38 protein-coding genes are annotated in these 47,327 nt (G+C 34.9%); 16 read left to right on the top strand and 22 right to left on the bottom strand.

The window, feature by feature from the left end:
• On the bottom strand, window positions 1–140 hold a 140-nt coding region (locus tag VNJ50_RS07490), incomplete at its 3' end, for a type I restriction-modification system subunit M N-terminal domain-containing protein (RefSeq protein ID WP_325580528.1).
• Between the two features lie 335 nt (window positions 141–475).
• Here VNJ50_RS07490 and VNJ50_RS07485 point away from each other — a divergent pair.
• The 4 genes from VNJ50_RS07485 to VNJ50_RS07470 are packed head-to-tail and all read left to right on the top strand — an operon-like array spanning window position 476 to window position 4,644.
• Window positions 476–2,401 (top strand): BatA domain-containing protein, encoded by a 1,926-nt coding sequence (locus tag VNJ50_RS07485; RefSeq protein WP_325580524.1) that lies wholly within the window; start codon window positions 476–478, stop codon window positions 2,399–2,401.
• Window positions 2,398–3,651 (top strand): dihydroorotase, encoded by a 1,254-nt coding sequence (locus tag VNJ50_RS07480; RefSeq protein ID WP_325580522.1) that lies wholly within the window; start codon window positions 2,398–2,400, stop codon window positions 3,649–3,651. Before VNJ50_RS07485 ends, VNJ50_RS07480 begins: the two co-directional genes overlap by 4 nt.
• A 1-nt stretch (window position 3,652) precedes the next feature.
• A complete protein-coding gene (locus VNJ50_RS07475) occupies window positions 3,653–3,979 on the top strand; it encodes a hypothetical protein (protein WP_325580520.1) in 327 nt (108 codons plus the stop codon).
• Between the two features lie 8 nt (window positions 3,980–3,987).
• The gene (locus tag VNJ50_RS07470; protein WP_325580518.1) at window positions 3,988–4,644 is read left to right on the top strand and encodes an alpha/beta hydrolase; all 657 of its coding nucleotides are present in this window, start codon (window positions 3,988–3,990) and stop codon (window positions 4,642–4,644) included.
• Window positions 4,645–4,708: 64 nt separating this feature from the next.
• Here VNJ50_RS07470 and VNJ50_RS07465 read toward each other — a convergent pair whose 3' ends face one another.
• A complete protein-coding gene (locus VNJ50_RS07465; protein WP_325580516.1) occupies window positions 4,709–4,921 on the bottom strand; it encodes a hypothetical protein in 213 nt (70 codons plus the stop codon).
• A 5-nt stretch (window positions 4,922–4,926) separates the two neighbouring features.
• Window positions 4,927–5,688, bottom strand: a complete 762-nt coding sequence (locus VNJ50_RS07460) for an MBL fold metallo-hydrolase (protein ID WP_325580514.1) — start codon at window positions 5,686–5,688, stop codon at window positions 4,927–4,929.
• A gap of 93 nt (window positions 5,689–5,781) precedes the next feature.
• On the opposite strand from VNJ50_RS07460, the gene VNJ50_RS07455 reads away from it, so the two are divergent.
• Window positions 5,782–7,230 carry a TonB-dependent receptor gene (locus VNJ50_RS07455; protein ID WP_325580512.1) on the top strand — a complete coding sequence of 483 codons (1,449 nt, stop codon included), beginning with the start codon at window positions 5,782–5,784 and terminating at the stop codon, window positions 7,228–7,230.
• 104 nt (window positions 7,231–7,334) lie between these two features.
• Here VNJ50_RS07455 and VNJ50_RS07450 read toward each other — a convergent pair whose 3' ends face one another.
• The 4 genes from VNJ50_RS07450 to VNJ50_RS07435 all read right to left on the bottom strand — a co-directional run bounded on the left by VNJ50_RS07450 (window position 7,335) and on the right by VNJ50_RS07435 (window position 14,893).
• Window positions 7,335–8,195, bottom strand: coding sequence for an N-acetylglucosamine kinase (locus VNJ50_RS07450; protein ID WP_325580510.1), 861 nt, complete (start codon window positions 8,193–8,195; stop codon window positions 7,335–7,337).
• A 77-nt stretch (window positions 8,196–8,272) separates the two neighbouring features.
• The gene (gap, locus tag VNJ50_RS07445; protein WP_325580509.1) at window positions 8,273–9,274 is read right to left on the bottom strand and encodes a type I glyceraldehyde-3-phosphate dehydrogenase; all 1,002 of its coding nucleotides are present in this window, start codon (window positions 9,272–9,274) and stop codon (window positions 8,273–8,275) included.
• A 77-nt stretch (window positions 9,275–9,351) separates the two neighbouring features.
• A complete protein-coding gene (pfkA, locus tag VNJ50_RS07440) occupies window positions 9,352–10,338 on the bottom strand; it encodes a 6-phosphofructokinase (protein ID WP_325580507.1) in 987 nt (328 codons plus the stop codon).
• 133 nt (window positions 10,339–10,471) lie between these two features.
• Complete coding sequence (locus tag VNJ50_RS07435) at window positions 10,472–14,893, bottom strand: translocation/assembly module TamB domain-containing protein (RefSeq protein WP_325580505.1); 4,422 nt, start codon at window positions 14,891–14,893, stop codon at window positions 10,472–10,474.
• 94 nt (window positions 14,894–14,987) lie between these two features.
• Here VNJ50_RS07435 and tsaD point away from each other — a divergent pair, with 94 nt between their 5' ends.
• The 4 genes from tsaD (at window position 14,988) to VNJ50_RS07415 (ending at window position 18,795) form a co-directional block, all read left to right on the top strand.
• Complete coding sequence (tsaD, locus tag VNJ50_RS07430) at window positions 14,988–16,010, top strand: tRNA (adenosine(37)-N6)-threonylcarbamoyltransferase complex transferase subunit TsaD (RefSeq protein ID WP_325580503.1); 1,023 nt, start codon at window positions 14,988–14,990, stop codon at window positions 16,008–16,010.
• 24 nt (window positions 16,011–16,034) lie between these two features.
• Window positions 16,035–16,739: a 16S rRNA (uracil(1498)-N(3))-methyltransferase gene (locus VNJ50_RS07425; protein ID WP_325580501.1), complete on the top strand. Its 705-nt coding sequence runs from the start codon at window positions 16,035–16,037 to the stop codon at window positions 16,737–16,739.
• Window positions 16,740–16,942: 203 nt separating this feature from the next.
• Window positions 16,943–17,578, top strand: a complete 636-nt coding sequence (locus VNJ50_RS07420; RefSeq protein WP_325580527.1) for a DUF4159 domain-containing protein — start codon at window positions 16,943–16,945, stop codon at window positions 17,576–17,578.
• Window positions 17,579–17,613: 35 nt separating this feature from the next.
• Window positions 17,614–18,795: a THUMP-like domain-containing protein gene (locus VNJ50_RS07415; protein WP_325580499.1), complete on the top strand. Its 1,182-nt coding sequence runs from the start codon at window positions 17,614–17,616 to the stop codon at window positions 18,793–18,795.
• An 89-nt stretch (window positions 18,796–18,884) separates the two neighbouring features.
• Here the strand turns inward: VNJ50_RS07415 and VNJ50_RS07410 are convergent, their stop codons facing one another.
• Window positions 18,885–19,022 (bottom strand): hypothetical protein, encoded by a 138-nt coding sequence (locus tag VNJ50_RS07410; RefSeq protein WP_325580497.1) that lies wholly within the window; start codon window positions 19,020–19,022, stop codon window positions 18,885–18,887.
• 277 nt (window positions 19,023–19,299) lie between these two features.
• Here VNJ50_RS07410 and VNJ50_RS07405 point away from each other — a divergent pair, with 277 nt between their 5' ends.
• Window positions 19,300–20,442 carry an MFS transporter gene (locus VNJ50_RS07405; RefSeq protein ID WP_325580495.1) on the top strand — a complete coding sequence of 381 codons (1,143 nt, stop codon included), beginning with the start codon at window positions 19,300–19,302 and terminating at the stop codon, window positions 20,440–20,442.
• On the opposite strand, the gene VNJ50_RS07400 is transcribed toward VNJ50_RS07405, so the two are convergent.
• The 3 genes from VNJ50_RS07400 to VNJ50_RS07390 form a co-directional block, all read right to left on the bottom strand.
• Window positions 20,439–21,059 (bottom strand): L-threonylcarbamoyladenylate synthase, encoded by a 621-nt coding sequence (locus VNJ50_RS07400; RefSeq protein WP_325580493.1) that lies wholly within the window; start codon window positions 21,057–21,059, stop codon window positions 20,439–20,441. The genes VNJ50_RS07405 and VNJ50_RS07400 overlap by 4 nt on opposite strands.
• Window positions 21,060–21,176: 117 nt before the next feature.
• Window positions 21,177–23,492, bottom strand: coding sequence for an ATP-dependent helicase (locus VNJ50_RS07395; RefSeq protein WP_325580491.1), 2,316 nt, complete (start codon window positions 23,490–23,492; stop codon window positions 21,177–21,179).
• A 157-nt stretch (window positions 23,493–23,649) separates the two neighbouring features.
• The gene (locus VNJ50_RS07390; protein WP_325580489.1) at window positions 23,650–25,215 is read right to left on the bottom strand and encodes a hypothetical protein; all 1,566 of its coding nucleotides are present in this window, start codon (window positions 25,213–25,215) and stop codon (window positions 23,650–23,652) included.
• 163 nt (window positions 25,216–25,378) lie between these two features.
• Here VNJ50_RS07390 and VNJ50_RS07385 point away from each other — a divergent pair, with 163 nt between their 5' ends.
• Window positions 25,379–25,903: a hypothetical protein gene (locus tag VNJ50_RS07385; RefSeq protein ID WP_325580487.1), complete on the top strand. Its 525-nt coding sequence runs from the start codon at window positions 25,379–25,381 to the stop codon at window positions 25,901–25,903.
• A gap of 109 nt (window positions 25,904–26,012) precedes the next feature.
• Here VNJ50_RS07385 and bcp read toward each other — a convergent pair whose 3' ends face one another.
• The gene (gene bcp / locus VNJ50_RS07380) at window positions 26,013–26,465 is read right to left on the bottom strand and encodes a thioredoxin-dependent thiol peroxidase (RefSeq protein WP_325580485.1); all 453 of its coding nucleotides are present in this window, start codon (window positions 26,463–26,465) and stop codon (window positions 26,013–26,015) included.
• A gap of 37 nt (window positions 26,466–26,502) precedes the next feature.
• On the opposite strand from bcp, the gene VNJ50_RS07375 reads away from it, so the two are divergent.
• On the top strand, window positions 26,503–27,159 hold the full coding sequence (locus VNJ50_RS07375; protein WP_325580483.1) for an endonuclease III: 657 nt from the start codon (window positions 26,503–26,505) through the stop codon (window positions 27,157–27,159).
• 276 nt (window positions 27,160–27,435) lie between these two features.
• On the opposite strand, the gene VNJ50_RS07370 is transcribed toward VNJ50_RS07375, so the two are convergent.
• The gene (locus VNJ50_RS07370; RefSeq protein ID WP_325580481.1) at window positions 27,436–28,020 is read right to left on the bottom strand and encodes an RNA polymerase sigma factor; all 585 of its coding nucleotides are present in this window, start codon (window positions 28,018–28,020) and stop codon (window positions 27,436–27,438) included.
• Window positions 28,021–28,246: 226 nt separating this feature from the next.
• Here VNJ50_RS07370 and uvrA point away from each other — a divergent pair, with 226 nt between their 5' ends.
• Window positions 28,247–31,030 carry an excinuclease ABC subunit UvrA gene (gene uvrA / locus VNJ50_RS07365; protein ID WP_325580478.1) on the top strand — a complete coding sequence of 928 codons (2,784 nt, stop codon included), beginning with the start codon at window positions 28,247–28,249 and terminating at the stop codon, window positions 31,028–31,030.
• An 11-nt stretch (window positions 31,031–31,041) separates the two neighbouring features.
• Here uvrA and VNJ50_RS07360 read toward each other — a convergent pair whose 3' ends face one another.
• From VNJ50_RS07360 to VNJ50_RS07350, 3 genes are all read right to left on the bottom strand, one after another.
• Window positions 31,042–32,136 carry an inorganic phosphate transporter gene (locus tag VNJ50_RS07360; RefSeq protein ID WP_325580476.1) on the bottom strand — a complete coding sequence of 365 codons (1,095 nt, stop codon included), beginning with the start codon at window positions 32,134–32,136 and terminating at the stop codon, window positions 31,042–31,044.
• A 19-nt stretch (window positions 32,137–32,155) separates the two neighbouring features.
• Window positions 32,156–32,800 carry a DUF47 domain-containing protein gene (locus VNJ50_RS07355; RefSeq protein ID WP_325580526.1) on the bottom strand — a complete coding sequence of 215 codons (645 nt, stop codon included), beginning with the start codon at window positions 32,798–32,800 and terminating at the stop codon, window positions 32,156–32,158.
• Window positions 32,801–33,061: 261 nt separating this feature from the next.
• Window positions 33,062–34,132 (bottom strand): DUF3667 domain-containing protein, encoded by a 1,071-nt coding sequence (locus VNJ50_RS07350; protein WP_325580474.1) that lies wholly within the window; start codon window positions 34,130–34,132, stop codon window positions 33,062–33,064.
• 441 nt (window positions 34,133–34,573) lie between these two features.
• Here VNJ50_RS07350 and VNJ50_RS07345 point away from each other — a divergent pair, with 441 nt between their 5' ends.
• A complete protein-coding gene (locus VNJ50_RS07345) occupies window positions 34,574–35,815 on the top strand; it encodes a hypothetical protein (protein WP_325580473.1) in 1,242 nt (413 codons plus the stop codon).
• 171 nt (window positions 35,816–35,986) lie between these two features.
• On the opposite strand, the gene VNJ50_RS07340 is transcribed toward VNJ50_RS07345, so the two are convergent.
• From VNJ50_RS07340 to VNJ50_RS07325, 4 genes are all read right to left on the bottom strand, one after another.
• A complete protein-coding gene (locus tag VNJ50_RS07340; RefSeq protein ID WP_325580471.1) occupies window positions 35,987–37,441 on the bottom strand; it encodes a polysaccharide biosynthesis C-terminal domain-containing protein in 1,455 nt (484 codons plus the stop codon).
• 35 nt (window positions 37,442–37,476) lie between these two features.
• Window positions 37,477–38,766, bottom strand: a complete 1,290-nt coding sequence (locus VNJ50_RS07335) for a glycosyl transferase family 1 (protein WP_325580469.1) — start codon at window positions 38,764–38,766, stop codon at window positions 37,477–37,479.
• A gap of 79 nt (window positions 38,767–38,845) precedes the next feature.
• Window positions 38,846–41,272, bottom strand: coding sequence for a YfhO family protein (locus VNJ50_RS07330; RefSeq protein WP_325580467.1), 2,427 nt, complete (start codon window positions 41,270–41,272; stop codon window positions 38,846–38,848).
• Window positions 41,273–41,301: 29 nt separating this feature from the next.
• Window positions 41,302–41,586, bottom strand: a complete 285-nt coding sequence (locus VNJ50_RS07325) for a DUF4834 family protein (protein ID WP_325580466.1) — start codon at window positions 41,584–41,586, stop codon at window positions 41,302–41,304.
• 207 nt (window positions 41,587–41,793) lie between these two features.
• On the opposite strand from VNJ50_RS07325, the gene VNJ50_RS07320 reads away from it, so the two are divergent.
• Window positions 41,794–42,798, top strand: coding sequence for a transporter (locus tag VNJ50_RS07320; RefSeq protein ID WP_325580464.1), 1,005 nt, complete (start codon window positions 41,794–41,796; stop codon window positions 42,796–42,798).
• A 15-nt stretch (window positions 42,799–42,813) separates the two neighbouring features.
• Window positions 42,814–43,935: a GTP cyclohydrolase gene (locus VNJ50_RS07315; RefSeq protein WP_325580462.1), complete on the top strand. Its 1,122-nt coding sequence runs from the start codon at window positions 42,814–42,816 to the stop codon at window positions 43,933–43,935.
• A 95-nt stretch (window positions 43,936–44,030) separates the two neighbouring features.
• Here the strand turns inward: VNJ50_RS07315 and VNJ50_RS07310 are convergent, their stop codons facing one another.
• Window positions 44,031–44,945: a patatin-like phospholipase family protein gene (locus tag VNJ50_RS07310; protein ID WP_325580460.1), complete on the bottom strand. Its 915-nt coding sequence runs from the start codon at window positions 44,943–44,945 to the stop codon at window positions 44,031–44,033.
• A 79-nt stretch (window positions 44,946–45,024) separates the two neighbouring features.
• Window positions 45,025–47,001 (bottom strand): M1 family metallopeptidase, encoded by a 1,977-nt coding sequence (locus tag VNJ50_RS07305; RefSeq protein WP_325580458.1) that lies wholly within the window; start codon window positions 46,999–47,001, stop codon window positions 45,025–45,027.
• Between the last annotated feature and the right edge of the window lie 326 nt (window positions 47,002–47,327).

Below are 47,327 nucleotides of genomic sequence, written 5' to 3'. Positions count from 1 at the left end.
TCCATTTTTTCAGCCAAGTATTTATAAAAAATAAATCCCAAAATATAATCTCGGAATTCATCGGCATTCATTTTTCCTCGTAAGGTATTGGCTATGTTCCAGAGCTGTTGCTCCAGCATTTTCTTTTGTTCTTCTGACATTGAAATCGGTGTTTTTTAGATTAGGTATTTTAAATCCATAAGAATCTACTAAAATAAGAAACTTTAACATTTAAAGTATAATAAAAACTGTTTACTGTATTGAAGCAATTCATCTGTTTTACAAAAAACCTTGGATTAAGTAAAATAGAACCTTAACTGTCTGCCTAGTAGTTTGTAAATCAAAAATTTTTATTAATGAAATTAAACCTATGAGAGCTAGCGAATTTCCCCAATTACACAACAAATCTTTATATTTCTTCGAGTTTGAATATTGCAATCATCTTCCTATTATCTATATTTGAACACTTGTTCGAGTTCAAAAACCCAAAAACGGAATGCAGTTCAAAAATCCTGAAATTCTTTACGCTTTACTGCTCCTTGTTATTCCTATAATTGTTCATTTGTTTCAATTTCGGCGTTTTGAGAAAGTAGCCTTTACCAATGTCCAATTTCTTAAGGACATTGCTTTACAAACACGAAAGAGTTCGCAACTTAAAAAATGGCTGACCTTATTTACCCGCTTATTGCTGCTTGCCTGCGTGATTATTGCTTTTGCACAACCATTTCAATCGGCCAAAGAAACGTTTAGCACAAAAAGTGAAACCGTTATCTATTTGGATAATTCTTTTAGCATGCAAGCCAAAGGCTCCAATGGAACGCTACTAAATACCGCAATTCAAGATCTGATTGAACATATTGATGAAAATGAAAAACTGCACATTTTTACCAACAACCATAATTTTCCAAACACCAACATCAAAGCCATTAAGGACGATTTGATACAACTCTCCTACTCTCCAAATCAATTGGATTATAATGCTGCCATATTAAAAGGCGAAAAAGCATTTTCAAAAGATAAAGGAAGTATTAAGAATTTTATTCTAATTTCTGATTTTCAACAAAAAGAAAGTGATTTAAAACTAAAAAACAATGAAGTTTTTAATTATCGACTGGTACAATTACAACCACAAACTTCAAATAATATAAGTGTAGATTCATTATATATTTCAAAAGCAAATGTTGATAATTTAGAATTGACCGTTGCGCTAAGCAATCAAGGAAATCCTATCGAATCAGTATCGGTTTCCTTATTTGAAGACGAACAGCTCATTGCCAAAAGCGCTGTTGCAATTGTTGATAAAGCCGAATCTATTTTTACAATCCCAAATAATGAAGCTTTCAGAGGAAAAATTTCTATTGATGATACCAATTTGAATTATGATAATACCTTATATTTTAATTTGGATACAAAGGCACTCATTAAGGTTTTAGTCATCAATGAATCAAACGCTGATTTCTTAAAGAAACTTTATACCAATGACGAATTTGAATTGGTCATTGCCAATGTAAACGAATTGAATTATAACACTATTAGCGATCAAAATTTAATTGTTCTCAATGGACTAAAGAACATTTCCAATGCTTTAATTACTGCATTAAATTCATTTTCCATGAATGGTGGAAGCGTTTTAATTATCCCTTCAGATGAATCCAATTTCGACACTTATAATGAGTTGCTCAGAGTGTTTAATTTGCCGAATTTCACATCTAAAACAACGATAGAAAAACACATCACAACAATTAATTTTTCACATCCACTTTTGGCGGATGTTTTTGAAAAAACTGTAAGCAATTTTCAATATCCAAAGGTCAATTCATTTTATAATTTAGCAAATACATCGCATTCCAATATTTTGAGTTTTGAAGATCAAAGCGTTTTTTTGACACATACTGATAATGTTTATTTGTTTACAGCTGCTTTGGACGAACAAAATTCAAATTTCAAAAATTCGCCGCTTATTGTACCGGTACTTTATAATATAGGAAAACACAGTTTGAAACTACCGCGTTTATATTATACCATTGGCATCAAAAATACTATTGATATCAATACCATTTTAAAGCAAGATGATATTTTGAAATTGGATAATTCTGATGTTTCCTTTATTCCAATGCAAAAGACATTTAGCAATAAAGTAGAATTGACAACTGATGAAGTTCCTAGTGTTTCAGGAATTTTTGAAGTCAAAAACAAAGATCATACGCTGCAATATCTTAGTTATAATTATGATAGAAATGAAAGTCGTCTTCATTATATGAATCTTTCCCAGGTGCCTGAACAAATAAAAAATAGCTCTGTTGCTTCGGCACTCGATGTTATAAAAAGTTCCACAAATATTCATGAGCTATGGAAATGGTTTGTTATTTTTGCGCTAGCTTTTTTAATCATTGAAATGCTCATCTTAAAATATTTTAAATGAACGTACTCATAAAATCTGCCATAATCGTAGATCCAAAAAGTGATTTCCAAAATGAAACTTGTGATATCCTCATCGAAAATGGTATTATTTCGCAGATTTCAAAACAAATTCCAAATTCATCAAAAGTCAGAGAAATTAAGTTAGACAACCTTCACGTTTCACAAGGTTGGTTTGATAGTAGTGTGAGTTTTGGAGAACCAGGTTTTGAAGAACGTGAAACACTGTTAAACGGACTTGAAACTGCAGCGTATTCAGGGTTTACGGATGTTGCCGTCAATTCCAATACAAATCCTGTGATTGACAACTATACCAATATTGCATTTTTAAAAGCAAAATCACATGATCATTCGGTTCAACTTCATCCTATTGGTGCTTTGACAAAAAATGCGGATGGTGAAGATTTGGCCGAACTTTATGATATGAAAAATGCAGGTGCCGTGGCTTATTACGATTATCAAAAACCTGTTAAAAACCCTAATTTAATGAAGCTGGCCTTACAATATGCCAGTAATTTTGATGGTTTGGTTTATTCTTTTCCACAAGAATCAAAAATCTCTGGATTAGGTGTTGTGAATGAAAACGTCATAAGTACATCATTGGGTTTAAAAGGAAATCCGACGCTTGCGGAAGAATTACAGATCGCCCGCGATTTATTTTTACTGGAATATACAGGAGGAAAATTGCATATTCCAACGATTTCTTCAGCCAAATCGGTTGAATTGATCAGAGCTGCAAAAGCTAAAAAACTCGATGTCAGTTGTAGTGTTGCCATTCATAATTTGATATTGACCGATGAAGTTCTGACAACATTTGATACACGTTTTAAAGTGTTGCCGCCATTAAGGACGCAATCGGATTGTGATGCACTTATTAAAGGTTTGAAAGACGGCACGATTGACATGGTAACCAGTGATCATAACCCGATTGATATTGAACATAAAAAGATTGAATTTGATTACGCGATGTACGGCAGCATTGGTCTCGAAACTGCTTTTGGCGCACTGAATACTATTTTTACGACAAAGCAAACCATCGATCTGTTGACCAAGGGAAAAGATCGTTTAGGTGTCCAGTCCACTCCTATTGCTGTTGGAGAAAAAGCGAAGTTAACATTGTTCAATCCTGATGAAAAGTACACTTTTACGAAAGAAATGATTCGTTCTACTTCAAAAAACGCCATCTTTGAAAACTATCAACTGAAAGGGAAAGTTTATGGCATTTTTTCAAATAATCAATTGGTTTTAAATTAATATGCAAGATTCAACTGTTAAAGAAGGTAAAACTTTGGCCATTATTTGTTACTTAACATTTGTAGGCCTAATCATTGCCATCATCATGAATTTAGAAAAACGCAATCCGTTTACATTTTTCCACGTTCGACAAATGTTGGGGTTAATAATTATGCTTCTTTTTTCAAATTTAGTAGAAAAATATGTCAGTAGTTTTCTTGGAACTGCCTTTTGGGTCATCACTTTTACGGGATGGCTTTTAGCCCTTATTTATGCCGTAAAAGGCGAATATCGACCAATTCCTATCTTTGGCGAAAAATTCCAGGAATGGTTTAAAAACATCAATTAAAAATTATAATGTCTGAATTATCTTTACATCACGTTGTAAGACCTTCATCTTTACAAGAAAGCGCACCTGCTCTTATCATGTTTCATGGTTATGGCAGTGACGAAAATGACCTTTTTGGATTTGCTTCCGAATTGCCCGAAGAACTGTTTATCATTTCGGTGCGTGCACCTTATGAATTACAACCTTATGGAAACGCGTGGTATGCCATCAATTTTGATGCTGAAATGAACAAATGGAACGACAACGACCAAGCCATAAAATCAAGAGATTTAATTGCCAAATTTATTGATGAAGCCAAAGAAACTTATCCAATAAATAAGGATAACATCTCTATTTTAGGGTTTAGTCAAGGTTCTATTTTGAGTTATGCCGTAGCTTTAACTTATCCTGAAAAAGTTAAGAATATCATTGCTTTAAGCGGTTATATCAGTCCTGAAATGTTGCCTGATGATATTGAAACCAAAGATTATTCGCATATCGGTATTTACAGTTCGCATGGAAGCGTAGATCAGGTGATCCCTGTGGAATGGGCCAGAAAAGTACCTCAGTTTTTGAATGCTTTATCAATCAGAAACACATACAAAGAATTTCCTACCGGCCATGGGGTTGCTCCCGAAAATTTTTACGAATTTAGAAGTTGGTTAAATAAACGACTGGATATCTAAATTTGAAATAATATAAAATTATGGGTTGAAATTCTAAATTAAGATATCTAGAATTTCAACCTTTTTATTTTAAGTCTTGCTTTGTCTCAAGTTGATTTTTTAAGTCCATCAATTGCTTGTTCAAATGTTGTATGGAATCTTTTAATACTTGTTCTCTTTCAATATGTTTTGTCATTTTTTCCTGATAGGTATCAAATATATTTTTTGAATTTACATATTGAAATAAGGATAGTAAACAGACAAAGACAAATGCGTACATTAAGAGTTTTCTTCTCATAAATTTTATAGGTTTATTTCTAAATTATCATAGGCCAAAAAGACATTTGCAGGAAGTTTTTTTTCAACATCGTCATGAAATCCAAGCATATGGCTAATGTGCGTCAAATACGCTCGTTCCGGTTGTACTTTTTTAATAAGTGCCAAAGCTTCTTCAAGATTAAAATGAGAAATGTGCTCTGCTTCCCTCAAAGCATTAACAACAAGTACTTTGACATTTTTTAGTTTTTTAATTTCAGAGTTTTTAATTGTTTTCATATCTGTCAAATAGGCAAAATCGCCAAATCTGAATCCAAAAACCTGCAATTTATGATGCAATCCATTAATGGGCACAACTTCTAGGTCGCCCAATCTAAAAGGCTTGTTTTCAATTGGAATAGGAATGACTCCTGGCGCACCTGCATATTTATTGACAGTTTCAAAAATATAGTCGAATCGTTTTCTGAGTGCTTTTAAAACGCGTTTATGGCCATAAATAGGAATATCGCCCTGATTAAAATAAAACGGCCTAATATCGTCCAAACCTGCGGTATGATCGGCATGCTCATGAGTAAAAACTATACCGTCCAATTTGGTGCATTTGGCATTGAGCATTTGCTGTCTAAAATCAGGCCCGCAATCAATGACATACGTGTAATTATTCCATTCTACCAACACCGAAACACGAAGCCGTTTGTCTTTTGGATTTTCACTTAAACATACGGGGTGAGTGCTTCCAATTACTGGAATTCCTTGCGATGTGCCGGTGCCTAAAAATATAACTCTCAAAGCATGTTTAGTTTGGAACAAAAGTAAGTTTAATTTTTTGTTTGAGACAGCAATTTGGTACCTTTGTAAGGATTATAAATTCAATCTATAAACATGGAGATTACCTTAAAAGGCGACAGAGAATTTGAAGAAATTCCGTCATTAAAGAATAAAGCTCTTCGTATTAATTTAAACGAAAATATTTATGGAACTTTTGCTGAAATTGGAGCAGGCCAAGAAACTGTAAGACAATTTTTTAGAGCAGGCGGAGGTTCAGGGACAATTGCCAAAGCGATGTCTGCGTATGACAAGGATTTTAGCGATGCTATTTACGGCGTTGAAGAAGATGGACGATATGTAACTGAGGCACGCTTAAGAAAAATGTTGTCGCACGAAATTAAATTGATTGAAGAACGCCTTTCAAGAGATAAACATCCCAACAAAATGTTTTTTTCTTATGCCAATACGGTAACAACCATCGATTTTGCCAAACAATACAAAGGTCATGGCTGGGTAGGAATTAAATATCAAATTGACCACGACCAACCGTATAATGAAATTATTCTTCATATACGCTTTAGAGAGAATGATGCGCGTTTACAACAAGAAACCTTGGGGATTTTAGGAACAAACCTCATTTATGGGGCGTTTTATAAATATAATGAACCCAAAAAGTTGTTACGCTACCTGTATGACCATTTGGATCAAGATCAAATTGAAATTGATACAATTAACTTTTCCGGACCAATATTTGAAAATGTTGATAACCGTTTGATGAGTTTACAATTGGTGAAAAACAATATGACCGATGCGGTAATGTTCGCTCCCGATGGGAACAACGTACTTCCTGCAAAAATTCTATATAAGAAAAACATCTTGGCATTGCGCGGTAGTTTTAGACCCGTTACAAAGGTGAATATTGATATGTTTGAAAAATCATACGATATGTTCTTAAAGGAAAACAAAGTGGATCCGAACAATACCCAAGTTGTTTTTGAAATTACATTATCAAACTTGAGAGCTGAAGGTGAAATTGACGAACAGGATTTTATGGACAGAGCACGATTACTGTGTTCACTGGGCCATACGGTCTTAATTTCCAATTTTCAGGAATATTATAAGTTGGTTGAATATTTCTCTCAATATTCTAAAAACCGAATGGGATTATCCATGGGCGTCAATAATTTAATAGATATTTTTGATGAAAAATATTACCGCCATTTAAGTGGAGGTATTTTGGAGGCTTTTGGCAAATTGTTCTTTAAAGATTTACGTGTATATCTGTATCCTATGCTCAATGAAGACGGCACTATTATGGATAGTGAAAACTTAAAAGTACACCCACGTATGAAAGAATTGTATAAATTCTTTAAGTACAACGGAAAAGTTGTGGATATCACAGATTTTGATCCATCCATTCTTACTATTTTCTCCAGATCGGTGCTTAAATCCATTGCCGAAGGCGAAAAAGGATGGGAAGAAATGTTACCATTGGGTGTTTCAAAAACTATAAAAGAGAAACATCTTTTTGGATATGAAGCTGAAGAGACTGTTAGATCTTAAATAAGATAAAGAAGATTATAACCATCTAATCTAAAACAAACTAAAAAACAAAAGGAGTGAATACTTATAAAGTAGCACTCCTTTTTTAATTCAAACAGTTAATTTTATCTTGTTCTGGTATGATAAGCTACCAGACCATCAATAGGACGTCTTACAAAATTGCCGGTTTTGAATCCCATTTCCTGTGCAATTTCAATAATTTGTTCTTTTGCAAAAAACGCAATGGAACCCGCAAAATGGACCGGAACAGTTTTGATTTCTTCTTTATGCTGAAAAATCATGTTTTTTACAAAAATACGCATACCTTCCTTTATCATATTTTGAATATATGGTGAATCGATATTCAAAAACATAAATTCAGCAAAACTCGCTAAATAAGCATTGGGACTAGGTTGCTTATATAAATTATACTTTATATAATCGGCATTCATATTATATTTGTCACCAAAAGAAACTTTAATAGCGTCGGGCATGTGATTGAAATAATAATCGCGAATTAGCTGTTTGCCAAAATAATTTCCCGAAGCATCGTCCATCAAGGTATAGCCCAAAGATTGGATGCGTTGATGCAGTTGTTTTCCATCATAATAACTGCAATTAGAGCCTGTACCCAAAATACAAACCACTGCAGCTTCATCATCATGATTTAATGTCGCTCTTACGGCTGCCATAGTATCTTCTGTAACTTGTACTTTGGCATTGATAAAAATATCTTCAAGCACACGTTTTAAAAGCAACCTCGGACTTTCTGTTCCACAACCCGCACCGTAAAAATAAATATGGGTGACCTCCCGCTTATTTTTCATTAACTCATCACTTTTTCTGATGATTTTGTAAAGTTTTTTTTCTTTTAGAATTTCTGGATTAAGACCTCCGGTACGTATTCTTTCCTGAATCTGCTTACCTTCCTGATCCACTGAAATCCAATCGCATTTTGTAGAACCACTGTCAACTATTAAAATCATGTGTTTAATGAATAAAAAAATCCGTATAAGTTTAAAGTCTCAAAACAAGATACTTATACGGATTTTATTGGTTAATTTTATAATGAATGGATATGTTGTGCCAACTCAACTAGTTTTGTTGAATATGCAAATTCGTTATCATACCATCCGACGATTTTGAAAAATCTTGAATTCAATTCAATTGAAGCCTCGGCATCAAAAACACAGGTATTTGTTTCACCAACAAAATCTTGAGAAACCACCATTTCATCTGTATAACCTACGATATCTTTCATAGAGCCTTCTGAAGCATCTTTAAATGCTTTTTTAATGGCTTCCAAAGATGTTTCTTTAACGGTGCGTACCGTCAAATCCACTACCGAAACATCAGCTGTTGGTACTCTAAATGACATTCCTGTTAACTTCCCATCTAGTTTTGGAATTACTTTTCCAACTGCTTTGGCCGCACCTGTTGATGATGGAATAATGTTAGGCAATACACTTCTACCACCTCTATAATCTTTTCTTGAAGGACCATCCACCGTTAATTGAGTTGCTGTGGCCGCATGAACCGTGGTCATCAAGCCTTCTTCAATTCCAAAGTTATCATCAATAACCTTAGCCATTGGAGCTAAACAGTTAGTGGTACATGACGCATTAGATACAATAGTATCGGTAGCTTTTGCTTCTTTATGGTTAACGCCCATAACAAACATTGGAGCGTCTTTACTTGGTGCTGAAATCACAACTTTTTTAGCACCGGCATCAATATGCTGCTGTGCCATTTCTAAAGTTGTAAAAATTCCGGTACAGTCGGCTACCACATCTGCTCCTACTTCATCCCATTTTAAATTGCGTGGATCTCTTTCGGCAGTAACCCGCACCGTTTTTCCATTAACGACTAAATGTCCATCTTTTACTTCAATAGTACCATCAAATCTACCGTGCACAGAATCGTATTTTAGTAAATATGCTAAATGCTCTACATCTAAAAGATCATTGATTGCAACTATTTCTACATTTGGTTTATTTAAGGTGGCTCTAAATACAATTCTTCCAATTCTTCCAAAGCCGTTAATTCCTAATTTCAAATTTGACATTTTATTTTTATTATTATTTATTAAAACTATTTTTATTTTTGAATGCCTGACAATCAGCAATCAACAATCTGTAATCTTTAGGTTGACATGATATCTGCAACGCGCAGCAATTCTCTGTCAATTTTAGATTTTCCTTTGACTGCTTGTTCTATAGGCGTCAAATTCATTTGCTCATTGATAAGTCCAACCATATAATTGGTTTTTCCTTCCAATAAGGATTCTACCGCTTTAACCCCCATTCTACTGGCCAAAACTCGGTCAAAACACGATGGTGGACCACCACGTTGCATATGGCCTAAAACAGAAACCCTTACATCATATTCGTCCAAAGTGGCTTCAACGTAATCTTTAAGTTCAAAAACGTTTTTCCCAATTTTATCGCCTTCAGCAACAACAACAATACTTGAGGTTTTACCGGATTGTTTACTCTTATTTAATGAATCCAATAAACGATCGAGGCCTAAATTTTCTTCAGGAATAAGAATCTCTTCAGCACCTGCACCAACTCCAGCGTTTAATGCAATATGGCCAACGTCACGACCCATAACTTCAACAAAAAACAAGCGGTTATGCGAACTTGCTGTATCTCTGATTTTATCAATGCATTCTACAACCGTATTTAGTGCCGTATCAAACCCAATAGTATGTGTGGTTCCATAAATATCATTGTCAATCGTACAAGGAATTCCAATAATTGGAAAATCAAATTCTTTATTAAAAACCAATCCACCGTTAAATGTACCATCACCACCAATAAGTACCAGAGCATCAATACCGGCATTTATAAGTTGATCGTAAGCTACTTTTCGGCCTTCTGGTGTTCTAAATCCCTTAGATCGTGCGGATTTCAAAACCGTTCCGCCTTTATTAATAATTCCTTTGACACTACGGGCATTCATCGATTTAAAATCCCCTTCAATAATACCTTCGTAGCCTCTATAAATCCCAATACATTCAATATTGTGATAAGCACAAGTTCTCACTACTGAACGAATGGCAGCATTCATTCCTGGAGCGTCGCCTCCAGAGGTCATCACTCCGATTTTTTTAATATTTCCTGACATTTATTTGTTGTTAATGAGTAAAATTACTAAAGATATCGTATAATAAGGAAAGGAAATATTTTATTTTATGCCTCCAAAAGAAACTCAATCGTTTTAGTTAATAACTTATTGGAAATGCTTAAAAATGGCGAAGTCAATTTTCGGTTTCGTCGGTATCTTCCTTCATTTTGATGTAGCTGGGAAGCGGTGGATTTTTATCTGAACCCTCTTGGTTTTTATCTTGTGAAGTATTTTTGTTTCGATTTTTTCCAGAGAAAATAATACGAAGTAATTCTCGAAACGTGTCGAACTCGACATTATACGATAACCCCATACCTTGTGTATATCCAATTTCTTCTCCAAAGTTTCGGATATTATTTTCCCTATTAAAAAACTTGGCAGATAAAGTGCCGTCTTCATTCAATAACAATTCAATTTCGGCGTCACCGGCAAAAACCGTTTCATTGACGCCACCAATGGGTACACCAACTTTGCCATTAAAAAGTACCCTATCGCTAATTTTGGTACTCAAGGTCAAGCCCAACCGATCATCTGTTCGATATTCGGGAGTTTGCTCACCTGCCTGAAAATTAATACCTAGTTTAAGCTTGTCGTCATCACTAGATAGTAAACCATTAAACAAACTGTTAACACGATCGGCAATGGTGCCATAAGCTTGTTGGCCCAAACTTATCTCACTGGCAAATGATCCGGTTGCCAATAAAAATAAAGCCTGGTTTTCTCTGCTTTCTTTAGTTTCCAAACGGTATTCTAATTCGGATCTCACAGTAGAAGTCGCATTCGGGAATGCCAAAACAAATTCGGGAATGGGTTGCTCCAATTCGCCTGTCAGATTAATTTCCACATTCACAGGAATACTTCGATTAATCGGATTGTCTAATAAAACCGATGGATTGGCCTCCGTTTTATAAATAGCTTTTAGATTGATTTGTGCTTTTAATGGATCGCCTTCCCAAATGATACTGCCGCCAGGTTCGACCATAAGATCTTTTTGAATTAAACCGCCATAGGCAAAATTGTAAATGCCTTTAAACACCGAAAAATCACCCCACATTTTAAATTTTCCATTGGTATTGATCTCAAACAACAAGTTGCCTTCTCCACTGCCCTGAATGGTACTTCCTGAGTTTCGATCGATTACAATTTCAATATCGGCATTTTGATTAATGTCAAGGTCAAACTTTAGTTCCAGCCCTTTAACTTTGGTGTCTGTTATGACTTCACCTTTTAAACGCGCTGCTTTTTCTTCAGCAGTTAAGAAATGGATATAGGAATTATCCCCAAAGCTTTCCACATCATTTAGAGGAATTTTAAAAACAGTGCCTTGCGCCGTGCTACCGTCAACATCAATAACAAGTTGATCGGTTGGTCCATTAATTTTTGCTGAACCTCTCATAAATGCGGTACCATAATACAGAGCATCTTCAGCATCATCGGTATTTAAAACCAAAAACCTATCAGTGTCAATCGTTAAACCTAATCGCCAATCGGAAAAATTATGATGTGACAAAAACCCGTTTAAGGTCCCTCTTGAGAAGAACTCTGAATCGGTCATGACAATATCATTAAATATAAAACGCTGATCTTTTAAGGTCACTTCAGAATCAAAGTCAAAAGCATAATCCACATTTAAATACGGAATTGCCAAACCTGCGTTTTCCAGAATTAAATCACCTTCTATTTGTGGCTTTTTCAAACTACCGATGACTTTAACATCGCCAGATACCAAACCTCGAATATTGGTAATAACATCGGCTCCAAAAACATTGAGCGGCTCCAGATCAAACTCATTAAACATAATATCTAGGTCGATACCGGACCTTGTCTTGCTCAGATCAATATTCCCCGTGGCGTCCAACGATTTTAAATTATCGTTGCGTATAAACAAATCGACTGAGTAGTTTGTAAGAGATTCGTTTCCAATAATATCTGCTTTTAAATCGCCTAATAAATAATCATTGAATTTGAAATTTTCAACAGAAATATTTGAGTTGGGAACATACACGCCATTTTGTTGAAACATGTCTAAGGTTCCATTAAGGATTCCGCCAAAGCTAATATCTTCGAGTGATGGTGTTATTTTATAAAGGTTGACATCGTAAAAATCAAGTGTTAAATTTTTATAGGTAGAATCTCTCAAAACTCCCGAGAGTTGAATTTCTTCGTCGTCATGAGAAATGGCCAAATCGGAAATATCAAATTCTTTGAAACCTCTATCAAAGATCACTTTATTCAGTTGGTTTTTCTCCTCATTAATAAACCAATTGTTCTCTTTAATCTTTACTTCAGATTTTTTAAAACCTACTACCGATTTATTGTCTTCATTAATGGTATAATACATACTTAAATCGAAAAAATCTTGATTGTTTTTTCCGCCATTAAATTCAGACTTTATAAAAAGTGTGTCCCTAACGGTAACGTTAATTAGATTAAATTTCGACACATTGTAAAACTTGGTATTGATGGAATCAACTTCAATAAATGTGTTAAAAAGAGGGTTTGAATTATCAATTTTCACCTGAACATTATCTGCAAAATAATCTAACAATTTAATTTTAGGCGAATTAAAAGTGACATTAAATCCGTGCTGATCACTTTCTATCCGACCTTCTATAAAGGTATTTTTACCAAGTTCAAGATCATGATAAACCACTTCAACAATCTTATTATATATGGTAAAATTAAAATTTATATGTTGCTCATTATCAAATTTATGTGGTGTGTAATTTGTATAAATACTTCCAATTGAGTTTTCAACTAGTTTACCGATGTCCTTAAATTTAAAAACCCCGCTAATTTGTCCTTGAATGATGTCTGGAGAATTAATTTCAATAATCCGTTCATCGTCATTAAATTTTGATGTGACTTCAAAATCTTCAAAATAATAATTATCATTTTCATTAATATAAGTGGTATTCTTAAAGGTGAGTTTGCCACGTGCGTCATCTATACCCGAGCCATCCATTGCCATAATTATATCGCCCTTAAAAATGGAAATACTATCTTTTTGAACAAAGTTCAATGCTTTTAAATTGGCATATTCCACTTCGGCCTTAAAATCCAAAGAACTGATCTGTTTGGACATGTCGGCCAGACCGTTGAATTTAAATTTGAAGTTTTCGTCATTTGAAACCACTATGCCATTAAATATTTTATTTCCCAACTGCCCGGAAATATCTATATTTTCATAATTGTAATTATTGTAAATTAGCGTTGCAATGTGCCCTTTAATTCCTGTTTTAAGATTTTCGAGCGTAAAGCCTTTACCATCAACATCCAGGTCAAAAGTTGTTTCTTGAATCGTTGGATCCTCCAACAGTTGCCCAAGATCAAAATTCTCAAATATCAGATTCCCTTTATAACTTGCGTTATCAATGTCATTGAATTTCATCAAATTAAGATCAGAATCAATATGTCCTAAAGCGGTATTTATTTTTATGGTCGCTTCGATATCCGTTGAAGTAACCCTTGAATTTCCAGAAATACTGAAACTTCCCAACTTTGAAAATACACTGGGTATGGAGGCTCCCAAAACATTAGGCATAAGCGATTTTAAGTCGTAGTAATTGGAAGACAAATTGCTAAAATTAGCATCCATCTCAAAGGTGTTTGGCTGACTATTAAATAAGTTTTTAAAATTGATATCGCCATATACTTTGGTCTGGCTACTGGTATTGAGCTTTAGGTTAATAAGATTAAGATCGTTCAGTTTTCCACTTAGATTAACACTAAAAACCGCCTGATCTTTAATGCCAAATTCATCATAAAAAGTATTCAATTCATTGAGTGTCACTTCCGAATCCCGAAAATTTGCTACAACATCCACCTTGTTTGCAAAGTCCTGCATGTCTTCGCGTGTATATTTAAAAGTCACTTCACCAATAAGAAATGATTTTGGTGTTTTTATAGACAGGTTAGCAAATCTCATATGATTTAGCGAGTACTCAAAATCCGTAGTCATATTATTGACAATCAGACCTCTACTATCAACAAAGGAAAGCGTATTTATTCGAGCACTGATGTCATTACCATTGATCAAAAAGTTTGTTGCATTTAGATTGAGATGGTCAAATTCTAAAATTTTTGGATTTTCCTTATTATCATCAATCAGCCTAAAGGTACTGTCATAAATAGAAACATCACTTGAAGACAATAAGAATACACTTTTATTTGGCCTCGGATTATCTTCATCAAACTGAGCTATAAAAATATCCAAATTAGTTTGGTTTTCACCAGAATAGGTTCGGATATTGAACGTCAATCCTTGAAGATTGATATCTCCAAAGGTCAATTTATTTTTATAGAGATTTCTGAAGTTTAAAATGGAAGTATTCAATTTTTTCGCACTAATTAAAGTGTCTTTTTTGAAATCTTCAATATAAATACCTTTAAGCTCTACGTCACCATTAAATTGAAGCCCAATGCGATCAATAAAAATTCGGGTACCAAAATCATTATTGATACGTTGCGTTACTTTTTTTCCCAAAAAAGTTTGAACTGGCGGAATGGAAAGAATGAGCACCAAAATGATGAATAGCAATATAATTATTGCCACAATTTTAGATGCTATTTTTAAAAGTTTTTTGATACGTCTGAAAAGTTATAACTTTGGTGTCAAAATTAACAATTATTGTGCCTAATTTAGAGTAATGGCAACACAAAATATTTATATTCTTGCAATTGAGTCGTCATGCGATGATACTGCCGCTTCTGTGATGCTTAACGGCAAAATACTGAGCAATGTTGTAGCAGGGCAAAGCATTCATGAAGCCTATGGGGGCGTTGTTCCAGAATTGGCATCTAGAGCGCATCAACAAAATATTGTTCCTGTGGTACATCAGGCATTACATCGTGCCGGAGTTGACAAATCGCAACTGAATGCCATTGCTTTTACACGTGGTCCAGGACTGATGGGTTCATTATTGGTTGGTACTTCTTTTGCCAAATCAATGGCTTATGGATTAAATATTCCACTGATAGATGTCAACCACATGCAAGCCCACATCTTAGCACATTTTATTGATGAGGACGGCTTTGACAAACCTCCTTTTCCTTTTTTGGGAATGACCATTTCTGGTGGCCATACACAGATAGTAAAAGTTAATTCTTATTTTGATATGGAAGTTATTGGCGAAACGATTGATGACGCCGTTGGTGAAGCGTTTGATAAAAGTGGTAAAATATTAGGCCTTGGTTATCCTGCTGGTCCCGAAATTGACAAGCGCGCCAAGCTTGGTAATCCCAAAGCATTTCAATTCACAAAACCAAAAGTTGAAGGACTGAATTTTAGTTTTTCGGGACTAAAAACTGCCATTCTTTATTTTGTCCAGAAAGAAACAAAAACAAACCCAAATTTTATTGAAGAAAATCTCAATGATATTTGTGCTTCCATCCAATATACCATTGTTGGTATTTTGATCGATAAATTGAAACTCGCTTCAAAACAAACCAATATTAATCATATTGCTATTGGCGGAGGCGTTTCGGCAAATTCAGGTATCAGGACGGCATTGAAAAATGGCGAAGCAAAATTTGGCTGGAAAACCTATATTCCTAAATTTGAGTTTACAACAGATAATGCGGCAATGATTGCCATAGTTGGTTATTTAAAGTTTTTGAATGGCGATTTTGCACAACAAGATGTGACAGCTTCTTCACGACTAAAACTTTAAGAACCTTATTTCAATTCCACGCTAATGCAACTTTTTTATAATCCAGATATTGACCAAAACACCAATCAAATTTCATTTAGCAAAGATGAAAGCCGGCATATTGTAAAAGTACTTCGTAAAAATAGTGGCGATCAGCTGGAAATTACCAATGGTAAAGGTTGGCTGTTTATAGCCGAAATTACAACCGCAGATATTAAAAACTGTGATGCTGTAATTCTCTCAAAATCCTATCAAACTTCCCGAGGTTATAAAATTCATTTGGCCGTTGCACCAACAAAAATGAATGATCGTTACGAATGGTTTTTGGAAAAAGCAACAGAAATTGGCATTGATACCATTACTCCCATTATTTGCGATCACAGTGAACGAAAGGTCATCAAAAATGATCGGTTTGAAAAAATCATACAATCTGCAATGAAGCAGTCTTTGCATTATTATATGCCCCAATTAAATGATGCCATTGCTTTTAAAAATTTTATATCAAAACCATTTAGTGGACAAAAATTTATTGCGCATTGTGAAGAAACTGAACGCACATCTTTAAAAAATGCTTTACAACCACAAACAGATATTCTTATTTTAATTGGTCCTGAAGGAGATTTTAGCTCTGAAGAAATTAGCTTGGCCATGGCATCAGGTTTCAAACCAGTCACTTTGGGAAATACACGATTACGAACAGAAACTGCGGCAATAGTGGCATGCCACAGCATTGTTTTTTGTAATGAATAATTACTTTAAGTTGCTGTTATTAAATTAATGTAAATGAGTTAAATAAATTCATTAAATATTTTTAATAATTTATTTTATTTAAGATTGATCACAGCCAATCAATTATTTTAAAAACGATTAGTATCTTGGCTTTTATACATACGTTAAAATATTATTTATACTTTTGAAACATGAGGTTCCAATTAAAAACATCAAAGCTAAGTATGCTTTTTTTGGTATTTGCCATCGGCTATACTGTACCATCTTTTGCACAGGAAATTGCTGTTTTAAAGTATAAAGGTGGTGGCGATTGGTATGCTAATCCAACCTCGTTACCCAATTTGATTGCTTATTGCAATACCAACATCAACACCAAAATAAGCGTAAAACCAGATACAGTAGAACCCGATAGCCCGGATATTTTTCAATATCCTTTTATTCATATGACCGGACATGGCAATGTCTTTTTTGATGAAAACGATAGTGAGAACCTAAGAAATTATCTCTTTTCGGGAGGGTTTTTACACATTGATGATAATTATGGCATGGAACCTTTTTTGGTAAAAGAGCTCAAAAAGGTATTTCCAAATAAGGACTTGGTCGAATTGCCAAAAACGCATCCCATTTTCAGTTCCGCTTTTAATTTACCCGAAGGGCTACCTAAAATTCATGAGCATGATGGAAAAAGACCACAGGCTTTTGGACTTTTTGAACAAGATAGATTGATCCTTTTATTTACTTATGAAAGTGATTTAGGGAATGGTTGGGAAGATGAAGAAGTGCATAACGATCCTTTTGAGGTTAGGGAAAAAGCATTGAAAATGGGTGCAAATATCATTAAATATGTTTTTGAAAATTAAGGACAACAGTGCAATCTCTGAATAAATAATAGTTAATGAATCCCGATATTTTAGATTCCAAAGTTCAAGATTTTATTAATGAACATCTCAAATCAGATGTTTCGGCATTGATTTTAAAAGGCATTCCGTTTAGTGAAATTACTGCTGTAGATGTGGTTGAACAAATTGAAGCTAAAAACAAATGCGAAAAAAAATTGCCCAGTTGGTTTCAACAATCAAACATTTATTATCCCAACAAACTTAATATAGAACAAACTTCTTCCGAATTGACCGCTGCATATAAATCGAAGTTAATAAATGGCACATCACTTATTGATCTCACGGGAGGTTTTGGAGTAGATTCGTTTTATTTTGCAAGAACATTTCAACATGTTGTTCATTGCGAAATGAATCCGGTTTTGAGTCAAATAGCAAGTCATAATTTTAATGTTTTAAAAACTGATAATATTGATTGTATGGCAAATGACGGCCTAACATATCTTCAAAACTCTTCCGAAAATTACGATTGGATTTATGTAGACCCTTCTCGTCGTCATGAAAGCAAAGGAAAAGTGTTTTTCTTAAAGGATTGCTTGCCAAATATTCCGCAACACTTAGATTTATTGTGGTCACGATCAAAAAACATGTTGATCAAAACGTCACCTCTCTTAGATATTACTATAGGAATTAATGAATTGGAATATATAAAAGCAATTCATATTGTAGCTGTAAATAATGAGGTTAAAGAATTACTATGGATTTTAAAACACGGTTTTTCAGGGCCGATCACCATCAAAACAATAAATCTAAAATCTAGATCATCCGAACGATTTGAATTTCTTATCGCTGATGAATCATTAATTGAGCCGTCTTACAGTGAACCACTTACCTATTTATACGAACCGAATTCTGCAGTTTTAAAATCTGGTGGATTTAACGTGTTGATTAAAGCATTCAATGTTTATAAACTTCACAAACACTCACATTTATACACCAGTGAGATGCTGATTGAATTTCCAGGAAGACGCTTTAAAATTATAGACAGCATACCTTATAATAAGAAACAAATCAAAAAACTTGGCTTAAATAAGGCCAATATAACAATACGGAATTTCCCCGAAAGTGTTGAAAACATTCGCAAGAGCTTTAAAATCAAAGATGGTGGCGACCACTATTTATTTTTTACTACAGACCATAAAAATCAAAAAATTGTTTTGATCTGCACAAAAATCCAATGACAATATATGCTCAAATCATTGTAAATTACAAACATTAATTAACGAATAGAAACCATTTGAAATATTTTAGCTAAAGATTAATATTTAAACTAAATCAATTTAAATACCGGGCCAAGCAAAATATAGATAATAATAAATAAGATGATCGTACCAATACAACCACATCTACCTCCACCAATCTTTTTAGCTCCCCATCCTGCAGCAAGTGCTCTTAAAAAATTTTTCATAGTCTAAGTTTTAGATTTTAAAAATAGGGTTAAATAAAAAGTCCTGGGCACTCAATAACTAGAATTTATATCGCAAATACAATTTTTAAGTCAAACTAATGCATAAGATTTGTTGTGCAATTGGGTCAACTGTAATTTTATGAAATAGTTCGTAAAAGAACCTATAGAAGAAAAATTTTGATGACAAATTTATAAACTTGCACTGAATAAATAAACTCCAAAATATTTCTATAATCAGAATTTAGGACAGATATTTGCGCGCTCAAATCATAAATATATGAAGGAAAATCAAAAGCAACGGATTGCTCTAAGTATGTTCTTTTTAGCTTCTGGATTTTGCTTTGCCACATGGGCTTCGCGCATTCCTACGATCAAATCTCTTTACGACTTTAATGATGCCGAACTGGGTAATTTATTGATGATTTTACCGGTGAGTTCGTTAATAGGTTTACCTATTTCAGGATGGTTGGTTTCAAAATTTGATAGTCGTAAGCCCATGATTATTTCTTTTGTAATTTTCAACTTTGCACTCGCTCTAATTGGAATATCACAGTCTATCTTGATGTTAGCGATTGCTGTTTTCTTGTTTTCTTTTTTTATGAGAATTCTCAATATCAGCATCAACACACAATCTATAAGTGTTCAGAAGAGTTTTGTCAAAAATATTGTGGGTTCGTTTCATGGTATTTGGAGTGTTGGAGGGCTTCTTGGCGTCGGGTTTTCTACATTAATGGTGAAAATGGACGTGTCAATGTACGCACATACGTTGATGGTAGCCATAGTTTCTATGATTTTGACTTTGGGTGCTTATCCTTTTTTACTTAAAAACGACAAATCACCACATGGCAATAAATTAATTTTAGGCAAACCCGATAAGTCCATCATGCTCTTAGGAATTCTAGTTTTTTTTGCAGCGGTTTGCGAAGGCGGTATTTTTGATTGGAGTGGCGTTTATTTTAAGGACGTTGTTAAAGCAGAACTATTCACTTTGGGCTATCTTATCTTTATGGTATTCATGGCACTTTCCCGCTTCTTTTCAGATCGTTTGATCGATAATATTGGCATGAAACGCCTCTATATTATTAGTTCATCATTGATTACCCTTGGTATTTTAATTTTGATTTTATTTCCTTATTTCTGGCCTTGTATTATAGGATTAAGCATTACCGGAATTGGTGTTGCAGCCATTTTTCCAATGACGTTTATGTTGGCAGGAACTTCCAAGAAATACTCTCCGGGAATGGCCATTTCTATTGTGGCGACCTATTCGATTGTAGGAATGCTAGTTGGCCCACCACTAATTGGTTATATAGCCCACGCTTTTAATTTACAAGTGGCTTTTGTAATTTTTATGATTGCCGGCTTGATGTTGATTCCTATTTCACAATTGTTTTTTAAACAACAACAAAAAGCCGACTAAAAAATTTCCAAACTACCTTTGCCTTCCCTAACAATAATGGGTTCGTCTTCGGATAAATCTATTATGGTTGAGGCTAAATTATCACCATAACCACCGTCAATGACCAAATCGACGAGATTGTCCCATTTTTCTAAAATCAATTCGGGATCTGTGGTGTATTCAATAATTTCATCTTCATCTCTAATAGATGTCGAAATAATTGGTCGGCCTAATTGGCGTACAATTTCTAAGGCAATGTTATTATTTGGAACTCTGATCCCTACTGTTTTTTTCTTTTTGAAGGGATGTGGAAGCGTTTTTGCTCCAGGGAGAATAAAAGTGTAAGGCCCTGGCAAAGCGCGTTTTAAAATTTTAAAAGTACTGGTATTGATCTGTTTGACATAGTCACTTAAATTACTCAAATCACTACATACAAACGAAAAATTAGCTTTATCCAATTTCACCCCTTTTATTTGCGCCACACGCTCCAAGGCTTTGATATTGTTGATATCACAACCTAAACCATAAACGGTATCTGTCGGATAAATGATCAATCCGCCGTCTTTAAGAACGTCAATGACTCGTTTTATCTCTCTAGCATTCGGATTCTCTTCATATATTTTTACAAACTCAGCCATATTTTTATCTTTTTATAAGATTTTCAATCTAATTAATATTTTTTTATACTACTGTAATTGTTGCATATTATTGAGTTAGATATGATAAAGACAACATAAGTTATATGATTAACTAACCTATCCCAAAACATCCAATTTAGCAAAACGGAGTAATAATTTTTTGATACCGCCATGCTGAAAATTAATTTCAGCTTTAGTATCTGCTCCTGCTCCTTCAATTTTCAAAACTTCACCTTTTCCAAAACGCATGTGTTCTACAACATTTCCAACGGTCAATTTGCCATCAAATAAATTAACATTAGGACTTCCAATTGATTTACCTATGGGTTTCAGTTTCGCTGGCGGAATAAATTTGGGCGGTTTTTCTTCTGATTTTCTCTTGATTGCTTTTTTAAACCGGATTTGATCCGGTGGAATATCTCCAAAAATATCTGGAGAAAGCATTGGATTAAACCGTTTATCATCCATTGGCGTCATGATTTCCAAGAAATTCTCATCTATTTCTTCAATAAAACGACTTGGTTCTGCATCAATCAGTTTTCCCCAGCGATAACGCGACATTGTGTAGGTTAAATAGGCTTGTTTTTCTGCCCGTGTCAAGGCCACATAAAACAGACGGCGCTCCTCCTCCAGTTCACTTCTGGTATTCATGCTCATGCCACTTGGAAACAGATCTTCCTCCATACCAACAATATATACATACGGAAACTCCAATCCTTTTGCCAAGTGAATGGTCATTAAAGCCACATGATCGGCATCGCCTTTATCCGCATCCAAATCGGTGGCCAATGCGACATCTTCCAAAAATTCAGTTAAAGCACCGGTAGCATCAGCAAGTTCTTCTTGACCTTCTACAAAATCCTTGATTCCGTTAAGAAGCTCCTCAACGTTTTCCATTCTGGCAATACCTTCGGGTGTGCCATCGTTCCTGAATTCCTTGATTAGTCCGGTCACTTTGGTCACATGGTCGGCCAGTTCAAAAGCATTTGCAGTTTGGTTCATCACCTGGAAACTTTCAATCATGGTCACAAAATCAAGAAGTTTGCTTTTTGTTCCTGAATTGATGTTGATATCAATTTTGGCTATATGTTGCATCACTTCAAAAATAGAACGGTTATAGCCATTTGCCGCAACAACCAACCGATCTATGGTGGTTTGACCAATGCCACGCCCCGGAAAATTGATGACACGCTTCAATGCTTCTTCATCAGCAGGATTGATAATCAATCGCAAATAAGAAAGTACGTCTTTAATTTCCTTTCGTTGATAAAACGATTGTCCGCCGTATATTCTATAAGGAATACCACGCTTTCTCAACGCATCTTCCATAGCACGCGATTGTGCATTGGTACGGTAAAGGATAGCAAAATCACTGTTCATCAATTGGTGTTCCATTTTATTCTCAAAAATAGAACTTGCCACAAAACGGCCTTCGTCGCCATCGGTCATCAATCGATGGACTTTAATTTTAGAACCTTCATCATTAGCTGTCCAAACCACTTTTTCGAGTTTGGTCTGGTTTTTATCAATGACCGAATTGGCAGCATTGACAATGTTTTTTGTAGATCTATAATTTTGTTCCAAACGGAAGATCTTCACATCATCATAATCTTTCTGAAAATTCAAAATATTGTTGATATTGGCACCTCTAAAAGCATAAATACTCTGGGCATCATCCCCTACCACACAAATATTCTGAAAACGATCCGACAAAGCCCTAACAATCAAGTATTGCGAGTGGTTGGTATCCTGATACTCATCCACCAAAATATATCGGAACCGATTTTGGTATTTTGCCAAAACATCTGGAAATCGCGTCAGCAACTCATTGGTTTTCAATAATAAATCATCAAAATCCATAGCACCTGCTTTAAAACAGCGATCCACATAGTGCTTATAGATATCGCCAAGTCTTGGGCGTTTGGCCATCGTATCAGCTTCAATCAATTCCGGATTCTGATAATAAGCTTTCACCGTAATCAAACTGTTTTTATAAGATGAAATCCTGGAACTAATCTGTTTGGTTTTATAAATATCTTTATCAAGGCCCATTTCTTTGATTATGGCACCAATCAATCGTTGCGAATCTTGGGCATCATAAATAGTAAAATTACTTGGGTACCCTAGTTTATCTGCTTCAATACGTAATATTTTTGCAAATACAGAGTGAAATGTGCCCATCCATAAATTCTTGGCTTCACTTGTGCCTACAATCGAAGCGATTCGTTCTTTCATTTCGCGGGCCGCCTTATTGGTAAAGGTCAAGGATAAGATATTAAACGGATCAACACCTTGATTCATCAAATAAGCAATCCTATAGGTTAATACTCTTGTTTTCCCTGAACCAGCACCTGCAATCACAATCATAGGGCCGTCTTTTTGCAATGTTGGCGCTAATTGTGCCTCATTTAACTGACTTAAATATTTCTCCAAAACGTCTTCAAATTTTAAAATGTGAAATTAACCAATGCTTCTGTTTTTAACGAAGGATTTTGCTAATAATTATGAACAAAAAACCATTCCATAACCTGATAAACTAGCATAAAAACTGAATAAAATGGTATATCCATGAAGATAGGGCTTGGCCCTCCTATTGCTTTCCGTTGCCAGTCATAACACTAACCAAACCGGCCTTTAAGTTTAACCATAAGAAATTAAAAACGGATTTGGTTTTATCACGCTCTATACTGTCTTTAGAACTTTCCCTAAAACCGTCCTCCGCTGTATCGCTATTTTTTTTGATAAACAGATTGACTATGGCCGACAAAACTTTATTCTTCTTTTCTCCCTCCTTGTCCAAAATAACCACTTTAAAATCCTCATAATTGGTCCTCATATTTACATGTGAAGTAGTGTTATTTCCTGAAATCGTAACATAAGTCTGCAAAAGTTCGCCTTCAAAACGCACTTTTAAATTGGGTTGCGAAAATGGATTTAGATCTGGTGATGGGAGTTTACCAATCTCTGTTTTGAACACAAACGCATCGTTGACGTCATTGACATCAAATTCCCAAAGAACTTTAATAGGCGTTTTTGCCATAAAAACAGCATCAATATTCAAGCTGGTTTTTTGATCGGCACCATACGTATTACTGATGTTTTTGATGTTGGCATTCATATTTGTAAATGAAAGTTTCCCCGCTTGCATATCAGCGTTGACTTTTTCAGAATAAACAATCGTGGCATTTTTAAGAATTACTTCACTTAAAGTCAAGTCAAACTTAATATCTCTTAGTATCTTACTATACAGGTGTTTATGCGTCAGGTCGTCCCTAATTAACTTATTTCTATAAATATACATTTCAGGATCTTGCAAAATGACTTTTGGACTGTTAAAATAAAAAAGGGAATCTTTCCCATATCCGAATTTTTGATGCTCCATTACCAATGAAGGAATGGTTACATCAAAATGATCACGCTCCGTTGAGATGATTTGATTGAGCTTTGCCTTGGAGTATTTAGTGAATATTTTCAACGTGTCAAACTGTGCTTTATCTGGGGATATCTGTGCGGAGTTAATAGTCAGACGCTCATAATCGCCCATATTATAAAACAAACCATTGAAAGAAATAGAATAATCTCCATACTTAAACGGTATGTGATTTTTGACCGAAGCACCATCCAAGACTATCCCCATAATATTGACCGTTACCGCTTTTGTATACAACATTGTGGAATCTGTTTCAATATCCCGAATACTGAGCGTTCCGTTTTGGATATTGAATTGATCTACTTTAATTTCCTGTTTCAGCAGATCCAGATTTGAGTTTTTGTGATAATTTTCATGAACGACGGCATCGTGGTTATAATGTACTTTTGGGCGTCTTAATTGGACGCTTTCCACATGTATCCTGTTATTTATGAGATAATTCCAATACCCAAAGCCATCAACCATCAAGGAGTCCAATTCAATTTTGACATTGGCTTTTGTACGACCACTTTTGTTCAAGATTTTAGGTTGTACCATAACGACACTTCCACGTAAAATATTGACATCAATCGACTTATAATCCACACGGATTGTTTCAGGGAGTTTGGTATTGAAAAAATTTTCGAGCTTTGAGGTTATGAGAGCCTCAGCTACAAAATACCCAACAATACCCAGCCCTAGTAGCACCAGCAAAGTAATGGATGTGATCCTTAAAGATTTCGTCATAAGATAAAGATATGCAATTGGGATGCTTTTTAGTACCTCAATAAAAACATTTGTAACTGAAATCCACACAGCCCACTCGAAAATCCTTAAATCTCTGTTTTTTTAAATTCTTATGGAAATTTTAAAAAAAACATCTTATGTTTGAGAAAATATTTAACCCGTTATGGATTTAGTACCAAAACTAATTGAAGCCTTACTTTTTGCAGTTCCTGCATTGATTACTGGACTTATAGCTTATTATTTTTTTAAAGAACATACTAAAAATGAAGATGGACGACGACGTTTTCTACTTAAAAAGGATATGCAAGTTAATGCAATGCCTCTACGTTTACAAGCTTATGAGCGCATGGCAATTTTTTTAGAGCGAATTTCGCCTTCAAAACTAATCACAAGAGTAAGACCAACATCTTCTGATAAAGAAAGTTACGAAGAGTTACTTGTAGCAAATATTGAACAGGAATTTGAACATAATTTATCACAACAAATCTATATAACCGACGATTGTTGGAACATTATATGTGCCGCAAAAAATGCCACGATCCAGCTCATCAGAAAAGCAAGTAAATTGGAAACCACAGATTCTGCGAACAAATTGAGAGAAGTTGTTTTAACTGAAGTCATCAACAAACGTCCGCCAAGTGATACGGCACTTTCATACATCAAGCAAGAGGTTAGCGATATGTGGTAGTCTGAAATTCTGTAAAACCAATCTAAGATAAAGGCGACTCAGTAGAATGATTATTTACTGAGTCGCTTTTCATTTATCTGATCGATAAATCATATGGTATTTGCATCTTCTAATCTAAAATCTGATGGGTATGCTCTTTTGCTTTGACTTTATCGATGATTTTTTCAATAATTCCATTTTCATCAATTACAAACGTGACACGATGAATACCATCAAAAGTGCGGCCCATAAATTTCTTTTCGCCCCATACGCCAAAAGCCTTAATCACTTCTTTATCTTCATCTGCCAATAACGGATATGGGAAATCATGTTTGTTTTTAAAATTTAATTGTCGCTTTGCACTATCGGCACTAACCCCCAATATCGCATAGCCTTTATCTTTTAGCACTTCATAATTATCCCTCAAATTACATGCTTCGGTGGTGCAGGTTGGCGTGCTCGCCTTTGGATAGAAAAATACCACTAATTTTTTTCCTTTATAATCTGACAATGAAATTATATTTCCTTGTTCGTCCTTTGCTGAAAAGTCTGGTGCCTTGTCTCCGGCTTTTAATTTGGTCATAACTCTTTTAAATTTGATATTTGTAAAAATACAACATATGACCAAACAAGAAAAGGTAGATTTCGTTATAAATACGTTAAAGGAACTTTATCCAACAATTCCTGTACCTCTAGACCATAAAGATCCTTACACACTTTTGATTGCTGTTTTGATGTCGGCGCAATGTACAGACGTGCGCGTCAATCAAATTACACCACTTCTTTTTGCAAAAGCAGATAATCCTTATGATATGATTAAGCTCACTGTTGATGAAATTAGGGATATTATTAGACCTGTAGGCTTATCTCCAATGAAAAGCAAAGGCATTCATGGTTTATCGCATATTTTAATTGATAAACACAATGGGCAAGTTCCCCAAACTTATGAAGAACTTGAAGAATTACCGGCTGTTGGACATAAAACAGCAGGCGTAGTTTTATCGCAAGCATTTGGGATTCCTGCTTTTCCTGTAGATACACATATTCATAGACTAATGTACCGTTGGAATTTGAGCAATGGAAAAAGTGTTGTTCAAACCGAACGAGATGCCAAACGTCTTTTTCCAGAAAATACCTGGAACGATTTGCATTTACAAATGATCTGGTACGGACGAGAATACTCTCCTGCCAGAGGATGGGATTTAGATAAAGACATCATTACGAAAACTATTGGCCGTGCCAGTGTACTCAAAGAATATTATAAGAATAAAAAATAATCCTAAACACACAGAGTGCCTGCCTTTGTAGGAATTAAAAATCCCGATAACCTTGGCTATCGGGATTTTTAATTTTAATTTAGAAGTGTTTCAAACTTCATTTTATCACAATTGATTATCTTTAAAGCTTTTGAATAATTAAGAAGAAAATTAACGGTTTCTTCCTTTGGGGTAAGCTCGTTGTTTTTTTGGGAAAATTTAGAGTAGAGTTTTGCCATTATTAGGAGTTTAAAATTAATTATATCCTAGTAACGCAACAAAATTTAATTTAGTACATCAATTTGTCAAAATTATATTTTTTTGGTCTATCACCTTTCTCAAATTGATCAAAGCATAGCGCATTCTTCCTAAAGCAGTGTTGATACTGACACCGGTTTTATCCGAAATTTCCTTAAAACTCATGTCATTGTACATCCGCATAATCAGAACATCCTTTTGATCGTCGGGCAATTCTTCAATCAGTCGTCTTAAATCCGCTTCAATTTGCTCCTTAATCATTCCTTTTTCAACATCTAAGGATGAGTCGCTGAGTACTGAAAAAATACTGAATTCACCCGTATTGTCAAACTTTGGCATACGCTTATTTTTTCTGAAATGATCTATGATGAGATTGTGTGATATACGCATCACCCAAGGTAAAAACTTACCTTCTTCATTATATTTTCCTAGTTTTAGAGTACGAATGACTTTAATAAAAGTATCTTGAAAAATATCTTCGGTGAGATCTTTATCGTAAACTTTTGAATAAATAAAACTGTAGATTTTTTGTTTGTGCCTAACAATCAATTCAGAAAGAGCACTTTCATCTCCTTTGATATAATTGTGCACTAACACAGCGTCCGTGATGAGTTTCTGATCCATAATTATTACTTTAATGCGAGGATGTAAATTCTCGCTTGGGGTTAATCTTTATAAAGTAATATTATGGTATAGGCAAATGTGTTTTAAGTATTGGGGTCAAATATAACAACAAACATTCCAATTAAGCAAAAATCGAACCTAAATTTTAACATTTTATTGCACAATAAGTTTTTTTCACTACCGCTTTAGTTATAGTATCTTTGCATTTCTATACGCTATAATGACCATGAATGTTAACCTTTCCGAAGTAAATCCAAAGCAAAATATTATTATTAAAGGCGCAAATCTCCACAATCTAAAAAACATGGATGTGGTGATTCCTCGCAATAAACTAGTGGTCATCACAGGATTATCTGGTTCTGGAAAATCAAGTTTAGCCTTCGACACTTTATATGCCGAAGGGCAAAGACGCTATGTAGAAAGTTTGTCCAGTTATGCACGTCAGTTTTTAGGACGGCTCAACAAACCAAAAGTAGATTATATTAAAGGAATTGCACCAGCAATAGCCATTGAACAAAAAGTCAACTCAACCAATCCAAGATCGACAGTAGGAACAACCACAGAAATCTACGATTATTTAAAACTCCTTTTTGCCAGAATTGGAAAAACCTACTCGCCTATTTCTGGAAATTTGGTTAAAAAACACACCACGGCAGATGTTCTTGACTTTATAAAATCGTTTGAAGCTAATGAAAAGTTGCTTCTCCTCGCTCCTATTGTTTTGGAGGAAGGTCGAACAATGGAAAACAAACTAAAAGTTCTACAGCAACAAGGCTATGCGCGAGTTCAATATAAAAATGAAGTGCTTCGTATTGAAGATGCCCTTGAAATTAATATTGAAAAAGGTGTTTATTTAGTGGTCGATAGAATTGTCGTTAAGCACGAAGATGATTTTTTTAACCGATTGGCCGACGCTATAGAAACCTCCTTTTTTGAAGGCAAAGGTGAAGTTATCATCGAATCGCTTTCGGACCAAAAACAAACCGTTTTCAATAATAAATTTGAAATGGATGGTTTGACCTTTTTAGAACCCAATATACATTTGTTCAGTTTTAACAATCCTTATGGTGCCTGTCCAAAATGTGAAGGATATGGTGATGTTATCGGAATTGACGAAGAACTTGTTATTCCGGATACCTCACTTTCTGTTTATGAAAACGCCATTTTCCCTTGGCGTGGCGAAAGCATGAGCTGGTTTAGGGATCAATTGGTCAACAACTCGCATAAGTTTGATTTTCCGATTCACAAACCTTATTTTCAGTTGACGGATGATCAAAAACAACTCATTTGGGATGGCAATCAATATTTTGAAGGCTTGAACGACTTCTTTGCCGAATTGGAGTCAAAAGCTTATAAAATCCAGAATCGTGTGATGTTATCCCGCTATCGAGGAAAAACAAAATGCAGCTCCTGCCATGGCAAACGTCTGCGACCTGAAGCTAATTACGTAAAAGTTGGAAATGCTACAATTACCGATTTGGTCACTATGCCTTTGGGGAAACTAGCATTGTTTTTTAATCAACTGGAACTTAATGATAATGATGCTACGATTGCGAAACGACTGTTGAAAGAAATCACGAACAGATTGTCTTTCTTGTTCAATGTAGGTCTTGATTATTTGACATTGAACAGAAAATCAAATACCTTATCTGGTGGTGAAAGTCAACGCATTAATTTGGCAACTTCTTTGGGCAGTAGCTTAGTAGGTTCTATGTATATCCTTGATGAACCAAGTATTGGATTGCACCCAAAAGATACCGAAAAACTCATTGTAGTCCTTAAAGCCTTGCGCGATCTTGGCAATACGGTTATCGTCGTTGAGCACGATGAGGACATTATGCGGGCTTCTGACGAAATTATTGATATTGGACCTGAAGCTGGGACGTTAGGCGGTGAAGTTGTTGCCATCGGAACTTATGATGACATATTAAATGCCAACTCATTAACAGGACAATATTTAAGCAATAAGCTGAGGATTGAAGTTCCAAAAACACGTCGTACCTCAAAATATCAAATCGAAATAATTGGTGCGCGAGAACACAATTTACAGAATATTGATGTCACGTTTCCTTTAGAAATGTTAACGGTTGTTACTGGTGTTTCAGGAAGTGGAAAAAGTACATTGATCAAAAAAATCTTGTATCCGGCCTTACAAAAACATTTGACCGGACTTGGAGATAAAGCTGGGCAATTTAGCGCACTTAAAGGAAACTTTAAGAACATTAAACATATCGAGTTTGTAGATCAAAATCCAATTGGGCGTTCTTCGCGCTCAAACCCTGTGACTTATGTCAAAGCTTATGACGACATTAGGGCATTGTTTGCCAATCAGAAGTTAAGTAAAATAAGAAATTATCAAGCTAAACATTTCAGTTTTAATGTCGACGGTGGGCGTTGCGAAACATGTCAAGGTGATGGCGAAGTGACCATTGAAATGCAGTTTATGGCCGATGTTCACTTAACCTGTGAAACTTGTAACGGCAAACGCTTTAAAAAGGAAGTTTTGGAAGTGACCTTTGAAGGAAAAAATATTGACGATATCCTTACAATGACCATTGACGATGCCATTGCTTTTTTTGATAAACATCAACAGACAAAAATTCAAAATAAACTACAGCCATTACAAGATGTTGGATTGGGCTATGTGACTTTAGGTCAAAGCTCTTCTACACTTTCTGGAGGTGAAGCACAGCGAATTAAACTGGCCACTTTTTTAGGCAAGGGCTCTAAAAGTGATAATACGCTATTCATTTTTGATGAACCAACCACTGGTTTACATTTTCATGACATCAAAAAACTATTGAAATCCTTTCAGGCTTTAATTGACTTAGGACATTCCATTATTGTCGTTGAACATAATCTTGAGTTGATTAAATGCGCTGATTATGTTATCGATTTGGGACCAGAAGGAGGCGAACGTGGTGGAAAATTAGTAGCTGCTGGTACACCTGAAGAGTTAATAAAGAGCAAAGACTCAGTAACTGGAAAATATTTAAAGGAGAAAATTTGATTTATATCACTTTAAAACAGAGTCACAATATAATAAACTAAAGTGGCCAACACAGCAGATACCGGTATTGTAAGAATCCACGCCCATAAAAGACTAATTGTTACACCCCATCTCACTGCAGAAACTCTTTTGGTAACTCCAACTCCTATAATGGCTCCGGTTATGGTATGTGTTGTTGAAACCGGAATTCCTAAAAATTCTGTTAGATATAGTGTGATTGCTCCAGCTGTTTCTGAAGCTACTCCTTCTAATGGCGTAACTTTAGTAATCTTAGTTCCCATGGTTTTGATTATTTTCCAACCACCGCTAAGCGTTCCTAAACCAATAAACAGGAATGAAGCCAAAGGAACCCACCACCAATGATCTACAAATAAAGAGAAATTATCTCCAGTATTGTAAATATACTGCGGATCCATATCTACATTTAAATGGTAAAAAATAACTGCGGCTCCAATAATACCCATTACTTTTTGCGCGTCGTTCATACCATGTCCTAAACTAAACAAAGCCGACGAAACCAATTGTAGTTTTTTAAACCATTTTTCTGCACGCGCGGGACTTGCATGCTTACACAAGTGCAAGATTATGACAGTCAATATGTGGGCAATTAAAAGTCCTATAACCGGAGCTAAGAAAATAAATAGGAAGATCGGAATAACTTTAGCATAGTTAACAACATTCTCAAAACTACCTGCATGGGCAAGAGCCGCTCCCATAAAACCTCCAACTAAGGTATGTGACGACGACGACGGGATTCCTAACTTCCAAGTCAGTAAATTCCATACGATAGCGGCAATTAATCCCGCTAAAATTACTTCTAAAGTAATAAAATCTTCATTAACTGTTTTGGCAATCGTATTTCCAATTTTAAATTCCCCGATCACATATAAGGAAACAAAATAGGCCATAAAATTAAAAAAAGCAGCCCAGATAACTGCCTGCAGTGGTGTTAACACTTTAGTAACAACGATCGTTGCTATAGAATTGGCGGCATCGTGAAAACCATTGATAAAGTCAAATGCTAAGGCCAATACTATAACAACTATTAGTAAAATGCCTTCGGGCCTGTTTATGATGTCCAGAAACATTTCTAGAAATGTATCCATAATTATTAATTATCTAACATTAAGAATACTTAACGGTAATAGCTTCCAACACATTGGCTACTTTTCTACAGCTATCGGTAGAATCTTCTAGGGCGCTCATCACTTCTTTATAACGGATAACATCTCTTACATCTTCTTCATTTTCAAAGATATCTGACAATGCCTTATCAAAAACCTTATCTGCCTTTCGCTCCAAACGGTATATTATTTTACAGCTTTCTGAAATTTTATCAAGATTTTTCAAATTCTTTAGATGTTTTATAGCTAGCGCTATTTCGGTACAAGCTTCCAAATTTGCTTCTGTCAACTTTCGCAACGGCTTGGTAACCTTGTTCAAATGATAGAGACGCATTCTACTAGCTGCATCGCTCAAATTGTCAGCAACATCATCAATTGCAGATATTAAGGCATGAATATCCTCCCTATCAAAAGGAGTAATAAAGTTTTTGCCCAATTCAATCCTTGTTCTCTGTGCTATATTTTCAATTTCACTCTTTAAAACTTCTACAGCTTTCAATTTCTCTTCCCGCTCTTTACTTGGCAAGTTAACAGCCTCATGCATAGTTTCCGATAATAACTGCAATTTTGTGACTGCAATTTCAAATAAAGGATGAAATACTTTGTCCTTAGGAACTAAGAATTGAAAAATAGAGTTTAACGACATCGTTTTGGTATCTTTAAATTGGTACAAAAGTATTACATTTTCAACTACCCAATGTTTCTAAATTATTAAGTCTTCATTAAAAGTAAAACAATTTGCTTTTCTTGATGGACAGATAAATAATTGATTTAAGATTTGACGATAGCGATTAAAATCAATGAAGTATCACGGATTTTTAAAGATCGTACTACTTTATGACGTTGCATCTTTTTAAAAAGATCCAAATGATGACATCTAAAATTACGATTGAATCTTTTGAACTTCTCAATAAAACAAAAACGCCATCAACCCCATGATGGCAAAAGCAAATGGCAACACGATAGACAAAAACACAAAGATCACTGCACTACTTTTTATAAAGCTTTTGAGATATCCTTGTCCGTAAAAATACTTCAGGCCTAAAAACAAATAAAAAACGATAGAAAACATGACTAAAGTAATGATCCAGCCGGGGAGACTTTTCCATATTAACTCAATAATGACCAACAGACTGAACATTGTAAATATAAATGCGAAAAAATAAAAGCTAAACACCAAATGATAAGCAAATCTTCCTTTTCGGAAATAGAAAAGTTTCAAAATAACAGCAAAAATTGGCAGTAAAATAAACATAGCCAGCGGAACACTGTCGTAAAAGGCTTGTAAAATTGAACCTACACTCTTATTCTTAAATAATTTTAGAGCTTGTTTGTAAATACGTTGAACAACAAAACCATCATCGTCTTCCATTCCCATTTTTCGATAAATCTCAATATCAGAAGCACCCGAAACGATCATAGAATCTATTTCAAAATCATTAAATTCAAAAATTACACTCGATTTTGGATTTGATTTTAAACGTCCTGCCTTAGTATTTTGAGCCTTAGTTTTTTCTTGGTCGATTGGGACTGTCAACGGGTGTTCGTCAACTTTTTGCTGTATTGTGATTAGAGAAAGTGAATCCTTTTGTTTCTGTTTTAGGGAATCTAAATAAACATGACTTCTCTCAATATCATTTTTTAAAACTGTGTCGAAATTTTCTGCTTGTTTACGGCTTATAAATGAAAACAAAAAGAAAAATACTACGGAGATAAACAAATATATCTGAGTAGGATGCAAATACAGTAACCGCCTACCTTCAACAAATCGTTTTGCAAGGAAACCGGGCTTGAACATAAGAGGGATAAAACTCTTAAAAAAACGGGCATCAACTGAAAAATAGTTGCTGATGGTATTATTGAAAAGTACACCCAATGTGAGTTCATCCCAAGCTTTCATTCCGCAATATGGACAAAACGGATAATGGGCTTCAAAGCGCTGGGAACAATTATGGCAATCGATCAGTGATCTTGACATTGGTTATTTTTTAATCGACATAAAAGTAATGAAGTTCTATAGATATTTTTCTTGGGCAGATTGAAATTTCCAAATCCTAGATAAAAAAGTTTTATACTAAATAATGACTATTAAAAAACAAAGGTTTAAAAGATAGTCCTCTGTTACCAAATATTTTTTCAATAAGATCAAATTTCTGAGTTAAAATGTCCAAAAATCCAAAGAATTCGGCAGACTGGCTATACCATAAGAAATGTTAATAGGTTCATTATGTTGTTTTAGTCTAATCATAAGTTTTGAAGAGTGTTTTAGTTAATTTCAAAAGATGTGAAATTAATTATCTTCTAAAAAATAGATTTAAAAAAACATAAATAACTCATAATCAACAAGCAATTGTTTTTATGTGGTTTCTGGCACATTGTTTGTATTCTACGAATCATGTCGAACAAAAAACAAAAACCCATGAAACAATTAGCCTTATTTTTTACCACTGTGTTCTTCATTGGAACATCGGTAAACGCAGAAATCGCCACTACTATAAACAATTCATTGTACGCCAGTAAGCACAAAGGGTATGGTAATTCCTTTATTTTTATGGAAGGCAATATTGAATTTTCGGTTTTCCCTGATGGGCAATTCGATTTTTATGTGCCAAATTATGGCCCTAAAGGAAGTTTGTCAATCAATACGCCTCACCTGTCGTTTAGTTTTAATACAGGTTATGACTATGGACCTTATGTACAATATGACGATTATGGTGCCATTATACAAATTGAGAATGTGCCTATCTACTACGATTACTATGGTAGAATATCGCAAGCGGGTAATGTAAAAATCCATTATAACAATTTTGGTCGCGTAAGCCGTATTGGCGGACTGTATGTGTATTATGACAAACACCACCGTTTTACGCGTTACACCGGCTATATCAACGCTTATAACCGCACTTACGTTTATCAGCCTTGGCATCATTATTACACTGTTCCGGTATATGAGTACCGGGTGGTTTATACGAAACCTTACAGAAAATATTACAAGCCTGTACGATACACATATTATAGACCTTATGTGAATAATTATAGGGTTCCTGTTCGTTATGAATCGCGTCCAACACCATCTGTAAGCAATGGCAGAAGAACTACTGTGGCAAACAACAGTGTAAGTGACCGCTACCGTCAAGAAGCAGTACCTCGCCGAAGTGTTGCTACAAGTTCTAGAAATAACAATGTAACGCCATCTCGTAATGCAACAGAAAACAGAAGCAGTATAGGCACACAGGTTAATCGGAGAGCTTTAGGAAATACAAATCGAGAGGTTTCTAACAGAAATTCAACTGAAAATACAACACGAAACAATGCCCAAAAGTCAAATGCTAGCATGAGCAGATCTGAGACTCCTAGCTCCCCAACTAGGAGTTCCAGAACTGCAAACGTTACAAATACGACAAGTAACCAAGCGGTAAGATCTGCTCAAACAACAGCTAATGTTAATAAAAATACAGAACAGAGAAAACCAAATGCAACGCCATCTCGTACATATAGTTCAACCTCTAATGAAAGTAGAAGCGTTAGCGCAAACAGAAGTGCCAATTCCAGTAGAAATACAAACAGTGCTAATACCAGAAATGCCACTCAAAATAGTAGCCGATCAAACGATCAAGGAACACCATCTAGATCAGCGTCTCGACAAGGAAGAGGGAATTAAACACATATAAAATTAGTTGATTAGTAGAAGTCCTACAAGCGGTATGCCTCAAAGCACCTTGTGGGATTTTCTCATTTTAGTAGATTTTATATTGAAGAGTATTACTGGGTCACACAGAGTTTTTTGATCCTATACTAATTAAAGCACCAATGCAAGCAAAGACCAATAAATTTAAAACTTCAGATACTTCTGTATTATCGCGCTAATATCTTCTGAAATCTTCATTTTATATATGATTCCTACGTATAACAATGTAATCAGCACCGATTTTAAAGCAATATTTATCAATGAATGAAATGTGAAATCCCAGAAGTAGAATACCATGATCATCATCAACATTAAGACAATAACCTTTCCGGTATTAATGGTAAAGGGCATCATATTAAATTTGCGCTTTACAAAGTATATTTTAATGGAATTATATAAAGCAACAGCCATAAATGTCGCAAAAGCCGCTCCGGTAATACCATATTTAGGAATGAAAATCATATTTAATCCGATGGTCAATATCATCAAAATCACACCAAACAACAAAACAATTCTATAATAATCGCTATTAAAAAGAATCACGTTGTTACAGCCCATTAAACTATCGTAAAGTTTTGCCATACTTACAAGAAGCACAACATACAGACCGCCACTAAACTGTGCCGGAATCGTTTCGTAAAGTGCATTGATGTTCAATACAATCAGCAAGAAAATAAGTCCGCCAATAATAAATAAAGTTTGAGAACTTCTGAGATATAAATCTTTCAAGGCCACTTTATTATTCTCGTTCAAGTATTTTGCAGTCAATGGCTGAAGTATCTGTTGCATAGCTCTGGACGGCACTACTATGACAGTTGCAATATAAATGGCCACACCATAATAGGCCACTTCTTCAATAGGGATATAAAGTCCCAACATAAAACTATCAATGTCCAAAATCACGGTAGCGATAGATCCTGCAATGATTATCAAAAAAGAGTATTTAAGAATAGAACCCAATCGCTCGATCTTTTTAAACTTAAAGACAGGCAATCGGATGCTAAAGGCATAAATCATCATAATTATTGCTCTTAACCCATAAACCCCTACCACAGCGATAATAAAAGTCTCTACCAAAATCCATTCAAAATACACACAAAACAACAATACCGTGACGCCAACACGTGGAAAAACCTCCTTCATAAAGTTCCCAAAAACCGTTTGCATTTGTGTTTTGGACCATGCAAAAAAGACTTCAAAATAAGCCATTCCAATAGCAGTCAGATAAATGAACCAGACATAATCTGAGATAATATCGTTTTTTTGTGATAATGCGTCAACAATTGTTTCATGGGCAAAAACACCAATCAATCCTATAGGAATTATCAGGGCCAACGGCAAAAACAACATGAAGGTCAAAAAACTATTGAGTGAGTTTTTGGTCTTGAATGTTGAATAAAATTTAATAAGGGTATTATGAACGCCAAACGCCATAATAGGCATCATAATATTTGCTGTAGAAAGCATAAAAGAAATCAATCCGTAATGGACATCAGAAATAAAGAACACATACAAATACAAAGTATTCAAAGCTCCAATGGCAAACCCTGAATAAGTGGTCACCGTATTCTTTAAAGATTGGTTGATGATGATTCCCATAAAGGTTTAAAACTCGAAGATACTACTTTTGAAGATTAGGTCAAACCTGTAATGATATCTGCCAATTTTTTGGTCAATACTTTTCGGCTATATTGTTGTAAACCTATGGGATATGAATTTAATGATCCTTTTTGAAAGTTTGAAAAACAGGCTAATAGATGTGTTTTTAACTCGCTTTCCGCATCATAATAAAAATATTGCCCGGTATTGGTTGTCGTTAAAATTTGTTCTACATCTGAATCTCTAGGACCTATTGAAATTATAGGTGTTGAAGCCACCATGTATTCGAATAGTTTTCCTGGAATAATAGCTTTGGTATCTTCTGAGTCAATTTCAATCAATAATAATAAGCGAGATTGTCGTTGGAAAATCAGTGCGTCTTTATGATTGACGTAACCCACCACATCAATGTTCGTTTCTGGAATAAATGTCTTAATTTCATTGAGCACATCTTCACTTACTACACCAACCAGTCGCAACACAAACTCTTGTTTGAAATCTTTATTTTCATTGATAAGTTCACCTAAAACTTTCCATAACACCTTCGGATTGCGCTCGGATAATAAAGAACCAATATGCGCGAGTGAAAATTTTTCATCTTTAGTCACTTGAGGCAATTGCTGATAATCGTAGCCATTGGTAATCACACTTATTGGCTGTTTCGTTTTGACTAAAAACTCCTTTTTGGTGTTTTCACTGGTTACAATAAGATGATCGGCAGTAGTCAATACATTCGCCTCCAAATCCAAGTGTTTCTTAACGGCACTTGCACTTAATTTTAACTGTTTATGATAACCTATAGTTGTCCAAGGATCTCTAAAATCTGCCATCCAGTCTACTCCCAATTGAGCTTTTAACTGCAATCCTATTAAGTGTAAACTGTGTGGTGGTCCTGTAGTAATTACGGTTTTTATTTGTTCCTTTTGAATATAATCGGACAAATACTCAACTGAAGGTTTTACCCAAGCCTTTCTGGCATCAGGAATAAAATAATTCCCTCGAACATACAACATCAATTGCTGAACAAGACTTTGCTTTTTGGCTTTTGGAATAACGCCGGAACTGATGGTCCTCGAGGATTTTTTGGATAGAAATTCGGCGAGTTTATATGGTTCTTTTATAGGCCGTTTCAAAATGGTAACCGCGTTGGGAATCTCATCTGTCAAACCACTATCAATTATAGGATAATTTGGATTTTCAGGAATATAAACTACGGGATGAATTCCATAATCTGGCAAATACTTCACAAATTTCAACCAACGTTGTACTCCTGGCCCTCCTGCTGGTGGCCAATAATAAGTAATGATGAGTACTTTTTTAGACATATTAAATTCCTGAGTTGTTAGGAATCTTATTAATTAACGTTGGCTACTGTATAAGTTTGAAATTAGAGGTTTCAAAAAATCAATCTTCCAATTTATCAAATTTTTGCTTTCTCATTACTGCAATACCTCCTAAAATCAATAATCCAAATAAAATAGAACTTGCAAGTGCAATGGTACTTCCGGTTTTAACGACATGAGGTTCAAATTTAAACTCAATCGTATGTTGTCCTTTTGGAATTGGCATTCCTCTCAAAACATAGTCCACACGGTAATGTGGCGAAAGCTGCCCGTCAATATAAGCATTCCATCCATTGGCATAATAGAGTTCTGAAAAGACCGCAAATCCATCATGATTATTATTAGAGTTGTACTTTAAGTAATTTGGCTTATAGTCTAATATATCAATGGTTGACAATGAATCAACATTAAAATTTGAAGATGCTAATTCTTGTGTGGTTACTGCTTTTATTCTTGTGTTTAAGCTATCCAAAGCCATCATTTCGTCATTGGCCGAATTCACTTTTTCTAAAGACGATACAAACCATGCATTACCATTGGCATCCTGATTTACATATGGAAACACATTGCCCTTGTCATCATCTGCAATCACATATTTGGTGTTGAGCATGTTTAACACATTCATATTGTTTTTGACGATATAAAAATCGAAAAGCTCATTATAACGGCCCATTTTTGCGGCATGATAACCCGTTAAGGAGTTGTGGAAATATGATGCTCTGGCACCGCTAGAAACCACGTCAAACACTCTAAAATGACTATCGTCCTTCATGATTTCCAAATCGGCCTGATTGGCTTGAAAAGGTTTTGACACTTGTAACGCTGAAACAAAATTTTCATTGTTCACATAACGTCTATCAACACTGACCAGGTCAAAAAGGATCAATACTGCCAATCCAATTATCAACATATTTTGTGTGACTTTTTTATTCAAAAACAACCAAATTCCGCTTGCAGAAAACAATACCAATAGCAATGTGCGGATGCTGTCATAAGTAAACATCGATTTTCTATCAGCTTTTAAGGCATCAACAAAACTTTGACCATATTCACCGTAGGCTTGCCTGTAATACCCGTCATTAGCACCAACAAAATCGAATGAACCTTTAAAGAGTAAAAATAAGACGGCAACGCCACCCGAAATCCCTGCTGCAATTTTCAAAGCTTTGAGTTGCTCTGATCCTTTTTCTGGATTTTTAAATAACTCAACCAATCCGAAAATCGCTAAAACGGGAATGCAAAGTTCCAAAATAACCTGAATGGAAGTTACCGCCCTGAACTTATTGTACATGGGCACATAATCAATAAAGAAATTGGTTAAAAAACCTAAATTCTTTCCGTAGGATAATAATAAAGACATGATAACACCACCAACAAGCCACCATTTTGTCGGACCTTTGACCATGAAAAGTCCAAATACAAAAAGAAACAAAACCACAGCACCAACATAAGCAGGAGCTTCAACAATAGGCTGACTCCCCCAATAGGTTGGCGTACGCTTTACTTCACGCAATGCTTCAATTGGACTCGCTCCTACCGAAGTAAAAAACTTGTAGGTTTCCGAATCTTTACCAACATCCTCGCCATTACCGCCACCTAAAAGTCGGGGAATAAACAGATTAAAGGTTTCAAGAAATCCGTAGCTGTATTCTGTAATATAATCTTTATCCAATCCTGAGGTCACCTCTTTAGGTGAACCATCCGAATTGATGGTCAGTTCACTTTTACCACGGGTACTTTCCTTCACATATTCTTGCGTAGCCATGATATTTGTAGCATTTAATCCGATAGCCAAAATAACAGCGATGACCATTATACCAACAGATTTAAAAAAATGTGGCAATTGCTTGTTTCTATAGGCCTCAAAAAGATAAACCGCGCCCAATATCAATACCAATAACAGCAAATAATAAGTCATTTGATAATGATTGGCACTCAACTCAAGCGCCATAGCAACTGTGGTCAGTAAAAATCCTGGAATGTATTTTTTTTGAAAAACAAGCAAAATCCCACTGAGTACCAATGGCATATATGCAATAGCATGTGCTTTACTATTATGACCAACTCCTAAAATAATAATGAGATATGTTGAAAAGCCAAAAGCTAATGCACCTAGCGCAGCCAGTTTAAAATCAACTTTTAAGGTTAGTAAAAGAATGTAAAAACCTATAAAATACAGAAACAGATAATCCGCCGGTCTTGGGAGAAATCGCAATACAGAATCTAATTCCTTGATATAATTATGTGGATATTTTGCACCTAACTGATATGTGGGCATACCACCAAACGCACTGTTGGTCCAATAGGTTTCTTCTCCGGTGGCTGCCCTAAAATCGGTCTGTTGCTTAGACATCCCGATATAGTGCATGATATCACTTTGAAAAATTTGCTTGCCACTCAACACCGGATTAAAATAAGCCAGTGAAAGTGCAATAAAACCAAAAATTATTAAAATATGAGGCAGGAACTTTTTTAATGACAATGCCATGAAGTATAGAAGTTGTTTAATTGGGGAAATTAGTCAATTTCTTCGTAATCTATATACTCACCTATTTTTTTCTTGGATGATTGTGGTCTATCGGGCATTTTATCGATGACCGTTTCTCCTTCTTTTGCACGGTTTCTGTCTGCAGCTTGGTGTTGCTGATGTTGGAATTGACCTCCAAAACGCTCCTGCATTTTTTTTGATGCATAGTTGGCTAGGTAAGGTGCAAAGATTCTCATGAGGACCTTTACGCCATACCACACTAATAAAATGATCAAAATAGTTCTCAAAAAGCCAGTAAGTGACGCCGTTTGCATAGTGATTCTAAATTTTGGTCAAAAATACAATTCTTCACCTTTAAAAACGGATATAAATCCTTAAAAATTATATAAAATACAGCCTTTTTGCCCTCTTTAGTTGTTGATATCAATTATTCTTTCTGTAATAATCCTGATTTTATCAATCGATTAAAAGCCATTCAAAATCAAAAAAAATATGTAGTTTTGAACCAAATTTTTACGAAAATGAAACCTATCATATTTTCCATCATATTTTTAATTTTCACCTCTGTACAATCCGTATTTAGCCAATATACAGAGGTCATTAATTCTAACAGGCCCGGGGTTTCTCAAAGTGCATTTTCAGTGGGCACCAATGTGATTCAATTAGAAACCGGCCCCTATTATATAAAGGAAAAACATACACCCTTACAGCAAGAGGTTTCGGGTTTGGGTATTGATTTTGCTGCGCGCTATGGATTGCTTTGGGAAGATTTGGAAATCAATGTACAAGGTACTTTTCAAAATGACACCAAAAAACAATATGCTCCAGTTAGTACTTTCGATCAAAAACGCTCTAATTTCAAACATCTTACGGTTGGTGCAAAATATATGATATACGATCCTTATAGAAATGCCGAGGAAGAAAAACCTAATTTATACAGCTGGAAAGCCAACCAAAAATTTAAATGGAAATCCTTGATTCCTGCAATTGCTATTTATGCCGGAGCCAATTTTGATACGAAAGATAATCCTTATACCGCTCCTGGAGTTGAAGGCTTCAGTCCGAAAATTGCCGTTATTTCACAAAACAATTTTGATGGTGGCTGGGTATTTATCGTCAACTTGATCAAGGATAGGATTGGCACAGATCAATCCGATTTCCAGTATATTTTGACTTTGACGCATTCCTTAAACCCGCAATGGGTTGTATTTGGAGAAACGCAAGGCATCAAAAGCGATTTTTACGCAGACAATCTTTTTCGTGTTGGAGGCGCCTATTTATGGAATAAAAACTTCCAGTTGGATACAGCATTGACGTTCAATACTAAAGACACGCCTTCAGTTTTTGGTGTTAACTTTGGAATTTCCTACCGCTTGGATTTTCACGAAGACAAAGAAATTGATAATGGAAGTCCTGCACAAGACGAATTGCGACTTCAAGAACGAAAAATTCAAAAGCAAAAAGAAATTGATCTTGAAAAAAGCAAAAAATTAGAAAAGCGAAGCAAATCCAAGAAAAACAGCTAATTACAAGACTACTTTATGATTACAATTAAAGAAGTATCCTCCCCTAAGGACTTAAAAACATTTGTAAAATTCCCATTTCAGCTTTATAAAGATTGCAAACAGTGGGTGCCACCAATAATCAAGCAAGAACTGGGAACTTTTGATAAAAAGAAAAATCCAATATTTGCTGATGCCGAAGCTTGGTTTTTCTTGGCCTATAAAAACAATGAAGTTGTAGGGAGAGTTGCCGCCATTATTAATTGGCTAGAAATCAACAATCAAAATCAAAAAAAAATGCGTTTTGGTTGGTTTGATGTTGTTGATGATATTGCCGTTACAGAAGCCTTATTAAACAAAGTCCATGAAATCGGAAAAGCTAACCAATTAGATTATGTAGAAGGTCCGGTAGGTTTTTCTAATTTGGATAAAGTAGGCTTATTGACCCAAGGCTATGAGCATGTCGGCAGTATGATAACCTGGTACAATTATCCTTATTATGTGGAACATTTTAATAGTTTGGGATATACTGACGAAAAACTGTATGCTGAAAGTCGATTTCCCTTTTCAAACGTAAACCCTGAACTTTTTGAAAAAGCTCAAGAATTGATCAAAAAACGCTATCAACTCAGAGCCTTAAAATTTAGTAAAACAGAAGAAGTGATGCCTTATGTAGATAAGATGTTTGACCTTTTTAATCAAACTTATGCTTCTTTGTCATCTTTTGTTGCTATTACGGACATTCAAAAAGAGTATTTCAAAAAGAAATTTATCAGTTTTGTAAATCCTGAGTACATAAAATTTGTTATAGATAAAAATGATGATTTAGTGGCTTTTGCCATTGTAATGCCTTCTTTTGCAGAGGCTCTTAAAAAAGCAAATGGAAAACTATTCCCTTTTGGCTTCAGACATATTTTACACGCCAGAAAAAACAGTAAGGAGGTTCTATTTTATTTGATTGGTATTTTACCGGAATATCAAAATAAAGGTGTCACCGCAATTATATTTAATGAATATTATCATGAGTTTGCTAAAAAAGGTATACAAAATTGCATCAGAACGCCTGAACTGGAAGACAATTTAGCCATACAACAAATATGGAAACATTTTAATCCTGAGGTTTTCAAAAGACGGAAAACTGTCAAAAAACTCATTGAATAACTGGAATTTATTCAAGACTGTTTTATCAATTTAAAATTTTAATAGCTCTTTAGAATTAAAGCTATTGAAAATCCAAACGAAATAGAAAATCAAGTTCAATCGGTCTTTTCTGGTTTCAACGGACTTATTTCTTGGTTTTTGTATTTTGCAAATTCAAATCCGCTTTGCCACCAAGCAGACATTTTTTCTTTGTTAAAAACTAAAGAATTGGTTGTCAAAACGGTTGGCGTATAATAAAAATTAATAATTGCATCTTGATTTGTAGCTACGTATTTTCCAATTCTGATATTCTGATATTCAATCCTATCTAGCATAAATGCAAACATATTGGTCAAAAGTGAAAACGCATTTAACGAGGGCATTCTGTTATACTGTGTCACTTCAGTTTGCAAAACCACAGCATCTATAACAGTTGCTCCACGTTTTACAGCTTCTTCAATGGGCACCAAAGATCCCAATCCACCGTCAACATATTCACAGCCATCTTTTTTGGCCAATGACATAAACGGTGTGTAATTGCAAGAAATCCAAACCCATTCCAAAAAATCCTCATAATCAAAATCCTTGATCGATTTGTATTCCACTTGATTGAGTGACAGATTTGAAACCGTCACCACCACATCAACCGGCATCGCTTTAAGCGCATTAAATCCTTCTTCGGAAACATGCTTTTTAATAAGTTTTTGTAAATTATGGCTTTCACCAAAAGTCTTACGGCCACTCAGAATATTTCTTAAAACATTAAAATGATTGATACTGATCGTTTCAATGCCATTTTTCTTTTTAATATTGAAAGGGCATACATTAAAAATATCTTCTTGCGTTACACTGGTATATATTTCTTTGATTTCTTTGACTTTTTTTAAAGCCAAATGCGATACCAAAAGACTCCCTGTTGAGGTGCCAATAAACATATCGTACTCCAGTTTCTGGTTTTCAATAAGATACTGTGCCACACCGCCAGCAAATGCTCCTTTGCTCCCGCCACCTGATATTATTAATGCTCTCATATTTCTGTTGTGAATATCTGTTGTCTAAGAAAAACTATTCTATATTCTATATTCTATATTCTATATTCTATATTCTACTCTATTTTCTATCATCATTATTCTTCTTTTCCAACTCTTCATGCAATCGTTTTGCAAACTGCTGAAAGCGCCAATTATGATGTTTTTTAGCTTGCATTAGATTTTTTATGGAAATGTCATCAAAGCCATTGATGAGCTTCAGATAATTAAAAGCGTTCATCCGCACTTCAAAACTATATTTTGGATCGGTATAAGTTCTTAATTCCTCAAAAACAGCTTGTTTTTTATCCGGTTGATATTCGATAGTATTTAGATGCAAAACCAACCATAAAAGTTTCACATTATAATCACTAAAACCATAAATGGAACTAGTTTGTTGCAAATATTTAGCACGATCCATAGGGAAATTCACCCACAAATTATATAATGCCGTTTCTATAGTCAAATAGGATTTGTCTTTTAAAAGTGATTCGTAAGCCGATCTGAACTCTAAAGGAATGGTGGTCAATTTTTGCGCAATAGCCTGTCGGACTTTAATGCCGTTGTTGAAATCTTCCAATTTCACATCATAACCTTCTTGCAAAAGGATTTTTATTTTTGCCCTATCGGAAATATCAGAAACCAGATAATCTCCACATTTTGAAGGATATGTTTGACAACTCACATCGAGAAATTCTCGGATAAACGCCGATTTATTCAAACTTTTAACCATATCATCCTGTGGAAGTACGGAATCTTCGATCCAAATTTTCACAAATTCCGACAGATCCTGACCGCTTGCTTTTTCGATTTCTATAATAAAATCAGAGGTTTCTACATTTTGAAATTTGTGTTTTTCGAGATAGTTTTTCACAGCTTCCCTAAAAGCCGCATCTCCCACCCGCTCTCTCAAAACATGCAACGCCCAACTTCCTTTTTGATAGAAAGTCAAACTACTCGATTTCGGATTGAGCAAGGACGTACTTTCGCCAGCATTTTCCTGCTTTAAAAGTTGTTGTGCGTGTTCATACAATTGCCAATAAAAATAATCTTCGCCAAATACCTCACGTTCGGCCAAAAGCGCATAGTACGTTGCAAAACCTTCCTGTAGCCAATGATGCTCACCACTAGTTGCGGTCACCAAATCGCCAAACCATTGGTGCGCAAGTTCATGAGCATTGACATTGACATAATTTTGATCGTTAAACGCTATCGAATCAACTACCAAAGCATCCGAAAAAATAGTTAATGACGTGTTTTCCATTCCTGAATACAAAAAATCCTTGACGGGTACTTGCCTATAAATTTCCCATGGATAAGGCACGCCGATTTCATTTTCTAAAAAATCGAACATCAGTTTACTATATCGATAGGTCGGCTCAACTTTAGTGGAGTCTTGTGGATAATAATAATATTCCAACGGAATACCACTGCTTGAAGTTTCGGTTTTCTTATCATATTTCCCAATTGCCAGTGCCACCAAATAACTACTCATCGGTTTTTCCATGTCATAATGCCATGTAATTTGATTGGGAGATTCGGCTTTTGTTTCTACAAGTTTTCCGTTTGCTAAAACCGAATAATCAGCATCATAAGTAATGGACAAATCAAACTCTATTTTCTCATTCATATCGTCAATACTTGGCAACCAATTGCTTGTGTATTTTCCTTGGCCTTGTGACCAAATTTGATCATCAATAAAATAAAGTGCCTTTTTGGGTTGCGCGACATACTTAAAATTCAAAATATAATTTTCATTTTCAGCAAAATCATAAAAAACGATGAGTTTATCAGCTTCAACACGATAATCACTTCCTTGAAGCAACATATTATTTGAAGTGCGCAATTCTAAATTCGTAAAATCCATGTGTATCGCATCGAGATATACGGAATCGACAGCTTCCAAAATCTTGAATTTAACAGCAACAGATCCTGATATTTTAGTTTGATCCTCAAACTTTAAATCGGCTTGAATTTTCTCAAAATCAACAACATTGACTTGTTGGGAATAAAGTGAAGTAAAAACAAGAAATAAACAAGAAAAAAGAAAATGCTTCATTGATAAATTCAGTTAAGGTTTGACTAAAATAAGGAAAAAAACATGTGAAGTGCGAGCTTACTACTATAAAGTATTTAGATCCAAACTTGAAAAGCAGAAATAACCACAATACATTAAATAACAATACTTACTCAGATTTGAACATTAATAATCTTCTGCAAAACAGAACACATTCCATAATGGCGTTCATGCTTTCAATGTAATTAGTTAAATTCGCACTCATGAATGCCAAACTTCAAACCCCTATCGATTACCTCAAAGGCGTGGGTCCAAATCGGGCCGATCTGCTCCGTAGCGAACTTGGCATTCACACCTATCAGGATTTG

The sequence above is a fragment of the Gelidibacter sp. genome (assembly GCF_035577925.1).
In the GTDB taxonomy this organism is placed as follows: Bacteria; Bacteroidota; Bacteroidia; order Flavobacteriales; family Flavobacteriaceae; genus Gelidibacter.
The sequence above is the reverse complement of the archived record's forward strand: the minus strand, read 5'-3'. Positions and strand labels throughout refer to the sequence as shown.

Excerpts from the sequence above, each read along its gene's own strand:
- VNJ50_RS07390 (WP_325580489.1), bottom strand. The coding sequence starts at position 25,215 with ATGACGAAATCTTTAAGGATCACATCCATTACTTTGCTGGTGCTACTA.
- VNJ50_RS07470 (WP_325580518.1), top strand. The coding sequence starts at position 3,988 with ATGTCTGAATTATCTTTACATCACGTTGTAAGACCTTCATCTTTACAA.
- VNJ50_RS07345 (WP_325580473.1), top strand. The coding sequence starts at position 34,574 with ATGAAACAATTAGCCTTATTTTTTACCACTGTGTTCTTCATTGGAACA.
- VNJ50_RS07480 (WP_325580522.1), top strand. The coding sequence starts at position 2,398 with ATGAACGTACTCATAAAATCTGCCATAATCGTAGATCCAAAAAGTGAT.
- VNJ50_RS07335 (WP_325580469.1), bottom strand. The coding sequence starts at position 38,766 with ATGTCTAAAAAAGTACTCATCATTACTTATTATTGGCCACCAGCAGGA.
- VNJ50_RS07410 (WP_325580497.1), bottom strand. The coding sequence starts at position 19,022 with ATGAAAAATTTTTTAAGAGCACTTGCTGCAGGATGGGGAGCTAAAAAG.
- VNJ50_RS07320 (WP_325580464.1), top strand. The coding sequence starts at position 41,794 with ATGAAACCTATCATATTTTCCATCATATTTTTAATTTTCACCTCTGTA.
- VNJ50_RS07315 (WP_325580462.1), top strand. The coding sequence starts at position 42,814 with ATGATTACAATTAAAGAAGTATCCTCCCCTAAGGACTTAAAAACATTT.
- VNJ50_RS07465 (WP_325580516.1), bottom strand. The coding sequence starts at position 4,921 with ATGAGAAGAAAACTCTTAATGTACGCATTTGTCTTTGTCTGTTTACTA.
- VNJ50_RS07455 (WP_325580512.1), top strand. The coding sequence starts at position 5,782 with ATGGAGATTACCTTAAAAGGCGACAGAGAATTTGAAGAAATTCCGTCA.
- VNJ50_RS07485 (WP_325580524.1), top strand. The coding sequence starts at position 476 with ATGCAGTTCAAAAATCCTGAAATTCTTTACGCTTTACTGCTCCTTGTT.
- uvrA (WP_325580478.1), top strand. The coding sequence starts at position 28,247 with ATGAATGTTAACCTTTCCGAAGTAAATCCAAAGCAAAATATTATTATT.
- pfkA (WP_325580507.1), bottom strand. The coding sequence starts at position 10,338 with ATGTCAGGAAATATTAAAAAAATCGGAGTGATGACCTCTGGAGGCGAC.
- VNJ50_RS07330 (WP_325580467.1), bottom strand. The coding sequence starts at position 41,272 with ATGGCATTGTCATTAAAAAAGTTCCTGCCTCATATTTTAATAATTTTT.
- VNJ50_RS07340 (WP_325580471.1), bottom strand. The coding sequence starts at position 37,441 with ATGGGAATCATCATCAACCAATCTTTAAAGAATACGGTGACCACTTAT.
- VNJ50_RS07425 (WP_325580501.1), top strand. The coding sequence starts at position 16,035 with ATGCAACTTTTTTATAATCCAGATATTGACCAAAACACCAATCAAATT.
- VNJ50_RS07420 (WP_325580527.1), top strand. The coding sequence starts at position 16,943 with ATGCTTTTTTTGGTATTTGCCATCGGCTATACTGTACCATCTTTTGCA.
- VNJ50_RS07400 (WP_325580493.1), bottom strand. The coding sequence starts at position 21,059 with ATGGCTGAGTTTGTAAAAATATATGAAGAGAATCCGAATGCTAGAGAG.
- tsaD (WP_325580503.1), top strand. The coding sequence starts at position 14,988 with ATGGCAACACAAAATATTTATATTCTTGCAATTGAGTCGTCATGCGAT.
- VNJ50_RS07405 (WP_325580495.1), top strand. The coding sequence starts at position 19,300 with ATGAAGGAAAATCAAAAGCAACGGATTGCTCTAAGTATGTTCTTTTTA.
- VNJ50_RS07375 (WP_325580483.1), top strand. The coding sequence starts at position 26,503 with ATGACCAAACAAGAAAAGGTAGATTTCGTTATAAATACGTTAAAGGAA.
- VNJ50_RS07325 (WP_325580466.1), bottom strand. The coding sequence starts at position 41,586 with ATGCAAACGGCGTCACTTACTGGCTTTTTGAGAACTATTTTGATCATT.
- VNJ50_RS07450 (WP_325580510.1), bottom strand. The coding sequence starts at position 8,195 with ATGATTTTAATAGTTGACAGTGGTTCTACAAAATGCGATTGGATTTCA.
- VNJ50_RS07360 (WP_325580476.1), bottom strand. The coding sequence starts at position 32,136 with ATGGATACATTTCTAGAAATGTTTCTGGACATCATAAACAGGCCCGAA.
- VNJ50_RS07310 (WP_325580460.1), bottom strand. The coding sequence starts at position 44,945 with ATGAGAGCATTAATAATATCAGGTGGCGGGAGCAAAGGAGCATTTGCT.
- VNJ50_RS07355 (WP_325580526.1), bottom strand. The coding sequence starts at position 32,800 with ATGTCGTTAAACTCTATTTTTCAATTCTTAGTTCCTAAGGACAAAGTA.
- bcp (WP_325580485.1), bottom strand. The coding sequence starts at position 26,465 with ATGACCAAATTAAAAGCCGGAGACAAGGCACCAGACTTTTCAGCAAAG.
- VNJ50_RS07305 (WP_325580458.1), bottom strand. The coding sequence starts at position 47,001 with ATGAAGCATTTTCTTTTTTCTTGTTTATTTCTTGTTTTTACTTCACTT.
- VNJ50_RS07385 (WP_325580487.1), top strand. The coding sequence starts at position 25,379 with ATGGATTTAGTACCAAAACTAATTGAAGCCTTACTTTTTGCAGTTCCT.
- VNJ50_RS07370 (WP_325580481.1), bottom strand. The coding sequence starts at position 28,020 with ATGGATCAGAAACTCATCACGGACGCTGTGTTAGTGCACAATTATATC.
- VNJ50_RS07415 (WP_325580499.1), top strand. The coding sequence starts at position 17,614 with ATGAATCCCGATATTTTAGATTCCAAAGTTCAAGATTTTATTAATGAA.
- gap (WP_325580509.1), bottom strand. The coding sequence starts at position 9,274 with ATGTCAAATTTGAAATTAGGAATTAACGGCTTTGGAAGAATTGGAAGA.
- VNJ50_RS07350 (WP_325580474.1), bottom strand. The coding sequence starts at position 34,132 with ATGTCAAGATCACTGATCGATTGCCATAATTGTTCCCAGCGCTTTGAA.
- VNJ50_RS07475 (WP_325580520.1), top strand. The coding sequence starts at position 3,653 with ATGCAAGATTCAACTGTTAAAGAAGGTAAAACTTTGGCCATTATTTGT.